This is a genomic window from Streptomyces sp. NPDC053673, from assembly GCF_055585225.1.
This window is the reverse complement of sequence record NZ_JBVJKN010000027.1, coordinates 57,672-106,802: the sequence shown is the minus strand read 5'-3', so window position 1 is coordinate 106,802 and position 49,131 is coordinate 57,672. Positions and strand designations below refer to the sequence as shown.

Below are 49,131 nucleotides of genomic sequence, written 5' to 3'. Positions count from 1 at the left end.
TCCCCCAGAGCTGCGCCTGGGAGGTGCCCCCACCGCCTTGCGATTGCACGCACCGGACGCCGCGCGCCCCGCCCTGCGGGCGGACGGCGCTATGTCTCAGACACGACCTAGGTGTATTGATCACGAGCCTTGTTCAGCACTCGTGATCAACACCCCCTGGGATTCGTCCGGCGGATCGTGTGGATCAGGCCGTGCCCGTCCTGTCGGTCCTCACACCGCACCTGCCCCGGTCAGCGCCCGTACCTCAGTCTCCGCGTGCTTCGCCTCGTCCGGCTCCTCGGACGATGTGACCGTGCCGATCCAGCCCGCGAGGAAGCCCAGCGGGATGGAGACCACACCCGGGTTCTGCAGCGGAAAGACATGGAAGTCCATGCCCGGGAACAGGGCTTCCGGGCCGCCCGACACGACCGGGGAGAGCAGCACCAGCAGCAGTGCGGGAAGCAGCCCGCCGTACACCGACCACACCGCACCTCGCGTGGTGAAGTTCCGCCAGAACAACGAGTAGAGCAGCACCGGCAGATTGGCCGAAGCGGCGACGGCGAAGGCCAGCCCGACCAGGAAGGCGACGTTCAGATCGCGGGCGAGCAGGCCGAGGGCGATCGCGGCCGCTCCGACCCCGACCGCCGCGACCCGCGCCACCGCGACTTCGCTGTACTGCTTCGCATGGCGGCGCTTCAGCGAGGCGTACAGGTCATGGGCGACCGAGGCCGAGGAGGCGAGCGTGATCCCGGCGACGACGGCCAGGATCGTCGCGAAGGCCACGGCCGCGACGACGGCGAACAGCACGGTGCCCCCGGTGGAGCCCGCTCCCCCGCCGAGGTCGAGGGCGAGCAGCGGAACCGCCGTGTTCCCCGCCGCGTTCGACGCCCGTACCTCGTCGGTGCCGAGAATGGCCGCGGCGCCGAAGCCGAGGACGATCGTCATCAGATAGAAGCCGCCGATCAGCCCGATGGACCAGACGACGGAGCGACGGGCGGCCCGTGCGGTCGGCACGGTGTAGAAGCGCGACAGGATGTGGGGCAGGCCCGCGGTGCCCAGGACGAGTGCCAGCCCGAGGCTGATGAAGTCCAGGCGCGCGGTCCAGTCGCCGCCGTACCGCAGGCCCGGCGAGAGGAAGTCCCTGCCGTGGCCGCTCTGTTCGGCCGCGGAGTTGAGCAGCTGATTGAAGTCGCCGTGGAAACGGATCAGTACGAGCACGGTGAGCGCGACCGCTCCCGCCATCAACAGCACGGCCTTGACGATCTGGATCCAGGTGGTGGCTCGCATCCCTCCCAACGACACATAGACGACCATCAGGGCGCCGACACCGATGACGGTCCATGAGCGCGCGGCATCGCTCGTCCCGCCCAGAAGCAGAGCGACCAGGCTCCCTGCCCCCACCATCTGCGCCACCAGATAGAGAACGGACACGGTGACCGAGGAAGTTCCCACCGCGATACGGGCCGGGCGTTCGCTCATCCGGGCGGCGACCACGTCCGCGAGCGTGAACCGGCCGCAATTGCGTACGAGTTCGGCGACGAGCAGCAGTACGACCAGCCAGGCGACGAGGAAGCCCACGGAGTAGAGCATCCCGTCGTAGCCGTAGAGCGCGATGAGGCCGGAGATGCCGAGGAAGGAAGCCGCGGACATGTAGTCGCCGGCGATGGCGAACCCGTTTTCCATGGGCGAGAACAGGCGCCCGCCCGCGTAGAACTCCTCCGCCGAGCCACGGCGATTGTGGCTCACCCATGTGGTGATCGCCAGGGTCACGGCGATGAACGCGCTGAACAGCAGCAGCGCCAGAGTCTGGTGGTCGTCGGTCAACGCTCGTTCCCCCGCGTCATCTCCTGGTCGTGGGTCCGGTCGAAGACGGTCCACCGCAGATCGAGCGCCGCGCGGTCCCGGCGCAGCCGGGCATGCCGGGCGTAGGCCCAGGTCAGCAGGAATGTGCTGAGGAACTGACCGAGGCCCGCCACCATCGCCACGTTCACCGCGCCGGCGACGGGCCTCGCCATCAGCCCGGGTGCGGTGGTGGCGGCGATGACGTACGCCACGTACCAGACGAAGAAGGCGAGGGTCGCGGGCACGACGAATCGCCGGTAGCGGCTGCGCACTTCCTGGAAGGCGGCGCTGCGCCGCACCTCCAGATAGATGTCCGTCGCGCTGTGGTGGTGCTCCGTGCCCGCGGCCCCGGGCGGCACTGCGGGCACGGGTGCTCCCGACCCGTCCAGCTCGCCCCAGCCGGAAGCCAGCGCGTCGTACCACGGGTCGTCGAGCTGCACTGCCCCGGCGTCCCGGCCTTCCTGCTTCTCCACGCTCTGTTCTCCTTGTCAGCGAACCGTTTCGGCCGCATGCACAAGGATGGACATAGCGGGAAGATCCAGGACTCTGCTCTCCTGTCTCTTCACCCCATCAGGTGATGGATGCCCCACCCGCCCAGGGGCGGGGCCCAGTTCTCTCCGCTCGGGCCGGCGAGGAAACCTCTGCCCGGGCCGGCCTCAGGCGTCGATGCGCGAGCGGTCGAGCGTCGCCGCGGAGCTCGTGATGAACTCCTTGCGCGGCGCCACCTCGTTGCCCATCAGCAGATCGAAGACCTGCTCCGCGGAGTCCAGATCGCCGATGTTGATCCGGCGAAGCGTGCGGTGGCGCGGGTCCATCGTGGTCTCCGCGAGCTGGTCGGCGTCCATCTCGCCGAGGCCCTTGTAGCGCTGGATGGAGTCCTTGAAGCGGATCCCCTTGCGCTGGAACTCGAGCAGTGTGGAGCGCAGTTCGTTGTCCGAGTACGTGTAGACGTACTTGTCCTGGCCCCTCTTGGGCTGGGTCAGCTCGATCCGGTGCAGCGGCGGAACGGCCGCGAAGACCCGGCCGGCCTCGACCATCGGCCGCATGTAGCGCTGGAAGAGCGTGAGCAGCAGACAGCGGATGTGCGCGCCGTCGACGTCGGCGTCGACGAGCAGGACGATCTTGCCGTACCGAGCCGCGTCGATGTCGAAGGTCCGGCCGGAACCTGCCCCTATGACCTGGATGATCGCGCCGCACTCGGCGTTCTTGAGCATGTCCGAGACGGACGACTTCTGGACGTTGAGGATCTTGCCGCGGATCGGGAGCAGCGCCTGGAATTCGGAGTTCCGGGCGAGCTTGGCCGTGCCGAGCGCGGAGTCTCCCTCGACGATGAAGAGCTCGCTCCGGTCGACGTCGTCACTGCGGCAGTCCGCGAGCTTGGCCGGCAGCGAGGACGACTCCAGGGCCGTCTTACGGCGTTGCGCCTCCTTGTGCTGGCGCGCGGCGATACGTGTGCGCGCCGCGGCGACGGCCTTCTCCAGAACAGCCCGGGCCTGTGCCTTGGCATCGCGCTTGGTCGAGGTCAGGAATGCCTTGAGCTCCTTGGCCACGACGTTGGCGACGATCCGGTTGGCCGCGGAGGTGCCGAGGACCTCCTTGGTCTGGCCTTCGAACTGCGGCTCGGCGAGCCGTACGGTCACGACGGCGGTCAGGCCCTCGAGTGCGTCGTCCTTGACGATGTCGTCCTCGGCGACGCGCAGCAGCTTCGCGGAGCGCAGGACCTCATTGACGGTCTTGGTGAGGGAGCGCTCGAAACCGGTGACGTGCGTGCCGCCCTTGGGCGTGGCGATGATGTTGACGAACGACCTGACCGTGGTGTCGTAGCCGGTGCCCCAGCGCAGGGCGATGTCGACGGCGAGGTCGCGGGTGACCTCGGTCGGCGTCATGTGGCCGCGGTCGTCGAGGACCGGGACGGTCTCCTTGAAGGTGCCGTTGCCGGTGAGGCGCATGACGTCGCAGACGGCCTTGTCCTGCGCAAGGTACTCGCAGAACTCGCTGATGCCGCCGTCGAAGCGGAAGATCTCCTGCGACTTGCCCTCGCCCGCCAGGTCGCGCTCGTCGCGGACGACGATCGTGAGGCCCGGCACGAGGAAGGCGGTCTGGCGGGCCCGCTGGTGGAGCGTCTCCAGGGAGAGCTTCGCGTCCTTGAGGAAGATCTGCCGGTCCGCCCAGTAGCGGACGCGTGTGCCGGTGCGGGTCCGGGGCACCCGCTTGCCCTTGATCAGCCCGTTGGCCGGGTCGAAGGGGGCGTCGGGGCCGGACTCGGTGAAGATGCCGGGGACGCCGCGCCGGAAGCTGATCGAGTGGGTCGCGCTGCCCCGGTCGACCTCGACGTCGAGGCGGGCCGAGAGGGCGTTGACGACGGAGGCGCCCACGCCGTGCAGACCGCCCGAGGCCGCGTACGAGCCGCCGCCGAACTTTCCGCCGGCGTGCAGCTTGGTCATGACGACCTCGACGCCGGACAGACCGGTCTTGGGCTCGACGTCCACGGGGATACCGCGGCCGTTGTCCCGGACCTCCACCGAGCTGTCCTCATGGAGGATCACCTCGATGTGGTCGCAGTAGCCGCCGAGGGCCTCGTCGACCGAGTTGTCGATGATCTCCCACAGGCAGTGCATGAGACCGCGACTGTCGGTGGATCCGATGTACATACCCGGCCGCTTACGGACCGCCTCGAGCCCTTCGAGGACGAGCAGGTGCCGCGCGGTGTAGTTGGAGCCGTCACGGTCTGCGGTCAGTACCGCACTGGACGGCACGGACGTTTCGGCGGTCACGCGGTTCGCTCCTCGCTGAATTTGAATCTGGCCCTGTGGGGGTAAAGGCCCGGCGTCGGTCGCCGGTCAGAGGGTACCGAGGCCTGGTAGAGCCGATGTAACGCCACCCTCGTGATTTCTCATGCTAGTCCAGAGTCGCATACACGTTCGATCCCTCGATGGAGTGACGCGCACATCACGTTCCCTTCGAGGCATGAACCATTTAGGCTCCGGGCACGTCCTCTTGAACAACCGGCAAGCCAGCCGGGGAGGACGGCACGACAAAGGCAAGCAAGCGAAACCGTAGAGCGAAGCAATACGGCACATTCGCCGCCAACCGGCAGCAGACAGCCACCTTGACGAAGAAGTTTCAGGGAAAAGGCACGAGCGGGAACGTTTTCGGCCTGGTTGGATGTTGACCCTGGTACGACAGCTCGTCGAGCTAGAGAAGAGGCGACGTGACTACTGTTCTGACCCCCGCGAGCCCGCTGACGGCCGCTGACCGCTGCGACCGCTGCGGCGCCCAGGCGTACCTGCGCGTCGTCCTGACAAGCGGCGGTGAGCTGCTCTTCTGTGCCCACCACGGGCGCAAGTTCGAGCCGGAACTCAAGAAGATCGCCGCAGAGATACAGGATGAGACGGACCGACTGACGGTCGTACCGGCCAACGCCGGCGACGACGAACGCTGACCTCGCATCCCACGACGAGCTAGCGGTCGGTCCCGGACCGGCCAATGGGCGGCCGCCCCTCACGCCAGGGGCGGCCGCCCATTCTCATATCCGTTCACATCAACAGGGTGAACCGCAGATTCCGAATCCCGGGGCTCTGTCACCACACGCGTTCGGAATGTGACCAATTCCCCTTTACGCAGAGCCTTCCTGTACTCACAGCTTGTCCGCCAGCGACGCAAGCACCGCGGACACCCGGGTGTAGACCCCGGGGCTGTCCCCGCGGCCACAGCCGCTCCCCCATGACACGAGCCCGATCAGCCGGCCACGCGCCACCAGCGGCCCTCCGCTGTCCCCCTGGCAGGCATCGTGCCCTCCTCCCGGATCACCGGCACAGAGCATCGTGCGCGCCATGTAACGGCCTCCTGCGCTGCCGGGATAAGCGCGCGCACACACCTCGTCCGGCAGCACGCGCACAGGCGCGGAGCGCAACGCGAAGGCATAGCTGCCGCCCCCTGTCGTATCGCCCCAGCCATAGACCGTCGCAGGGGTGTCCGGCGCATACGCGGCATCGCCCGGGGCCGCCGTCCGGATCACGTACTTCGCCGGGAGCGCGCTCGACAGAGTGAGCACAGCCAGGTCCGAGGAGCTCGTGCGCGGGTCGTAGCCAGGCGCGATCAGCATCTGCCGCACCGGGATCTCATGGCCGCCGGCGCCCCGCAGGTCCTCGCGTCCCGCGAGGACACGCAGATCGCGGACCTCGCTCACGGCCGCGCCCAGCACCTCACGGCTGAGGCAGTGGGCGGCTGTCAGCACCTTCGTCGGTGCCACCACCACGCCGCCGCAGAACTGTCCGCCCCGGATACCTCCGAACCGGTCACGGCTGGACAGGGCGACGACCCATGGGCTGTCCGCGGACCGCACCGGCGTACCCCCGATGATGACGCTGTCGGCGGCGGCCGGGGCTGGGGAAGCCAGCGGCGCCAGGACTGTTGCCGCGGCCAGGGCCATGGCTCCCGTCAGTGCTCGTGTAATGGGGCGACGCATGCGGCCTCCTGACTCTCCGGTGAACTCCGTCCACTCAGAGTCAGCCAGCGGGCCACCGCCCGCACCTGCGCGGGACTGCCCTGAAAGGGCGGCTGCACGGAAATGGCCGAGGGCCCAGCTCCCTCTCGGGAGCCGGGCCCTCGTACGTGCGGTACGTCCTAGTCCAGGTAGTCGCGCAGCACCTGGGACCGCGACGGGTGGCGCAGCTTCGACATGGTCTTGGACTCGATCTGACGGATGCGCTCACGCGTCACGCCGTAGACCTTGCCGATCTCGTCGAGCGTCTTCGGCTGTCCGTCGGTGAGGCCGAAGCGCATGGAGACGACGCCCGCCTCGCGCTCCGAGAGCGTGTCGAGTACCGAGTGCAGCTGCTCCTGAAGGAGCGTGAAGCTGACCGCGTCGGCCGGCACGACCGCCTCGGAGTCCTCGATCAGGTCACCGAACTCGCTGTCGCCGTCCTCACCCAGCGGGGTGTGGAGGGAGATCGGCTCGCGGCCGTACTTCTGGACCTCGATGACCTTCTCCGGGGTCATGTCGAGCTCCTTGGCCAGCTCCTCCGGGGTGGGCTCACGGCCCAGGTCCTGGAGCATCTGGCGCTGCACACGCGCGAGCTTGTTGATGACCTCGACCATGTGCACCGGGATACGGATGGTGCGGGCCTGGTCGGCCATGGCGCGGGTGATCGCCTGACGGATCCACCAGGTGGCGTACGTGGAGAACTTGTAGCCCTTGGTGTAGTCGAACTTCTCGACGGCGCGGATCAGACCGAGGTTGCCCTCCTGGATGAGGTCCAGGAAGAGCATGCCGCGGCCGGTGTAGCGCTTGGCAAGCGAGACGACCAGGCGGAGGTTGGCCTCCAGCAGGTGGTTCTTGGCGCGGCGCCCGTCCTCGGCGATGATCTCCAGCTCGCGCTTGAGCTTCGGGGCGAGCTTGTCGGAGTTCGCCAGCTTGTCCTCGGCGAACAGCCCCGCCTCGATGCGCTTCGCCAGCTCGACCTCCTGCTCGGCGTTGAGCAGGGGGACCTTGCCGATCTGCTTGAGGTAGTCCTTGACCGGGTCGGCGGTCGCACCGGCGACGGCGACCTGCTGCGCGGGAGCGTCGTCCTCGTCCTCGTCGGACAGGACGAAGCCCTTGCTCTCGCCCTCGGTCTCCTCGTCCTCGCCCTTACCGGGCTGGACCTCCTCGAGCAGCTCCTCGCCCTCGATGCCCTCGTCGGCGTCCTTCTTGGCGGCGGTCTTCTTCGCGGCCGCCGTCGTCTTCTTGGCGGCGGTCTTCTTGGCCGCCGTCGCCTTCTTGGCCACGGTCTTCTTCGCGGCCACCTTCTTCGCGGGTGCCGCGGTCTCGTCGGCCGTGGCCGCCGCGATCTCGTCGGTCATGGCCGCCGGTGCCGCGGTGGCGGCCGCGACGGTCTTCGCCGCGGTCGTCTTGGCCGCGACGGTCTTGGTGGCGGTGCGCTTTGCCGGGCTCTTAGCTGCGACGCTCTTGCGGGTGCGCTTGGGCGACTCCGCGGCACTGACCATCAGCGTCACACCCTCTTCCTCGAGGATCTGGTTGAGGCTGCGCAGAACATTCTTCCACTGGGTTGGCGGAATCTGGTCAGCCTCGAAGGCCCGACGCACGTCATCGCCGGCGATCTGCCCATCAGCCTTTCCCCGCTCGATGAGCGCCATCACAGACTCGGACTCGGCGATCTCCGGCGGGAGCGTACGGGATGTGCTGGCCGACACGAACAACCTCTCGGAACGATGGAAAACGGCTTCCGGCCCCGCCCATGATCGGGCCGGAGCCGACGACCGCCGGTTGGGGATGTACCGACGGCGCGGGCTGAGCCTCAGAGCTGCACAGCGCCATGAACGGCGTCTGTATTCCCTCCTCGGCTGTCACCTCTTAGGTCATCGCACTGTTTCAAGGAGTGTTACGCCCAATCCGCGTGGCCCGAGTCACACCTCATTTGCGACTAAACGACTAAATGGGGATTTCACTCCGTATTCGCCCCCACATCCGTGTCGCCGGACCCTAGGGTCCGGCGACACACGATGGGTACGCCTCGGAACGCCCCGGCCGCGCCCCCCGCGGGTCAGTGCTCGCGCGGGGCGGGCACGACTCGCTCCACCTCTGGGTGGACGGTGAGAAGTTGACGCATGGCCGACTCGGCACTGTGCGCATCCCCGGTGGCGAGGGCGTCGACGATCCTGGCGTGGTGCGCGAGGGACACCTCGGAGGGGCGGTCACATCCGGCGGCCGGACCCCCGGAGACCTGGAGCGCGGCGGCGACGATGCCGGAGAGGTGCTCCAGCATGCGGTTGCCGGCGACCTGGATCAGGAGGGAATGGAACTCGACGTCGGCACGCGCGAAGGTGATTCCGTCACCCTGCGTAAACGAATGACTCATGATCTCGACCATGTCACCGAGCCGCTGCTGGATGTCCTCGCGGCCGTGACCTGCGGCGAGGCGCGCCGCGAGCGGCTCGATCGTCCAGCGTAGCTCGCTCAGCTCACGGCGCTGGTCGTCGCGCTGCGGACCGAAGGCGCGCCACTCGATGATGTCGGGGTCCAGCAGGTTCCAGTCACTGACCGGACGGACCCGGGTGCCGACGTTCGGACGGGCGCTGACCAGGCCCTTGGCCTCGAGGACGCGCAGCGACTCCCGGACGACGGTGCGGGAGACCTCGAATCGCTGGCCGATCTCCTCGGGTACGAGCGGACGGTCGGCCCCGAGGTCGCCGGAGACGATCATCTGGCCCAGCTGCTGGACGAGTTGACCGTGGAGCCCGCGGCCCCGGCTGCCCGCCGCGCGGCGGCTGACCCGGCCCAGCTCGGCTTCCGTGGTGTCCCAGGCCGGGGGTCCGACGCGGTCGACGCCGGGCGCCTCCGGGTAGGGGTATCGGTCGAGGTCGCCCGGGCCGGCGAGGCCGGACTCGGCGGGGCGGGCGGCGGTCATCATGGTGTGCGCAAGGGTACTCACGCATCCTTTGTCGGCGTGGCTCCGGCACCCCTTGAGGTCTTTGGTGAAAAGCACACGAAAGGGTGATCGCCGCCCACCCTGCAATTGACGCCTTATCGGAAAGAAACGGTCATTCTTCTGGGAGTTACGAGCAGCTCACCGCTCCCCCGGACCCAAGACGTTCACCAACGGGCCCTGCCGCGAAGGCCGGTGAACAGGTACGCACAGAGCAGGGCGGACAGCGACAACGCCAGTGCCGCGCCCACGGGTTGGGCCAGCATCCGCAGCCCGGCCGACAGCCAGGGATCGACCTCGTAGGGCCACTCCAGCCAGGCCAGCTCACGCAAGCGGCCCGGGAGTCCGGCGATCGAACGCGCGGACGGACCCGCGAACGCCTTCTGTACCAGTGGCACGACCATCACCGGTACGGCGAGCACCGCCGCCACTCCGGCGGCCGTGACCCGGAAGATCCCTGCGGCGAGCAGCCCGGACCAGGCGCAGCCCACCAGGAGACCGGACCAACTCGCCGACAGCGCGGTCCAGTTGTCCGGCAGGGACGCCACGTCCTCCCCGTACAGGAGACGGAGGACCTGGCCGTCCAGTACGGCGACGAGAAACCCGATCACCAGGGCGGCGCCGGCCGTCACCGTGAGCTTGGCGCACAGCAGCCCGAGGCGGCGAGGAACGGTTCCGCGTCCGGTCGCGAGCGCGGGGTAGCGGAATTCCTCCCCGAAGGAGAGGGAGCCGAGCAGGCCGGCACCGAGGGCGGCGGGTGGCAGTGGCAGCAGCCCGGGCCAGGCGGCGAGCAGGCCCGGCAGCGGGGTGCGGCCGAAGTGCCCGAGCAGCCCTGAGAGGCCGGCCGAGACGACGAGGACGGCTGCCACGATCAGATGGGTCGTCGGGACGCCGAGGAGCCGGCGCAGTTCGTATCGCAGCGGCTGCAGCGGCGTACGGCGCGGGCGGGCCTCGAGACGCGGAAGCGGCGACGGGTCCCCCGCGGGGGGAGACTGCGCGGGGCTCGCGGCGGGAGCGGATTCGTCCAGGGCGGAGGAGGCGGCAGGGGTCGTGGTGGCAGGGGCGGGGGCGGCGCGGGGTGGGGCGGCGCAGGGCTGGGCTGCCGGACCGGCGTCGCCGATCTCGTCGGCGAGTTGGTGGACGAGGACGCCGTGCCGGAAGGCGGTCTCGCCGATCTCGGCACAGCTGCTGCCGTAGACGGAGAGCCGGTTGCCGCCCTCGGCGACGACCTCGACGGAGCGCCGAGCGGCCCGCGCCTCACGACCGACCACCGCGGCAAGCCATGCGGCGTGCGGGGTACGGACCGCGACGCGCGGCCGGAGCCGGGTACGGGCGAAGTCCGCCACGTCCTGGTCTGCGACGAGGCGGCCCTTGTCGATGGTGACGACGCGATCCGCGGTCCGAGCCGCCTCCTTGGGGTCCGCGGTCGCATAGAGGACGGTGCCTCCGTGCGCTGCATGGGCGCGGAGCAGTCCGAAGAGCCAGCTCTCCTCCCGTGGCGACAGCCCTTCGGCGGGGTCGTCGAGCACGAGAGTGTGAGGGTCCCCCAACAGGGCTGAGGCCAGGCCCAGTCTGCGGTCCATGCCGAGGGAGAGCGTGCCGAGACGCGCGTCGCGCAGGGCGCCGATGCCGACGACTTCGAGCATGTCGTCGGCGCGTGACACGGGCACTCCGGCTGCGGCGCAGAGCATCCGGAGCTGGCCGCGGGCGGTACGGGCCGGGTGACCCGGTACGTCGCCGAGCAGCACCCCTACTTCGCGCGCGGGGCGGGTGATGCCGTGCAGCGGGCGCCCACGGAAGTACGTGACGCCACGGCCCGCCTCGAGTTCGAGCATCAGGCGCAGGGCCGTGGTCTTGCCGGAGCCCGGGGCGCCGAGGAGCGCGGTGACATTGCCGGGCCGCGCCTCGAAAGTCAGATCGTCCACGGCGGGCGGAAGGTCACGGCGAGGGGTGCTGGTGAGTCCGATGGCCTGGAGCATCGCTTCTCCCACGGGAGGTGAAACCGCTCGGCGGCAGGGCGGATGGGCGACAGAATGCGGGTACCCAGCAAGATAACGCGACATTTCCGACTTTTGACGCAGCGTCGAGTACGGTGTCAGCCCTGCCGCCGGGCATCACCACGCAGTGGCGCCACGTACTGCGCCATGAGCATCGCCGAGGCCATCGCCAAGGGCATTGCGGGCGAGATCGCCGGGGAGATGATCGCCACGGGTACCGCGCCGGACGGAACCGGAAACGCGTCAGGGGGACGGGGGACGGGCTCCGGACGGCCCCAGAGCCTGTCCGGCGGACGATCCCAGCCTGATCCCTAGGGCCTTTGGTTCGGATCAGGCCGGCAGCGACATCTGCGGCTACCGCCGCGGGGCGAGCGGGGTCTGGCGCGTGCAGATACAAGGCGGAGGAGGGAGCCACTGCGGTGGGGACACCTCCCGTGCCCGAAGGGCTACGGGGGACATTGGCAACTGACGACAACGCGACTGGGGGTCCCCCCAGGCGAAGCTCTGGGGTGCGTGCCAGGGCACGCGAGCCCGGCAAGATCCGAACGACAGGCTCTAGACCTCGGGGCGCAGCATCGGCGGGTTGAGCAGGGTCGCGCCTCCGGCCCGGAACAGCTGTGCGGGACGGCCGCCCTGCCGGGTTGTGGTCCCGCCCGCCGGCACGAGGAAGCCTGGAGTGCCGGTCACCTTGCGATGGAAGTTCCGGGGGTCCAGGGCGACGCCCCACACCGCCTCGTACACCCGCCGCAGCTCGCCGACCGTGAACTCGGGCGGGCAGAACGCCGTGGCCAGTGAGGAGTACTCGATCTTGGAGCGGGCCCGCTCCACCCCGTCGGCCAGGATCTGCGCGTGGTCGAAGGCGAGCTGCCCGGACTGCTCGTCCTCCCGTCCCCCGTTCTCCTGGTTCAGCAAAGTCTCGACCGGCGCCCATCGCGCGCTGTTGGCGTCGCCGCCGGCGCGAGGCGACGGCAGATCCGGGGAGAGCGCCAGATGCGCAACGCTCACCACCCGCATACGGGGGTCGCGCTTGGGGTCGCCGTAGGTGGCAAGCTGCTCCAGGTGGGCACCGTTGTCGGGAGCCGGCGAACCGGGGTCGTGCACACACAGGCCCGTCTCTTCGACGAGCTCCCGCGCCGCCGCCGCCGCAAGATCCTCATCGGCCCTGACGAAACCCCCGGGCAGCGCCCACCGGCCCTGGAACGGTGGCTCTCCGCGACGTACCACCAGGGCACACAGCGCATGGCGACGCACGGTGAGCACGACCAGGTCGACGGTGACAGCGAAGGGCGGGAAGGCCGACGGGTCGTAGGGCGACATGCCGCGATCATAGTCGTCTTCCTGACGATAAACACTCCCTTCGTGATCCAGCACAACGACTTCTTCACACGCCGGTCCCATCCCGCTACACCCCCAACTGGAGTCCGTCAGCGGCTTCCTCGACCATGCACAGCCCGAGCCTGCTGATCCGCACCGCGAAGGGCTCTCCGGCGACCCGCAGTCCGGTGAACTGCACGGCGCCGAGGGGAGCGCCGCGCAGCGGATGCAGAGCGACCGTGCCTGCCGGAGCGTCCGGGCGGATGCCCACGAGGGTGGTGAGCAGGTGGATCCCGGCGGCGGCGGACACGGCCGCCGGGCGGCACGCGGCGGGGTGCGGTACCGGCACCGCGCCGGCGGTCCGCTGGTCCCCCGCGTACATGTCCGGGAGCCGGTGGCCGAAGGCCTCCGCGGCGTCGAGGACTCCACGGAGCAGGGAACTCGCCTCCTTCTCGTAGCCGCATGCGGCCAGTCCCGCGACTGCCACGGCTGTCTCATGTACCCGGACCGCTCCGGACCGGTGGCCGAACGGATTGTGTCCCGGCTCCTTCGCACCCAGGCTCCGCAGACCCCAGCCCGAGTCCAGATCGGGAGCGCCGAGCAGTCGTGCCAGCTGTTCGGTCTGCACCCTGTCGAGCAGCCCGGGCGCCGGGCGGCCGCCGCCGAGGAGACCCGTGTCCAGGAGGTGTGCGGCTGCCCCTCCCAGGTGGGGCACCGGCCGGCCGGACCGGACGCGAGCCGCCGCCGGCCGGCCGCCTCTGAGATCGTCGAGCCAGAACCCCGCCCGGAAGCTGCGTCGCATGGCGGCGGCCCGCTCCCGCCACCAGCCCGCTCCTGGCCGCCCGCACGCCTCCAGCAGGTCGGCACCGAGCACTGCGGCCCTGTGCGCATGCGCCTGCGTCTCGGCGCGCTGCATCCCGGCGGGCCCCGGCTCATACAGCAGCCCGTCGTCGCCGACAGCCCCGCGAAGCCAGGCCAGGCAACGCTCGGCCGTGGGGAGCAGCGCCTCCAGCTCCGGCTCGGGAAGTCCCCAGCGCCACGCTTCGGCGAGGACGGCAGGGAAGGCGAGCGTCGCCTCGACTCCCGTACAAATGGGCGGGAGGTGCGGCCCCGCGTCCCGGAGCGGTCCGGGCATGCGGCCGGCTTCCCGGCCCCTGCCGCCGAGCTGGCTCCTGGAGAGCGTACGCAGGGTGGCCGCGGCCAGTCGTGTGCCCACTGGGAGAGCCATTCGGACCGCCCAAAGGGCCTCCGCGGGGGCGAGCCCGCAGCGCCACGGCACACCCGCCGCCGGACAGGCGTCCCAAGGATGATCGCGGTCGCGGATGAGCAGGGCGCCGAGGTCGCCGAGTGTGGTCCGGAGGAAGCTCCCCACGCGCGGATCGTCGCCCTCCGCCTGCGCGTCGGCCAAGGGAGCGGCTCGATTGTGCTGGGACGGACGTACCGCCTGGTCCGCGCGGACGCGGAGTTCGATGATGCGCGTCTCGCCGGGTGCCAGCTCGAACTCCCAGCGCAGCAGTCCCGCCGAGGCCAGCACGTCCTTGGGCGGCGGAACGGCGGTGACGATGGTGTGTGCGCCACCTGCCGCGGACCAGCGCAGGCCCGAGTCATGGACGCTTGCGGGCAGCTCGGGCCCTGCCCGGCCCGTCGCCACCGCGCCCAGTTCCGCGAGGTCGGTGCCGAGTGCCAGCTCGACGGGGAGACGGACGGTCCGGCCCGACCAACTGCGCAGAACGATTCGTTCGCTGCCGTCGGCGTCCCGTGACCGCTCCACACCGATCTCGGGATCGGGCCCTGCGCCGGCATGGGTCCGAGCCACGGCGAAGAAGGTTGCCCGGTCGGCCGAGACGAGCCTTCCCTGCACGACGACCGGTTCCCGTCCGGCGATCCGCAACTGGCTGCGCGAGAGCAGCCTCCGGCCGGAACGGTAGACGCCTTCCAGCCCCTCTCCGTTGAGCTGGCCGTGTTCCGCGCACACGGCCAGGCTCGGCAACGCGACACACATGAGCGCGTGATGCAGAGGCGGCGGCTCCCCCGCCGACAGCCTCGAACCCGATGCGAGGGCTCCGGCGTACGCGGCACGGGCAGGGCCGTCCGGCGCCTCGCCGACGAGTGCCGTGCGCAGGGGTGGGGGGATGGTGTCCCGGGCCATACCGGGTTGCCGGACCGGTGTGGAGACCTGAGGAGAGTCGCTGGGGGGCATGTGGGGTCTGCTGTGCCTTCTGTGCGCTCCGGACAGCCGCTTCGGATGCGGCGGCACGGGGTACACGACACCGCCACACAGGTGAACGGCCGCACACGCTGCGGGGTCACGCCAGTCATCACCCGCTCCCCGTACCGCGTCGGCTGGCCCGCCTCGCCGAGCGCGTCCGGCTCCCGTTGGACGCCGGGCCGGCGTCGGACGAGGTACGACGCTTCGACGCCGCGTCCACCGCAGGCGCCGACGGGCCGGGCCTGGGGCTCTTCCGCTTGCCGGCCGTGCGCGGCATCCGGGGCCGCTGCGGTTCCGGCCGCCGCGCCGCGTTGCGGCCCACCGGGACCACCGGGCCGACGGGACCGACGGGACCGACCGCCGAGCCCGGTTCCTGGGATGCGGGAACTTCGGATCCGGTGACCGCCCGGGCGCCGGTCGCCGGAACGGGGTCCTTCGAAGCAGGTGCCTCCGCGGCGCGGGGCTCCGACGCGGGGGCCTGCGAAGCAGGAGCGGCCGAGGCAGGGGCGGCCGAAGAGGCCTGCGAAGCAGGAGTGGCCGAGGCAGGGGTGCCCGAAGCAGGAGCGGCCGAGGCACGCGGCACCGATGCGGCGCGCTCCTGGCGCAGACAGCGGCGCAGTGCCTCGGGGTCCAGCCCCTCATTGCAGGCCTGGTGGAGCAGCCGGGCGAAGACGTACTCGGGGTCGGCGCACAGGGCCAGGCTGAGCGCGACCCGCGCACCTGGTTCGTCGCCGATCGACCAGGAGACCCAGCCGGCCAGGGAGAGCGGGGCGGCCGCATGCTCCCCGTACCGGCCGACACACCGACGCGACAGCGCCCGCCACAACCGCAGCGCGCGATCGGCCTCCTGCCCCTCCATCCAGCCCGCCGCGTGATCCCGGGTGTCCCGGTCCTGGAGGCCGAGGATCACCGCGGCCGCCTCGTCGTCCGAGATGAGCCTGTCGTCCCGCACGTCAGCCGTGGACCAACCGACGCCCACGGTCGCCCTCTCCCCCAGACGCTTCATCAGCCTGCGTGCGAGCCGAAGGGTCTCCTTTCCGACCTGTTCTCTGCTCTGGCTGTCCAGGATCCTGGGCACGAGCGCGGCGCCCGCGGAATCGAGCGCTCGTTCTTGACCGGCCGCGGACGGAGTGGGCATGGGCTGCAGGCGCGCCTCCATCTCTCTCAGCGATCCGCGGACCTGGATACCTGCGTAGGCCGCGGCCGCGGCCATAACGGATGTGCCCTGCATCGCCATTGCCGTCCCCTCCGCCGGACAGCAACGGGAATCCGGGCAGCAGTACGACCAGAAGCGGCCGCCCGAAATGCAGAGCGCCTCGTGGACCGGAACGTCGAGCGAGCCGCAGGACGTCCTGAGCCATTGCGCGAGCGGCCTCAGCCGCTCCATCACCGCGGAGCCCGTCTCTCCTTCTCCCGGGTCCTGGCAGAGGAAGACGACAATGCCGTCGGGCCGGGCGCCGCGCCGCTCGCTGCCTTCCACGAGGCATTCGGCAAGGTGCTGAGCGACCGGCAGCCACTCCTGCGGCGATTCCGGGATGCCCAGTCTGAGGCGCCCGCCGAAGCGGCCGCGGCTGCCGTGGAGCGCGACCATCACGATCGAATCAGTCGGGTGGAAGCCCAGCATGTAGGGCAGGGCATCGGCCAGTTCGGCAGCTCCGCGCAGCGTGATCTGCTGCTGCTCGTCGGCCGGTCCGGTGGGTTCGTGGTGCTTGTTCATGGCACGACGGTCCCGCGGACCGCCCCGGATCCGCGACCCCTGTGGATAACGTTATCCACAGGCTGGCGGCCTCGTTCGCGCTTTGTCCGACCCATCGGGTTGCATGGGGGCATGACCAACGCAGACCGCGCAGATCTCCGGGCCTCGGCCGACTCCGTACTCGCACGCCTCGTCGGGGATGCCACCGGCACCGCCAGGCTCCGCGAGGACCAGTGGCGGGCGATCGAGGCGCTCGTCGCCGACAAGCGCAGAGCGCTGGTCGTGCAGCGGACGGGCTGGGGCAAGTCCGCGGTGTACTTCGTCGCGACGTCCCTGCTGCGTGAGCGCGGCAGCGGTCCGACGGTGATCGTGTCGCCGCTGCTCGCACTCATGCGCAACCAGGTGGAGGCCGCGGCCCGGGCCGGTATCCGCGCCCGGACGATCAACTCGTCGAACACGGAGGAGTGGGACACCGTCCAGGCAGAGGTGACCGCCGGCGAGGTCGACGTTCTGCTGGTCAGTCCGGAGCGCCTCAACAATCCGGATTTCCGTGACCAGGTGCTGCCCAAGCTCGCTGCGGCAACCGGGCTCCTGGTCGTGGACGAGGCACACTGCATCTCGGACTGGGGCCATGACTTCCGGCCCGACTACCGGCGGCTGCGCACGATGCTCGCGGATCTTCCGCCGGGTGTTCCGGTGCTCGCCACCACCGCCACGGCCAACGCACGGGTGACCGCGGATGTGGCCGAGCAGCTGGGGACAGGCGCGGGCACGGACGCGCTGGTGCTCAGAGGGCCGCTCGACCGGGAGAGTCTCAGCCTGAGTGTTGTTCAGCTCCCCGATGCCGCCCACCGCTTGGCCTGGCTGGCCGACCATCTGGGCGACCTGCCCGGCTCCGGAATCATCTACACCCTCACGGTCGCCGCGGCCGAGGAGGTCACGGCGTACCTGCGGCACTGTGGTCACACCGTGTCGTCGTACACGGGCCGCACCGAGAACGCGGACCGCCAGCAGGCCGAGGACGATCTGCTGAACAACCGGGTGAAGGCCCTCGTGGCCACCTCCGCGCTGGGCATGGGCTTCGACAAGCCCGATCTGGGATTCGTGGTCCACCTCGGCTCGCCCTCCTCACCCATCGCCTACTACCAGCAGGTGGGCCGGGCCGGGCGAGGTGTGGAGCACGCCGAGGTGCTGCTCCTGCCCGGTAAGGAGGACGAGGCGATCTGGCAGTACTTCGCCTCGGTCGCCTTCCCTCCGGAAGAGCTGGTGCGCCGCACGCTGGACGTGCTGGCGCAGGCGGGCAGGCCGCTCTCGCTTCCCGCCATGGAGCCCCTGGTCGAGCTCCGGCGTACGCGGCTGGAGACGATGCTCAAGGTCCTCGACGTGGACGGGGCGGTACGCCGGGTGAAGGGCGGCTGGACCACGACCGGACAGTCCTGGGTGTACGACTCCGACCGGTATGCGTGGGTGGCGCGGCAGCGGGAGGCCGAGCAGCAGGCGATGCGTGACTACGCGTCGGCGGTGGGTTGCCGAATGGAGTTCCTGCGGCGGCAGTTGGACGACGAGGAGGCCGCCCCGTGCGGTCGCTGCGACAACTGCGCGGGGGCACGCTTCGATGCCGGGGTGTCCAACGCCGCCCTGGATGCGGCGCGCGGGGAGCTCAGCCGACCCGGTGTGGAGGTGGAGCCTCGCAAGATGTGGCCCACCGGGCTGGCAGCGGTCGGTATCGACCTGAAGGGACGTATCCCCGTCGGGGAACAGTCGTTCACGGGCAGGGCGCTCGGGCGGCTGTCCGACATCGGCTGGGGCAACCGGTTGCGCCCGATGCTCGCCCCTCAGGCTCCTGACGGACCGGTGCCGGACGATGTGGTGAAGGCCGTCGTGAGCGTGCTGGCCGACTGGGCCAAGGGGGCCGGTGGCTGGGCATCCGGAGCTGCTGACGCAACGTCCCGTCCGGTCGGGGTGATCACTGTCGCCTCGCGTGGCAAGCCGCAGCTTGTCGGTTCGCTCGGCGCCCGGATCGCCGAGGTCGGCCGGATGCCGTTCCTCGGCACGGTCGAATACGCGCCGGGGGCGGAAGACACACATATCTCGCGGACGAACAGCGCTCAACGGGTGCGCGGCCTGCACGAGGCCCTCGTCGTGCCGCCCGATCTGGCCCGCGCTGTCGAGTCGGCCGGTGGTCCCGTGCTGCTCATCGATGACTTTTCGGACAGTGGCTGGACCTTGGCCGTCGTTTCTCGGCTGCTGCGCCGAGCGGGGGCAGAAGGGGTATTTCCGCTGGTCCTCGCGGTTCAGGCGTGAATGGGGCGTGACATCGGGCCGGGATGGGCAGGGATATGAGCACCATAAGTGCTCATTCCAGTCAGCGGTCTCAATTGCTCGTTGCCGCGTGCCCGTAGGCCCGCAAGAATTGGAACTGCCCCCGCACGGTCCGATCGCGGTCCGGAAGGGCTGTGCCGCGGTGCGCCCTCACCCGACCCCTGCCCGCACTGTGGGCGCGTATGCGAAGGGAGGACCGTGACCTTCGGATTCGCCTCGTCCGCAGCCACTTCGATCAACCCATCGGTCAATTCCGCCAGCCGCCTGGCCAGGTTGCTCGAACCCGCCGAGTGGACGGCAGCCGGAATACCTCTGCTCCGCAACCCGCGCGAGGTCGTGAGCGGCCTCCACATCCGCCATCGGCCAACGCCGTCGACGGCTGTCGTCGCCGTGCTCGACCATGAGGAACGACTCACCGCCAGCGCTTCGTTCGCCCGGCGTTCCGTCCCCGTGGACGGCTGGGAGTTCCGTAACGCCCTGCTGGCGCATCTGCGCCGGGTCATTCCGCACGACCTGCGCCGCCGTGCTCCGGTGCGTACCGCCGTGCTGCTCTACTGCCGCGACGGCGACGAACGCTGGACGGAGGAGGACGGTGCGTGGATGTGGGGGCTACGGGACGCGTGCACGCTGCACGGGCTGCGCTGCGGTGCGTACATCACGCTGACGCGCGGAGGTTGGCAGGTGCTGGGTGAGGGACGCGGCGGCCGCCGGCCCAACTCCGACTTCCTGACTGATGGTTTCGCAGACATCGTGGCCGATCCTGGACCGGTCCCCCTGCGTACCGCGAGCGGCGCCGCCGAAGCGCTGCGCCGCACAGCGGCGCGCTGAACCGAGCCGGGGACCGTCTCCGCGGGCGCTCGGGCAGTTGCAGCCCGGCAGGGACCCGCGGTGCGACGCGGCGCCGGTGTTGCGCCGACCGCACCGCGCACACGGTACGGACGGCGCGGCAGGGCAGTCGTGACACCGGACAGCCCGATGCCCGGACGGCAGCGTGCCCCGGGGCGGGCGCGCAGAGCCTTTCGGCTCAGACACCCGCGCCGAGTGCCGCGTTGATGCGGTTCGGGTCACCGCACACGATGAACAGCGCCCCCGCGCGGCCCATGGCGACGGGCAGCGCCCGGGCTGCACCGTCGTCGCTGCCGCCGTTGACGGCGACGACGACCACGGGACGGGCCGACGCACGGTCCGCCGAAGCGGCGTCCGCGTAGAACACGTCGTCGCCGGCGTCGTGCTGGGCCCAGTACGCGGTCTCGCCGAAGGACAGCTCATGCGCGGCCCAGGGGTGCTGTTCCCCTGTGGTCAGCACGAGGATGTCGCCGGGGGCACGACCGGAGTCGAGCAGCAGGTCGACGGCCTCGCCGGCGGCGTCGAGCGCGCCTTCGGCGGAGGCGGGAATGAGCTGGATCTGCGGCACGGAACGATTCTCCGGCCGCGGTGACTGGGGCTGCCCGGCGGAGGTGTGCGTGCGCTGGGCGGGCGGCGCGGGCCTGGCCGGGCCGGGGCCCGGGCGTCCGGGACGGGGCGCGGCCGCGGTACGCGGACCGGGTACGGGACGGGGGGTCGGCGCGGTGCGGCCTGCGGCCTGAGTGGCGCGGGGACCCTGGGCACTCTCGTGAATCTGAGGCTCCTCGGGGATGAGAGGCATGATGGATGTCTATCAAACGCCGGTGCGGCGGGCATCGGCGGGTGGGCACATAAGTGCGACCGGACAGGTCATCCGGTCCGCACAGCGGTCGTCGGGCCGGCCGGTTCAGAAGTCGAAGCCGAGTTGGCCCCCGCCTTCCAGAGCGGCCGCCTCCACGGAGATCCGGACCTTCTTGAGATGCCGCCATTGCGGCAACGCATCGAGGTAGGCCCAGGAAAGCCGGTGGTACGGAGTGGGACCAAGCTCCTCCAGTGCCGCCTTGTGGACGGGCGAGGGATAGCCGGCGTTGTCGGCGAACCCGAACGGTTCGTACGCCGCCGACTCCAGCCCCAGCTCGGCCATCAGCGCGTCCCTGCGCACTTTGGCGATCACCGAAGCAGCCGCGACCGCGACGCAGGACCGGTCCCCCTTGATGACCGTACGGACCCGCCACGGCAGGCCCAGATAGTCATGCTTGCCGTCGAGGATGACCGCGTCCGGCCGCACCGGCAGTGCGTCCAGCGCGCGCACGGCGGCGAGACGCAGAGCCGCGGTCATTCCCAGCTCGTCGATCTCCTCCGGGGAGGCGTGCCCCAATGCGTGCGAGGTGACCCAGTCCTCCAGTTGCTCCGCCAGCTCCGTACGGCGCTTGGGGCTGATCAGCTTGGAGTCGGTGAGCCCGGCAGGGGGCCTGCGCAGTCCCGTGACGGCGGCGCATACCGTGACCGGTCCGGCCCACGCCCCGCGCCCGACCTCGTCGACTCCAGCGATGATCTTGGCACCTGTGGTGGCCCGGAGCGAGCGCTCAACGGTGTGGGTGGGTGGTTCGTACGCCATGGCGCCAGACAGGTTACGCCGCTCGGGCGGGCCACAAAACCCCGGATCCCCTTCTCCAGCCCGCCGCCCGGCTCGCCGCCCGGCTCAGCCCGCGCGCGGACGGAGCAGGGGCACCATGACCCGATCGATCATCTCGGCGATGTCCATGTCCTCCCATTCGCTGCCGCACACTTTGGAGCGGTACATCATCATCGCGGGGATCACATCGAAGACCAGGTCGTCCAAGGCGTCGGACCGGACGTCGCCCCGCTCGATTCCGCGGCGCACAACCTGCCGGAGGAGACGGACCGAGGGTTCGATGACACCGCTGAAGATCAGGGCGTGGAATCGCTCCGCCGTGGACGAATCGCATTCGTGAAGCACAGAGCGAAGCGCGAACCCCGGCTTCGAATACATCGCCGCGCGCATCCGACGACAGAGGTGATACAGGTCCTCGCGGGCGCTTCCCTGATCGGGTGCGTCCTCGAGGGCCGGCAGCCCCGCCTGCAGGGCATCCGCGACCAGGTCCTCCTTGCAGGGCCAGCGGCGGTAGACCGCGGCCTTGCCGGTCTGGGCGAGGGTGGCGACACCCTCCATGGTCAGTCCGTTCCAGCCGACCGTGCTCAGTTGCTCGAGCGCGGCGTCGAGGATCGCCTGCTCCAGCACAGGTCCGCGGCGGCGCATTGACGCCGACTGCGACCGAGCGGCGGCCGCAGGACGCGAAGTAACCATCAACAACTCTCCAACGCAGCAGTGCGGTAGTGCCAGTGAACGCTTGCGTTCACTGTTGGGGAGTCACTACCGTTGACGACTCGGTGAACGCATCCGTTCACTAACTCAGGTGTGGGGGACCCATAGTGACAACCTCTCAATTAGAAGCACAGCGCAGACCGGGCACAGCCCGCAGGGAGGGGCGTCCTGGAATCGCCCTCACGGTCATCGCCGCCTGCCAACTCATGGTGGTACTCGACGCGACGATTGTGAATATCGCGCTTCCGCATATCCAGGACGCGCTCAACTTCTCCACCACCGACCTCTCGTGGGTGCTCAGCGCCTACACCCTGACCTTCGGCGGACTGCTGCTGCTCGGAGGCCGCGCCGGTGACATTCTGGGCCGCCGACGGGTGTTCATGACCGGCATCCTGGTCTTCACACTCGCCTCACTGCTCGGCGGCCTGGCCCAGGAACCCTGGCAGCTGCTGGCGGCACGAGCACTCCAGGGTGTCGGTGGCGCGATCGCTTCTCCGACGTCGCTCGCGCTGATAACCACGACGTTCCCCGAAGGGCCCGAACGCAACCGGGCGTTCGGCGTGTTCGCGGCCGTCTCGGCAGGCGGCGGCGCGATCGGGCTGCTGGCAGGCGGCATGCTCACCGAGTGGCTCGACTGGCGCTGGGTGCTCTTCGTCAACGTCCCGATCGGCGTTCTGATCGCCTTTCTCGCCCCGCTGTACATCAACGAGTCGGAGCGCCATCCGGGCCGTTTCGACATCGCGGGTGCGCTGACCTCCACAGCCGGCATGGCCTCGCTCGTCTACGGATTCATCCGGGCATCGGAAGAAGGCTGGCGGGACGCGCTCACCCTCGGATCCTTCGGCGCGGCGGTGGTTCTGCTCGCCGCCTTCGCGGTCGTCGAGTCGCGGGCCCGGGAGCCGATCACACCGCTCAGGATGTTCGCTGACCGGAATCGATCGGGTACGTACATGATCATGCTGAGCCTGGCCGCGGCAATGTTCGGCATGTTCTTCTTCATCGTACTGTTCGTGCAGAACGTGCTCGGCTACAGCCCGATCGAGGCCGGTCTCGCATTCCTGCCGGTCACGGTCGCGATCATCACCGGCGCAGGGCTCTCGCAGCGGCTGCTGCCGGTGCTCGGCCCCAAGCCTTTCATGGTCACCGGCTCCGCGATCACCGGAGTGGGCCTCTTCTGGCTGACTCTGATCAGCGCGGAGAGCTCGTACCTCAGCGGGATTCTCGGGCCCATGGTGCTCTTCGGCTTCGGCATGGGCCTCAACTTCGTGACGCTGACACTGACCGCCGTCTCGGGCGTGGCGCAGCACGAGGCCGGAGCGGCCTCGGGGCTGCTCAACGCGACGCAGCAGGTGGGTGGTTCGCTGGGGCTGTCCATTCTGGTCACGGTGTTCGGCACGGCGAGCCGCGACGAGGCGGAGACTCAGGTTCCGTCGTTCATGGCCCAGTCGACGCCGGAACAGCAGGCTGAGTTCGCCAAGACGCATGAGCTGCCCGCGCCCTGGGGCCACGAGGTGCTGACCGAAGGTATCTCGACCTCGTTCATGGCGGCGGTGGGGATGGTGCTTCTGGCGCTGATCACCGCGGTGACGGTGATCCGTGTCCGCAAGAGCGATCTGGAGGCGCTCAGCGGGAACGCAGAAGCAGGCGGACCTGTCGCGTAGCGCGGGGTTCTCGAGAACTGTTCCGGCTGATGTCTCGAGTGAGGGCTCGGCTGAGGGCTCCGCTGAAGGCTCGAGTGATGTGCGGTGCGGTCCGTCCCACGGGGGGACGGACCGCACCGCACGGCTCTGCTCAGTCCATTGGTCCATCAGTCCATGCCGGTGCCCGGGTCGTACTCGTCGAACTCTGAGTCCTCGTCGTACTCGTCACGCACTTCGCCGTACCGGCCGTCCTCCGCGCACGACCGGGCGCCTGCCTCGGCCGGCCGCTTCTCCAGGATCGACCGGGCTCGCGTCCGGCCCCAACTGGACGCGTACCAGGGCTCGTCCGCCTCCTCGAGATCGCGCGCGACGGTCTTCAGCGCGCAGGAGCGCAGCGGCTCCGGCAGCCCGTCCAGAGCGGGGACGGCATCCGCCGACAGATCTCGCAGATAGTCGACGTCGATCTTCCCCGTCCTCTCGTAGCGCTGTACGTTCCGCTCCGCGACCAGAGCATCGGGCGATGCCAGGCCGAAGATGAGTACGGCGGCTGCGGCACTGGCCGCGACGGCGCGCGGCAGCCACCGGCTCCCATAGGCCCCCGCGGCGATGATCAGTACGATCACCAGGCCCAGCCACAGCTCCATCGCGCCCACGAAGACACGCAGCCGCGTCAGCCCGTACGCGTCGACGTACAGGTCCATCCTGCGCAGTGCGGACGCCACCACGACCAGCGTGAGCACGCACAGCGTGCCGAGTACCGCCCGCACGAGGGTGCGGTCCCGGGCTCCGTCGCGCGGCGCCCAGCGCAGGGCGAGGCCGATGACGACAAGCGTGAGCAGTGTGGCCCAGAGCAACTGCCAGAAGCCCTGACGTGCGTACTCGGCGTAGGTCAGTCCCGTCTCACTCAGCACCTTGTCGTATCCGCCGAAGAGGACGGCGAGCTGGACGGCGATGAAAGCGGCGAAGAGCAGATTGAGGACGATCAGGGGAAGGGCCCACTCGGCCCGTCCCCTGGCCTTGCCGGGGCTCAGGGTGAGCCGGTCCCAGCGGAGCGGGGCGGCGGCGGTACGCGCTGCGGCGAGAGAACCGGCGAGCCCGATGAGGAACAGGAGGAAGCGCCAGGGGCTGTCGACGGCGGAAACGTCGGGCGTCAGTGCACCGAGCAGATCGGCGAAGGCCGCGTCCGCTCCGGCGAACAGCGCGCCGAACACGACGAGCAGGACCGCTGCCACGGTGATCGTGCGGAGGGCAGGCCCCCAGCGGCCGCGTGAGCTGTCAGCCCGCTCCCGCAGCCCGCGCCAGCCCCAGACCGGACCGGTGACGATTGCGTCGAGCAGACCGATCGAGCCGAAGACAACCCCTGGCCAGGTGCGGCCTCCGTGCAGTGCGAGGGAGCCGAGCGCCAGAGCGGAGACAACGGCGAGGAAGGTGGGCCAGCCGGCGTCGCGCACTGCGGGGACGACCAGCAGCGCAAGGCCGCCGACCGCCCAGAGCGCCGTCCAGGGACGGAGCCGGCGGCCCGCGGAACGGGCGGCGAAGAAGGCGGCGAGCGTGGCCGGCACGGCCACGATCAGCAGGTTCACGCCGAGACCGTCACCCAGCAGCCAGGCACTGAGCATCGCGGTGGCGAGGGCGCACCAGAGCGTCTCGACGCGCACGCCGACCGGTGGGCCCGGTCGTATGTGGGCCAGCCACGGTTCGGGCGGCTGGGCCGGCGGGCGCCACGGCTGCCCGTGCTGGTGCCACTGCGGCGTCGGCCCGTGCGTGGCAGCGTGCGCCCGCCCGTACCCCGGCGCGTGCCCTGGCCGTGGACCGGCGCTCTGCCCCTGAGCCGGCGCGGACGGGGCCGTGGCTTGTGCTTCGGCGCTCGCCTGCTCGTGCGTCAGGCCTTCGTCCTCGTCCCCGCTCTGATCGGGTATCCGGTGCCGGCCCTCGTCCGGGCTCCGGTCGAGAGGATCCCGCTCGCGGCCGCGCGTCTCGCGGCCGGACCGATCCTCCGGGTCCGGCCCGTCGGCCTGCGGTGGTTGTGGTGCGGACGGTACGTCTGACACGGGACCCCTCCAACCGGGTCCTTGTGCGGCCGCGCGTCGGCACGCACGCCCCGGCGTCTCGTCGGCGCACACCCGTCATGATCAACGCGGCGGCGTGGCCGAAAGGGTAGCCCCACGCAAAGCGGCACGCGCCGTCACGATCGAGCTGTAGCAGGACCGTGACAGTGGGTCCGGTTTCACACGATGCTCAGGCTGCGCTCAGCCGACGTGGGCAGGCAGCCAGCCGGGCAGAGTCTCGGTCCGCTCCAGCCAGGCCGCGGGCGGAGCCCCGGCCTCGGCCGACGCGACCACTCCTCCGGTGATCGCGCAGGTGGTGTCGACGTCGCCACCTACCTGCGCGGTCGTCCAGAACGCCTGCTCAAAGTGGCCGAGCGCCCGGGCGGCGGACCAGAGCGCGAACGGCACGGTGTCGTGTGCGCTCGTGCGGCGGCCGCTGCCGAGCACTGCAGCGACCGTCCCTGCGTCGCCGTAGTCGAGCATGTCGCGTGCGCGACGCAGCCCGGCCCCCACCGCGCTGCGAGGAACGAGCGCGATCACCCCGTCGAGCAGCTCGGCGGGCGCGGGCGGTCCCGCCGGGGCGGCGACGAGCGCCGCGGCCGCCGCGACGGCCATGCTGCCCACCACGGCCTCGCGGTGCTGGTGCGTGGTGTACGAGGAGATCTCGGCCTGGTGCGTCGCCTGCTCGGGGTCGTCGGCGTACCAGGCACCGAGCGGGGCAATGCGCATCGCGGCACCATTACCCCACGATCCCTGTCCGTTGAACAACGCCGAGGCGAGTTCTCGCCAGTCGCCGCCCTCGCGGATCAGCCGGAGCATCCGATTCACCGCGGGCCCGTAGCCGCGGTCGAAGTCGTGGTGATCGGCGAAGGAACGGGCGAGCTCGTCCTGGTCGATCCTGCCGAGCCCGGCGAGGACGGCCAGCACGGAGCAGGCCATCTCGGTGTCGTCGGTCCACTGCCAGGGTCCGGGCGGCAGCTCGCGCCGTTTCAGCAGCGGAAGGTTCGAGGGTACGAAGAACTGGGAGCCCAGGGCGTCTCCCACGGACAGCCCGCGCAGGCTGGCCAGGGCGCGGTCGAAGCGCCGGTCGAGAGAGGAATCAGCGGTCATCGCACCGCCACTCTATCCGGTGATCCCGTACGACTCGGGTGTGCGCCAGGACTCGAAGGGCCTGTCCAGCGTGTACCGCCCGTCCTCACCGAGCTGCAGCGTCCTGGTCTCGGCGTTGTCCGGGTTCGAGAGCGACTCGAATTCGGCCACCGACCAGTGGAACCAGCGCATGCAGAACAGCCGCATGGTCAGTCCGTGGGTGACGAGCAGGACGTTGGGCGGATGGTCGGGCGCCTCGAAGCTCCGATAGAGACTCTCCAGGAACGCACCCACCCGGTCGTACACATCGGCACCGGATTCACCCTGTGCGAACCGGTAGAAGAAGTGCCCATAGGCATCGCGGTACGTCTTCTGCAGGCGGACGTCCTCTCTGTCCTGCCAGTTCCCCCAGTCCTGCTCGCGCAGTCGCGGCTCCTCCCTGACCCGGACGAGCTCGGGGTCGAGCCGGAACGCCTGGAAGGTCTGATGGGTGCGACGGTAGGGGGACACGTAGACACTGATCCGCTCCCGCCCGAACAGCTCACGCAGTCGTTCCCCCGTCGCCGCGGCCTGGCGCCAGCCTCGTTCGGTGAGTCTCAGCGCATGGTCGGGCTCGCGTTCGTACACCGAGTCGTCGGCATTGCCCTCGGACTCTCCATGCCGGACAAGGACGATGCGCCGCGGTCGTGCCATAGGACAAACCCTAGATCGGGCCGCGATCGGCCGGGCAGCCACCCGGACTCCATCCGGCGTATCCGTCCAGGCGTATCCATCCGGCGCAATGGTCCCGGCGTATGCGCCCGGCGGGAAACGGACCCTGCGGGAGGAACAGTTCAGCAGTCGGATCCGGGCCCTCCGTGAGCACGCGGTCACACTGTCCAGGAAGGTTCGAGCTCCACGACGTCCCCCGCCAGCGCGGCGACATCCGCCTCGGTCTGCGCACGCAGGGAGAGCCGTTCCACCCGCTCCACGCGGTACTTGCCGTGTTCCGCGGCCGACTGCCACATCGACAGCACCAGGAACTCGTTCCCGGGGGCTTCGCCGAAGAGCCCGCGGACCATCCCCGGCGAGCCCGCCATGGCCGGGTTCCACACCTTCTCCTGCATCAGGGAGAAGTGCTCGACCCTGTGTGCGTGCACCTTGCAGTGCGCGACGCGCACGACATCGGCATCGGTGAAGCGCGGTTCGAAGCCGGTCTTCACATCGAAGCGATGGTCGAAGAGCTTGGCCTGCGTGTCCTTGTACGTGCCCGACTGGGCGGACGCCAGGCGGTCGTGCGAACGCGCCATGAACGAGTCGTAGAACGCGCGGGTCTCCCAGAAGGCGAAGACATGGGCGACATCGGGCCGCCCTCGGCTCCATCCTCCGCCCTGCCCCCGGAATCCCGGCTCACCCAGCAGCCCCGCCCACTTCCGCTGCCCCCGCTCGAACCCTCGACGGTCCACGACAGTGCAGCGAATCCACTTGACCAGCACCGCGCCATCGTACGGCTCGGAACGTGGCCTTGGTCACGCTCCGGCTGAAGGCGACACCCCCTGTGACCTTGTTCCGCCCACAATGATCGCCGTGACCCCGTTGCATCTGAACCCACTTTTTGCGCGCCTGGAGTCCGCCGAGCGCATCCTCATCGCTGGCGCCGGAGGCGGCTTCGACATCTACGCCGGCCTGCCGGTGGCGCTCTCGCTGCTCCACCAGGGCAAGGACGTGCACCTCGCCAATCTGTCGTTCAGCTCGGTCGAAGGGCTGCCGCTCGACTCCTGGCTCGCCCCCGATGTCGCGACCGTCGACCCTACGACGTCGCTCCACCAGAGCTACTTTCCCGAGCGCACCCTCGCCCAGTGGCTCGATCGGCACGGCTACCCGAGCACCGTCCACGCCTTCGCTCGCGTCGGAGTGCAGCCGCTGCGCGCTGCCTACAGGGCACTGATCGAGCGGTACGAGATCGACGCGGTCGTCCTGGTCGACGGTGGCACCGACATCCTCATGCGCGGTGACGAATCAGGGCTCGGCACACCGGAGGAGGACCTCACCAGCGTGGCCGCTCTGTACGGACTCGACGTACCCGAGCGTCTGGTCCTCTCGCTCGGCTTCGGTGTCGACGCGTTCCATGGAGTGAGCCACGGCCTCGTTCTGGAGAACATCGCGGCGCTGGAGCGCGACGGCGCGTATCTGGGCAGCTTCTCGGTCTCCCGTACGACCCGGGAGGGTGCCCTCTTCGTTGACGCGGTGGCTCACGCCCAGGAGCACACTCCTGACCAGCCGAGCATCGTCAACGGCTCCATAGCCGCCGCGGTCCAAGGCGCTTTTGGAGACGTCCAGTTCACTTCACGTACCCGCGGAAGCGAACTCTTCATCAATCCCTTGATGTCACTCTACTTCGCCTTTGAATTGGAGGGCATTGCTCGACGCTGCCTCTATCTCGAAAGGATCGAGCACACCCAGTTGATGCGCCAGGTCAGCAGTGCCATTGAGCTCTTCCGCGATGAGGTCGTACGTCAGCGCCCTGCCCGGCGCATCCCGCACTGACCACGGCGGCCGAAACTCTCCGCCGTGCGCCCTTCCACACGTGACAACATGGTGGCCCGCAGGGGGCGTTGACGTCCGCAACGGCCGTCCACGAGGAAGGTGAAACAGGGTGAGCAGTCTCAGCAAGGGGCTCCGGAAGGTCCAGGTGACACTCAAGTGGGACCCCAGCCCCATCGGTGCTCCGGCCAATGATCTCGACATCGTCGCCGCGACCTATTACGCAGACGCGACGCACGGCAAACCCGCGTACCTGGTGCACTTCGGCAGCCGGTCACCGGACGGGACCATCACCCTCAACAGGGACAGCGAGACCGGCCAGGGCTTCGGCTCCGACGAGATCATGACCCTGGAACTCGACCGCCTGGCCGACGGCTACACACGCGTCGTGGTGGGTGTGGTCATCCAGCAGCGCACCGGGGAGAAGACGTTCTCCGACATCACGAACACCGGCGTACGGATACTCGAGGGCCCCGTCGAGCTGGCGAGCGACGACCTCTCGGGCGTACCGGACGCCACCGCCGCGACGATCGCGGAATTCACCCGGGGCGACACCGGCGAGTGGCGCCTCCACACACTCGTCCGCGGTTTCGACGCCGGCCCTGCCGAGTTCGCCCAGCTGATGGGCTCCGTGTCCTCTTGAGCGACAGTCTCGGTCGCGGTGCTCCGCCGCGCTCGCGCCGTCCACACCACAAGGTGAAGGGCGAGTACCGACCATCGGTCAGTACCCGCCCTTCACCTCAGGCGATTCGCGCCCGAGGGCGCCGGAATCAGCTGCAGCCGCTGGTCGAACCGCAGCCCTCGCAGATGTAGCACGAGCCGGCCCGCTGCATCTTCGTACCGCACGAGAAGCACAGCGGCGCGTCCGCGCTGATGCCGAGCTGCATCTCGACGAGCTCAGCAGAGGTGTGCGCCTGCTTCGGCGCCGGAACCTCGGCCTTCGGCGGGGCGACCGCCTTCAGCGTCTCCTGCTGGCGCGGGGCCGACTGGGCCAGGCCCTCGACGTCCACCTCGGACTCGTCGATGGACTGCTCGTACGAACCGGTCTCCAGGTGGCGCTGGCGCTCCTCCGCGGAGTGGATGCCGAGCGCGGAGCGGGTCTCGAAGGGCAGGAAGTCCAGCGCCAGGCGGCGGAAGATGTAGTCGACGATCGACTGCGCCATCCGCACGTCCGGGTCGTCCGTCATGCCGGCCGGCTCGAAGCGCATGTTGGTGAACTTCGAGACGTACGTCTCCAGCGGCACGCCGTACTGCAGACCGACCGAGACGGCGATCGAGAAGGCGTCCATCATGCCCGCGAGCGTCGAGCCCTGCTTGGACATCTTCAGGAAGACCTCGCCGAGACCGTCGTCCGGGTAGGAGTTGGCGGTCATGTAGCCCTCGGCGCCGCCGACGGTGAAGGACGTGGTGATGCCGGGACGGCCCTTCGGGAGGCGCTTGCGGACCGGGCGGTACTCGACGACCTTCTCGACCGCGGTACGGATGGTCTCCTCGGCCTTCTCGGTGATCTCGGCCTTCTCCTCCTCCTTCTTCTTCTTGGCGGAGAGCGGCTGGCCGACCTTGCAGTTGTCGCGGTAGATCGCGAGCGCCTTGACGCCCATCTTCCACGCCTCGAAGTAGATCTCCTCGACCTCTTCGACGGTCGCCGTCTCCGGCATGTTGACCGTCTTGGAGAGGGCACCGGAGATCCACGGCTGGATCGCGGCCATCATCCGGACGTGGCCCATCGCGGAGATGGAACGCTCGCCCATGGCGCAGTCGAAGACCTCGTAGTGCTCGGCCTTCAGGCCCGGGGCGTCGATCACATTGCCGTGGTCGGCGATGTGATCGACGATCGCCTCGATCTGCTCCGGCTGGTAGCCGAGGCGGCGCAGTGCCTGCGGCACGGTGCCGTTGACGATCTGCATCGAGCCGCCGCCGACCAGCTTCTTGAACTTGACCAGCGCGAGGTCGGGCTCCAGGCCGGTGGTGTCGCAGGACATCGCGAGACCGATGGTGCCGGTCGGGGCGATGACGGAGGCCTGCGAGTTGCGGAAACCGTTCTTCTCGCCGAGGCGGATCACGTCCTGCCAGGCCTCGGTGGCGGCGGCCCAGATCGGCGTGTCCAGGTCGTCCATGCGGACGGCCGTGGCGTTGGCGTCGGCGTGCTGCTTCATGACGCGCTTGTGCGGCTCGGCGTTGCGGGCGTAGCCGTCGTACGGGCCCACGACTGCGGCGAGCTCGGCGGAGCGCCGGTACGACGTACCCGTCATCAGCGAGGTGATCGCACCGGCCAGGGCGCGGCCGCCGTCGGAGTCGTACGCGTGGCCGGTCGCCATCAGCAGGGCGCCGAGGTTGGCGTAGCCGATGCCGAGCTGGCGGAAGGCGCGGGTGTTCTCACCGATCTTCTGGGTCGGGAAGTCGGCGAAGCAGATGGAGATGTCCATCGCCGTGATGACGAGCTCGACGACCTTGGCGAAGCGCTCGACGTCGAAGGACTGGTTGCCCTTGCCGTCGTCCTTGAGGAACTTCATCAGGTTCAGCGAGGCCAGGTTGCAGGACGTGTTGTCCAGGTGCATGTACTCGCTGCACGGGTTCGAGCCGTTGATCCGGCCCGACTCGGGGCAGGTGTGCCAGTGGTTGATGGTGTCGTCGTACTGGATGCCCGGGTCGGCGCAGGCCCAGGCGGCCTCGGCCATCTTGCGGAAGAGGGACTTGGCGTCGACCTCTTCGATGACGTCGCCGGTCATGCGGGCGCGCAGGCCGAACTTGCCACCGGACTCGACGGCCTTCATGAACTCGTCGTTCACACGGACCGAGTTGTTGGCGTTCTGGTACTGGACGGACGTGATGTCGTCGCCGCCCAGGTCCATGTCGAAGCCCGCGTCGCGCAGCGCGCGGATCTTCTCCTCCTCCTTGACCTTGGTCTCGATGAAGCCCTCGATGTCCGGGTGGTCGACGTCGAGGATGACCATCTTGGCGGCGCGGCGGGTGGCACCGCCGGACTTGATCGTTCCTGCGGAGGCGTCGGCGCCGCGCATGAAGGAGACCGGGCCGGAGGCGTTGCCGCCGGAGGACAGCAGCTCCTTGGAGGAGCGGATGCGGGAGAGGTTCAGGCCGGCGCCGGAGCCGCCCTTGAAGATCATGCCCTCTTCCTTGTACCAGTCGAGGATCGACTCCATGGAGTCGTCGACGGACAGGATGAAGCAGGCGGAGACCTGCTGCGGCTGGGGCGTGCCGACGTTGAACCACACCGGCGAGTTGAAGCTGAAGATCTGGTGCAGGAGGGCGTACGCCAGCTCGTGCTCGAAGATCTCCGCGTCGGCGGGCGAGGCGAAGTAGCTGTAGTCCTCGCCGGCCTTGCGGTACGTCTTCACGATCCGGTCGATGAGCTGCTTGAGACCGGTCTCGCGCTGCGGAGTGCCCACGGCACCGCGGAAGTACTTGCTGGTGACGATGTTGACCGCGTTCACCGACCAGAAGTCGGGGAACTCGACGCCACGCTGCTCGAAGTTGACCGAGCCGTCGCGCCAGTTGGTCATGACGACGTCACGGCGCTCCCAGACCACCTCGTCGTACGGATGCACGCCGGGGGTGGTGTGGACACGCTCGATGCGCAGGCCCTTAGCCGCCTTGGATCCCTTGGCTCGGGAGCCTCGTGCCGGGCCGCTCGTCGTCTCTGTCATGCCGCCTCCCATATACGGGCAAAAACGCCCTGAAGTGCCCATATCTTCCCGTGGGCACAGTCTCTGTCTGATGCCACGGGCGCCGCGCAGCGCCCGTGGCAGGTCCTTTGCCGCTCCATGGCCGATCAGCAGGCCTCGCCGGGCCCGGCCGATCAGTCGGCGGCGGTGGCGGGCACGGGGACCCCGGAAGCCCCTCCGGGCCCGCGCTCCTCTACGGGTGACCGCTGGTCGCGGAGCTCCGCGATGGCGGCCTCGAAGTCTTCGAGCGAGTCGAACGCTCGGTACACGGACGCAAAGCGCAGGTACGCGACGAGATCGAGCTCCTGCAACGGGCCGAGTATGGCCAGCCCCACGTCGTGAGTGGTCAGCTCGGCGCTGCCGGTGGCGCGCACCGCCTCCTCGACCCGCTGGCCGAGCTGAGCGAGAGCGTCCTCGGTGACCGGCCGCCCCTGGCATGCCTTCCGCACGCCGGAGATGACCTTGGTACGGCTGAAGGGCTCGGTCACCCCGCTGCGCTTGATCACCATCAGCGAGGCGGTCTCCACCGTCGTGAATCGACGGGAGCAGTCGGGGCACTGGCGGCGACGCCGGATCGACGTACCGTCGTCAGTGGTCCGACTGTCGACAACACGGCTGTCGGGGTGCCTGCAGAAGGGGCAGTGCATGGCTCCCAACCCTCCTTCACAGCACGACTGAATAGCCCCGACAGGGGCGATCCGGCCCCCCTCGCGGCAGCCCCAAGCATAGGCGATCGCCACGGCCTTGAAGGACCAGGGACCACAACTTCTAGGCGGCCGAGACAATCCAACCACTAGATCTGGGGTTCGGCCGCCAGGATGCGCCCCAGCGCGTGTCGCGCGATGCGGACACACCCGGCCGGCGACGAGGGTACGGGAGAGGCGCGGCTACCCCGATTCCGGGGCCCTGGATGACACACTGGGGGTACACCCCCGCGGCTTCACGCTCCGGCGGTGAGCGTTACCGTGATGGCCCGGATCGCCGACGCGACCACAGCCTGCCTATACACCCAGTCACATACACACGTCAGGTGATCTGCGATTTTTCACTCGAACGTGTGTTTGGCGCAACCTTTCGAAAGCAACTACCGTTGTCCAGCTAGGGAGACCATCTCGAGAGGGGCCGACGTGACCACCACCGCAGACAGTGCCACCATCACTGCCCAGGACCGCTCCCAGAACCGATTCGAGCCGGTGCATGCCATGAATGACGCAGCCACGCCCCCGGAGGGGGCTGAGCCCTCACGACCTGCGCGCTCACTGCCCGGTCGGCCTCCAGGGATCCGCGCCGACAGCTCCGGCCTCACGGACCGGCAGCGGAGGGTCATCGAGGTGATTCGCGACTCCGTGCAGCGGAGGGGATACCCGCCGTCGATGCGTGAGATCGGCCAGGCGGTGGGTCTCTCCAGCACCTCGTCCGTCGCCCACCAACTGATGGCCTTGGAGCGCAAGGGGTTCCTGCGCCGGGACCCGCACCGGCCGCGTGCGTACGAGGTGCGTGGATCCGACCAGCCGAGCACTCAGCCGACGGACACGACCGGCAAGCCCGCCGCGTCGTATGTGCCGCTGGTCGGCCGGATCGCCGCCGGTGGCCCGATCCTCGCGGAAGAGTCGGTCGAGGACGTCTTCCCCCTCCCCCGGCAGCTGGTCGGCGACGGAGAGCTGTTCGTCCTGAAGGTCGTCGGTGACTCCATGATCGAGGCCGCGATCTGCGACGGGGACTGGGTGACAGTCCGCCGCCAGCCGGTCGCGGAGAACGGTGACATCGTCGCCGCGATGCTCGACGGCGAGGCCACGGTCAAGCGCTTCAAGCGGGAGGACGGCCATGTATGGCTGCTCCCCCACAACGCCGCGTACCAGCCGATCCCTGGTGACGAGGCGACGATCCTCGGCAAGGTGGTGGCGGTACTTCGGCGGGTGTGAGCACACCTCGTCGGCTCTGACCGGGCCCCGGGACCCACTGCGCCGGTCCCGGGGCCCTGTTGTGCCACGGCGTGCCTGAGCCCTGTTACTTTCCGTCGGCCTTCGCGGCGGCATCGATCGCCGCCAGCGAGCGGCGCACCTGATTACGGTCCGTCGTGTACCAGAAGTCGGGGAGTGACGCCTTCAGATAGCTGCCATAGCGGGCCGTGGCCAACCGCTGATCCAGTACGGCGACCACACCTCGGTCCCCCGTCGCCCGTACCAAACGGCCCGCGCCCTGTGCCATCAGCAGCGCCGCGTGCGTGGCAGCGACGGCCATGAAGCCGTTGCCCCCTGCGTCCTCGACGGCCTTCTGGCGGGCGCTCATCAGTGGGTCGTCGGGGCGCGGGAAGGGGATCTTGTCCATCACGACCAGCTGGCAGCTGGCGCCCGGCACATCGACGCCCTGCCAGAGCGACAGCGTGCCGAACAAGCAGGTCTGAGGGTCAGCCGCAAAGTTCTTAATCAGCTCGCCGAGTGTCTCCTCGCCCTGGAGCAGGATGGGGAACTCCGGGATGCGGGAGCGCAGCTCCTCGGCCGCAAGCTGAGCGGCCCGCATCGAGGAGAACAGGCCGAGCGTGCGACCGCCGGCTGCCTGGATCAGCTCGGTGAGCTCGCCGAGCATGTCGTCCCGGTCGCCATCGCGCGCGGGGCGGGCCAGGTGCTTGGCGACGTAGAGAATGCCCTGCTTCGGGTAGTCGAAGGGCGAGCCGACATCGACACCCTTCCACACGGGCACGTCCTCCCCTTCCGTGCCCTCCGGAGCCAGCCCGAGCGAGGCGCCGACGCCGTTGAAGTCACCGCCGAGCCTGAGCGTCGCGGACGTCAGAACCACCGACCGGTCGGCGAAGAGCTTCTCGCGGAGCAGCCCCGAGACGGAGAGCGGTGCGACCCGCAGGGAAGCCCCGAAGCGGTCATGGCGCTCGTACCAGACGACGTCGTACTCGGAGCCGTTGGTGATCCGTTCGGCGACGTCGTGGATGGTCTCGACCGAGGCAAGGGCCTGCTTGCGCACGGCGTCCTCGTCCTGGACGGACTTGTCGCGGGTGGAACCGAGCGCGGAGATGACCGTACGGGCGGCATCGCGCAACGCCATCAGTGCGTACCCGAGGTCTTCGGGGATCTCTTCGAGGCGTCCCGGGAGCGCGAGCTCCATGAGCCGCTCGAATCCCTCGGCTGCCGTCTGGAGCTGATCGGCGGCCTTCTCGTTCACCAGCTTGGCCGCGCGGCGCACGGCACGGTTGACCTGGCCGGGGGTGAGCTCTCCCGTGGCGACGCCGGTGACCCTGGAGACGAGCTCATGGGCCTCGTCGACGATCAGCACTTCGTGCTGGGGCAGGACAGGAGCGCCCTCGATCGCGTCGATGGCGAGAAGGGCGTGGTTCGTGACCACGACGTCGGACAGCTTGGCACGCTCTCTGGCCATCTCGGCGAAGCACTCCGCGCCATAGGCACACTTGCTGGCGCCCAGGCACTCCCGGGAGGACACGGAGACCTGGGACCACGCGCGGTCGGAGACGCCCGGGGTGAGGTCGTCGCGGTCGCCGGTCTCCGTCTCGTCCGCCCAGTCGCGCATGCGGAGCAGGTCCTGGCCCAGCTTGCTGGTGGGCGCGGCTGCTTCGAAGGGGTCGAAGAGGCCGTCCTCCTCTTCCTGCGGGACGCCCTCATGGAGGCGGTGCAGACAGAGATAGTTCGACCGCCCCTTGAGCATGGCGAACTCCGGGCGGCGGCGCAGCAGCGGATGCAGCGCCTCCACCGTCCGTGGAAGGTCGCGCTCCACGAGCTGGCGCTGCAGCGCGAGCGTCGCTGTGGCCACCACCACACGCTCTCCATGGGCCAGGGCAGGCACCAGATACCCAAGGGACTTTCCGGTGCCGGTGCCGGCCTGGATGAGCAGGTGGGAGCCGTCGTCGATGGCCGCGGCCACGGACTCGGCCATGGTGACCTGGCCAGGCCGCTCCACCCCGCCGACTGCGCTGACCGCGGCGTGGAGGAGCTCGGGGAGAGATGGCTTCGTCATAGACCGTCCACCCTACGGGGCCCCACTGACAGCACGATCACATACCGGTTCGGACAGGACCATCAGCTGGTGCTCAGCGGATTCTGGACCGTGCCGTGGACGGCGGCGTGCGGGCGCTCGGGGCGGTCGCGGTAGCCGTCGAGGTGGAGCCGGTTGCGGTTCAGACAGAGACGCTCGATACGCGGAGTGAGCAGGTCGAACATCTCGTAACGGTCCTTGAGCTCCGGGAATCGGGCCTGGTGGCGCAGGATCTCGGACCGTACGAGCGACCAGAACACGTCCTCCGGCACGTCGAGTTGCTCCTCGCACAGCGGGGCGAGGTAGCGGAATACGCCGACGAAGAGACCGGAGTGGATGAACTGGGTGAGGAAGGCGGGTTCCTCGGTGAGGAGGATCTCGCGTACCTCCTGGGGCATGGTGTCGTGCTCGGGCAGCGGCTGGGCGCTGACGTTCACGTCGTCGACGAAGTCCTTGATCGCGAGCCGTACGGGCACGTCGTGGTCGTCGAAGACGACGATGGCGTTCTCCCCGTGAGGGGAGAACACCGTGCCGTAGCGGTAGAGGAAGTGCAGCAGGGGCGGCAGCAGCGCGGCGAAGAGGTGCTGCAGCCAGGCGGTGGGAGCGAGCCCGGAGCGCCGGACCAGCTCCGCTGTGAACGCGCGCCCGTCCGGGTCGGTGTGCAGGAGCGAGGCCAGGGTGCGGGCCCGCTCGCCTGTCGGCAGCCGCAGCGGTTCGCGCCAGATCGCCCCGAGGAGCTCCTTGTACTGGTACGGGACCTCGGGAAGGCGGTCGTAGTGCGCGTGCTCGACCGTGACGGATGCGACCTCGCCGAGCAGGATCACCCCGCACTCGTCGCGGAGGAAGGGGTCGGCGTCACGCAGCCCGTGGACCCACGCGGTGACGGCGGGTGCCGCGAGGGTGCGCTCGGTGGGCAGTCCGCGCCAGACCAGTGTGTTGAGGACGGAGAGCGGGAGCTTGACGGTGTGCCGGTCGGGGCGGCTGGTGTTGAGGAAGGTACGGACGGACTGCTGGGGCAGCCGGAGATCACTGTCGGTGGTCAGCGGGACGATCTCGCCTCGGGCGATGGACGGTGCGTAGAGGGACAGCAGTACGTGGTCCCACTGCCATGGGTGCACGGGGAGAAAGAGGTAGCCGCCGGGGTCGTGGCCGCGGGCGCGGAGCTCGGCGGCGAAGGTGTCACGGGCGTCGGCGTCGAGTTCCTTCGCGTAGAGGCGGTCGGGGGTCGCGAGCCCGGGAACTCCGCGGTAGGCGGCGAGGCCGGTGCTGACCGCGATCCAGGGAAGGCGGGCGGGTGTGCGCGCCTCCGGGGTCCAGCGCGCGGCGTCGCCGGCGGAGAAGCCGAGGCGGCCCTTGTTGAGGACGAGCCAGGGGTGGCCGGTCTGGTGCCCTTCCAGTGCGGCGTAGTCGAGGTCGGCGAGCCGGGCCACGGGAAGCGCGGTGTGGTCGAGCCTGCAGTCCGCGACCAGTGTTGTGTTCAGTTCACGCACGAGGTGGCCGAGCGTGGCGCCGTCGAGTGCGAGGAGGCGACGGGCGCCGACGAGGAAGCGCAGCGGGTCGGTGAAGGGCTCTCCGCCGCTTTCGATCGAGTCAGGAGCGACGCGCCAGCTTCCGTAGGCGCCGCGCCGGGCCCGGAAAGCTACGGTCTCGCCTTCGTCGAGGCGGAGGGTGTAGCGGTCGCCGCCGCCCCGTGGGAGGGGCTCGATGATCTCCTCGTAGGCGAATTCACCGATCATTTTGGCGAGGAGGCGGCGAGCTGCCCGGTGCCAGGTTTCCGAGTTCAGCTCGGCCGGTGCGGGCAGGGCGGGGGGCTGGTCGGAGTCTGGGGTGACAGGGGACTTCGGCACGGGGACTCCTCGATTGGAACCGATGCGGGTCGAGCGGTGTATGTAAGTCAGCGGGTCGTTCACAGCACATGGCTCAGTGCTCTCTCTCGGACCATGAGTGCGGCTCGCTTGTCGGGAAGGTCGACTTCCGCGGAGAAGCGGAAGCCGGCGCTCAGGAAGGCGGACACGGAGGGGGTGTTGCGCAGGTCGGGTTCCGCGACGACGCGTGCACAGCGGGGACGGTGGTCGAGTACGAGGTCGGCCACGGCCCGGAGCACGGTGGTGCCGACGCCGCGGCCGCGGTCGGCGACGCCTCCGATGAGGAGGTGGATGCCGGTGTCGTGGGGGCGAGCCGGGTAGTGGCGTGCGAGCGGGTCGAGGTCGGCTCGGTAGATCTCGAAGTAGCTCATCGGTACGCCGTCGAGGACACCGAGGCAGGGGACGCTGCGGCCGTCGCCGGTGAGCTGGGCGTGCAGATGGGCTTCGGTGACCGACTCCGGTCCTGACAACTCCCAGAAGGCCGCGACCGCGGGGTCGTTCATCCAGCGGCTGATCAGCTGGAGGTCGCGCTCGATACGGACAGGGACGAGCTGGAGGGAGCCGATGGGGGTGGTGACCGCGCCCCAGTCGGGAAGGGCATCGAGGAGGTCCTCGCCGAGGAACGCCCAACTGGCGGCAGCACGGTCGACGGGTGCGGGCGTGGAGGCCCTCTCCACGGACGCGTGGTCTCCGGCTGGTTCGTCCGGTCCGAACAGTGCGATGAGTTCGTCGGGCAGCCGAAGGTCCAGGGTGTCCTCGGCACCTCCGCCGGGGCCTGTGTCGGTGCTCGCGTCGGTGGGAGGCATGGGTGGCGCTCTCCTCTCAGCAGTTCGGACAGTCGGAGTCGGGCCCGAGCGGGCCGGGAGCAGGGCGGAAGGGTCGGTGTCTCTCAGGGATGGAGGGGGTTGGTGATCGTGACGTAGACGGATTGGGTGTCGACCGGGCCGACCAGTTCATCGAGGCCGTGGAGCCGGGTCAGCAGATTGGCCTTGCAGCGCAGGGTGGGGGTCTCCAGAAGTTGCGCGGGCAGGTGTGAGCCCAGTCCGGCTGCCGTGGTGAGGAACTGGCGGAACGCGGCGATGAGGACGCGCTCGTCGGCGAGGCGCTGGGAACCGAAGGCGCCGATGAGGCCGAGGACGTTGTTGATGCCGAGGTAGTAGGCGAAGCGTTCGTCCGTGACGGCGTCGGAGACGAAGGTGTCACTGACGCTGCCGATACCGGGGAGCCGGCGTTCGAGGGCGGCACGGTGGGACTCGCGGAAGTAGTAGCCCTGGTTGTCGCGGTAGCGGCCGCCGATCGGCCAGCCATCGGGGTCGAGGATCACCAGAGTGTTCTGCTGGTGGGCTTCGAGGGCGACTCCTGCTGTGCCGTCGAGCCAGAGCACCGGGCGCACGACCTGGTCGAGGTAGCGCAGGAACCACTCTGCGGAGACCGCGCCGACGGGCCGGCCGGTGAGGGTGGCGAGTCGGCCCACGCTCTCGGCGAGGCGCGAGTGCATACGCGGACGGCCGGGCCAGGGCCTGGGCGCGGTGAGGCCCGCGATGCAGACGGCGTCGTCCCCGGCACTGAACGGGTTGTGCCGGAGCATGACGTCGAGTCCTGGCACGGGACGGCCGTCGGGGGTGTCGACGGCGAGCCATGCGGGGTCGCGGACGATGTCGAATCCGGGATGGGCGGTCTGCCATTGCCGGGCCAGGCCACTGCGGAGCAGTCGGTGGACCTCCACACCGCGGTGGAGTTCCTTGCGGAGATTTTCACGACGGGAGTTGGTGATGCGTACGCCGAGAGAGAGCTTGAGCATGGCGGGCGCGCCGGGCTGGTGCACGGTGCGGACCGATGAGGTGGGGTGCCATGGGTCGCCACTGGGGCCGAGATCGTGGAGGAGCCCGGCGTCGATCAGGCCGGCGACGGCGGGGCGGTGTCCGAGTTCACGGGCCTGCCAGGGGTGGAGTGGCAACGGCACCGTGTTGGCGGGGAGTTGGAGGTTGCCGATGAATCGGGCCATGAGCTGATCGGCCGGGAGGATGCGGCCTTCCTCGGTCCAGGCCGATTCCGTGGCCAGGACGGTCCGGTCGACGGCCATCCAGTGGAGGGGAAAGGAGCCGTACAACTCGGGTGAGTAGAGACGGACCTCGGCTTCCGACAGCCCTTCGCGGCTCTTGGGGGTGGGGTGGAGCGGATGTCCCAGAAGCAGTGACTGTTCGGCGGTGAGGAACAGGTCGGCTTCGGGGTCCGGTGCGGGGCGCCTGCGGCGGTCGGTAATGAAGTCGGCTGTGCGCCGGACCGAGTCGGCGACCCTGCCGACGAGATCGGCTCCGTCGGACCGGCGCGGGTCGTGATCGTCCTGACGGGGCTCGGTGTCACGAGGCTCGTCGTGGGCGGGCGGGTGACCCGTGCTGCCGGGCTCGCGGCTGAGGAGGGCTGCGATGGTCACGGCGTCGGCTGCCGGGGCCTCGGCCGGTGCGCCTTCCAGGGCGGGCGGGCCGAAGCGGTGCCAGCCGGCCGCGGACCAGTAGCGGACGGGGACGAGCAGGGCGGTGCCACTGGCGGCAAGCGGGATACGGAGCGTGTTCCCGTCGGGCCGGGCGAGATCGTTCTCCCGGACCCAGCAGCGGAGCAGGTTCTCAGCGGCGGCAGCATCCGCGGCAACGTGCGGGTCGGGGTGGTCGATCGGGTCGGGGTGGACGATCGGGTCGGGCTTCGCTGCTCCGGGCACGGCGCCGGGCGCAGCCGCTGTCGGGACGATTGTCGTGGCCAGGGACGGAGCGTGTGTGGGGGTGGTCAGTTCGCCGGGGGACCCCGACAGCTGTCGCGGCACCGTCGCCTGCTCGACCGTGAGGGGGGTGGCCGACCCGTTCTGGCCTCCGTAGTGGGCGGCGGTGGGACGGCCGTCGGGCTCGGGGGCGTCGGGTGCGGAAGTGGGGTTCACGGGGGACTTCCTTGGGTGTCGTCCGGCATCAGTGAGACGGTCCGGTGCCGTTGCGGCGGTGGGGTGAGCGTTCGGCCGCTGCGAGGGCGTCGGCGAAGCGGTCGAGGACCGCGGCGGCCTGTTCGTCGGTGAGGGTGAGAGGAGGGAGGAGGCGGACAACGCCCGCGTGGCGTCCGCCGAGTTCGACGATGAGTCCGCGGCGCAGGCATTCCTGCTGCACTGCGGCGGCGAGGGCGGAGTCGGGAGGCGGGGCGTCCGCGTGCGGGTCGCCGGTGTCGGGATCGACGAGCTCCACACCGATCATGAGCCCGCGGCCGCGTACGTCTCCGATGCAGCGGAGGGTCGCGGCGAGGCCCTGGAGACGGCTGAGCATGCGGGCGCCGAGGGTGGCGGCACGTTCGGCGAGATGGTTCTCGCGGACGTAGGCGAGGGTGGCCGCGCCGGCGGCCATGGCGAGCTGGTTGCCGCGGAACGTACCGGCGTGGGCGCCCGGTTCCCAGGCATCAAGATCCGAGCGGTAGACGATGACTGCGAGAGGGAGGGAGCCGCCGATGGCCTTCGACAGGACCATCACATCGGGGACGATCCCACTGTGCTCGACCGCCCAGAAAGCGCCGGTGCGGCCGACTCCGGTCTGCACCTCGTCCGCGATCAGCGGGATGGAGCGGGACGCGGTGATCTCACGCATCCGGCGCAGCCAGCTGTCGGGCGCCGGGATGACTCCGCCCTCGCCCTGCACCGGTTCGACGATCAGGCCGGCCGGCGTGGGGACGCCTCCCTTGGGGTCGTCCAGGAGGCTCTCGGTCCAGCGGGCGGCGAGTTCGGCACCGCGCTCCCCGCCGATACCGAAGGGGCAGCGGTAGTTCTGCGGGTACGGCAGTCGGGTCACGCGGACATCGGTGGCCCCGCCTGAGGCATCAAGGGCTCCCGCGGTCATTCCGTGGTAGGCGCCGGTGAAGGCGAGAAGTCCGGTGCGGCCGGTCGCTGAGCGGACGAGTTTGAGGGCCGCTTCGACCGCATCCGTGCCGGCCGGTCCGCAGAACTGGATGCGGGCGTTCTCGGCGAGCGGGCGGGGCAGCGTGGCGAACAGCTCAGTGGTGAAGGCGTCCTTGACCGGGGTGGCGAGGTCGAGGACGTGCAGCGGCGCACCCGAATCGAGGACCTTCCTGATCGCTTCCAGGACCACCGGATGGTTGTGGCCGAGGGCCAGGGTCCCGGCGCCTGACAGACAGTCGAGATACCGGCGGCCGTCCGCTCCCTCGATCGTCAGTCCCCGGGCCCGTACCGGAACGATGGGCAGCGAGCGCGCATAGGTCCGGGCTGCCGATTCGCGGAGGGACTGACGCCGCAGGATCCCTTCGTGCGCGGCGGGCTGCACCACCGGGGCAGGTTCGGTCACGGCCACGGCTCTTGGTCCTCCTGCTGTCACAGTTGCGTCGCACGTCGGTACGGCGTTGGCCCGCCGCGCCGCGAGGCTGAACGCTGACCTCGTGTCCCCCGTACGTACCAACGACGCCGGAAGCGGGGGATCACGGTCATTCCGAAGATCGTTGGGGCGGGGAACCGCAGCCCTGCCGCACACCGTCCCCATCGGCACCGGCATAGTGGGGGCCGCACTTCGGCGCCGGGCTGCATCGCCGGGTCTGTGCAAGCAGTTCGATCCAGTACGTAGGTCATTTCATGAAGTCCCAGGGGGATCACCACATGCGTCTCAATCGCCCGCACTTCGCCGCGCGCCGTGGGGGGAGCGCCCGTCGCAGAACCTCTCCGGTGTTCGCGGCGGCCGCGGTTGCCGCGGCTCTCTCGCTCACGGCCACCGCATGCGGCCCCAGCGAGAACAACGCCGGCAACAAGCCCAGCGCGCCCGCCGCCGACCAGGGCACCGACGGCAAGATCACGATCCCGGACGATCTCAAAGACCGGCTCAAGGAGCACGGGATCGACCTGGACAAGTGGAAGAACGGCGAGTGGAAGAACTGGGACAAGGACAAGTGGCTGCGTGAGGCCAAGGACTTCGTCAACCCGATCATCGAGGACCTCTGGGACCCGGACCGGATGCGGGAGGCCGAGCAGCCCGACAAGCCGGTCGAGGAAGAGGACATCTCCGGCGACGAGGGTGTGACCGATCCGACGCCGGAGCCGGTCAAGGCCCAGGCTGTGAGGGCGCCTTACCACGGCAACGCGGCCGAGGCCGGGAAGGTGTTCTTCGACGGCCCCAAGGGCTCGATGGTCTGCTCCGCCACCGTGGTGAAGGATCCGGCCAACCCGGGCAAGTCCAACATGGTGTGGACCGCGGGCCACTGCGTGCACGCGGGCAAGGAGGGCGGCTGGTACCGGAACATCGCCTTCGTCCCGTCGTACAACAACAGCGCCAAGACCAGCACCAAGAACGACTCGAAGGAAGAGATCGCTCCCTACGGTGTGTGGTGGGGCGACTGGGCGCAGACGTCCGAGCAGTGGATCTCCCAGGGTGCCGCGACCGGTGGCCAGGGTGCCCCGTACGACTTCGCGGTGATTCATGTGACCCCGGAGAAGGGCGGCACCGGCAAGTCCCTGGAGGAGACGGTCGGTTCGGCGCTTCCGGTGAACTTCAACGCCCCGGCAGCGCCGAAGATCGGCAGCATGACGGCGACGGGCTTCCCGGCGGCGCCTCCGTTCGACGGCGAGCGGATGTTCCAGTGCAAGGACAAGCCGGGCCGGCTGTCCCTCACGGCGGACCAGCCCACGATGTTCCGCATCGGCTGCACCATGACCGGTGGTTCGTCCGGTGGCGGCTGGGTCGCTGCTGGCCAGGACGGCAAGCCTGCGCTGGTGTCGAACACGTCGATCGGCCCGGTCACGGCCGGCTGGCTGGCCGGTCCGCGGCTGGGCGCGGAGGCCAAGGACATCTACGACGCGGTCAGCAAGAAGTTCGCGGGCCGGTAGCCACGGCCACAAGCCGAGGGCGGTTTCCGGTAGCCGGTTTGTGTGAGCCTGCTTCTGTGAGTCGGCTTCTGCCGACCGGTGGCCGTAGTCCAGAGCCGCAAGCCCGAGCGGTGAGGCAGAGCCGGGAACGCTCGGCGCTACGTACGCGAAGGGGCCTTCGGAGCGAGTCCGGAGGCCCCTTTCGCGTTCGCCGTCGCCATCCCGCGTCGCCACGCGTGGAGACTCCGTGCAGGTGGCGGGCCCATGTCAACTGCCTCGGGTCACCCAGGCCTAGAGTTAGGGGCGCACCACGGGCGGTCCACCGGAAGACCGCCCTTTCGCGTGCCAAGCACGTGACACGTTCATGGCAATACACACAGGGGGATTCGTTTCCATGCGATCCATACGTCCGCTGCTGGCCGCCACCGGCCTTGCCGCGGCTCTCTCGCTCACGGCCACCGCATGCGGCCCCAGCGAGAACAACGCGGGCGACAAGCCCGCCGCATCCGCTTCCGCCGGGGACAACGGCGGTGCCGCCCTTCCCGCGGACCTGGCCGACAAGCTCAAGGAGCACGGTGTCGACCTGGACAAGTGGAAGAACGGCGAGTGGAAGAACTGGGACAAGGACAAGTGGCTGCGTGAGGCCAAGGACTTCGTCAACCCGGTGATCGAGGGCATGTGGAAGCCCGAGCGGATGAAGGAGGCCAAGTCTCCGCAGAAGACGATGGCCGCCGGTGACATCGCGGGCGACCAGGGCGTCACGGACCCGGAGCCGAAGCCGGTCCAGGCCGTGCCGGAGAAGAGGCCGTACCACGAGAACGCCGCACCGGTCGGCAAGGTGTTCTTCGACGCGCCCGAGGGGACGATGGTCTGCTCGGCCACCGTCATCAAGGATCCGAAGAACCCGGGCAAGTCCAACATGGTGTGGACCGCGGGCCACTGCGTGCACGCCGGCCAGGAGGGCGGCTGGTACCGCAACATCGCCTTCGTCCCGGCCTACAACGACCTGGGCAAGTCGCCGGCACAGCTGGAGAACGCGAAGCCTCAGGAGATCGCCCCGTACGGCGTCTACTGGGCCGACTGGGTCTCGACCTCCGGTGAGTGGATCTCCCAGGGCGGCCCGACCGGCGGCGAGGGTGCCCCGTACGACTACGCCGTGATGCACGTGAAGCCGGAGAAGGGTACGAAGTCCCTCGAGGAGACCGTGGGAGTCGCCCTCGACGTCAACTTCGATGCCCCCGAGGCGAAGAGCATCGCCGCGATGGGCGCCTGGGGCTATCCGGCGGCGGAGCCGTTCAACGGCCTCATCATGCACAAGTGCGTCGACCGCCCCGGCCGGCTGTCCATCAGCCCCGGTACGCCGACGATGTGGCGCATCGGCTGCACCATGACCGGTGGTTCGTCCGGTGGTGGCTGGTTCGCCGAGCAGCCGAACGGCAAGCTGGCGCTGGTCTCCAACACCTCCATCGGCCCGGTGACGGCCGGCTGGCTGGCCGGTCCGCGGCTGGGCGAGGGCGCTCGGGAGATCTACACGACGATGAGTGACAAGTTCGCGGAAAAGTGATTTCGCGGGGCAGGAATTCTGCCCGCGCTCCGAACGACCGAAGGCCCGTCCTCCGAATGGAGGTACGGGCCTTCGGCCTCTGAACGGGACCGCTGTCCGTCGCGCCGATCAGCGCATCGCCGTCAGCGCGTCGCCGGAACGTACGGCCCGAGTGCCGCGGCCAGTTCCTCGTGGACGCGCGCCTTCAGCAGCGTGCCCTCGGAGGTGTGCTCCTCGGAGAGCACCTCCCCGTCGGCGTGCACCCGCGAGACGAGCGCTCCCTGCGTGTACGGCACGAGGGCCTCGATCTCGACCTCGGGTCGCGGCAGTTCGGCATCGATCAGCGCGAGCAGCTCGTCCATGCCGGCGCCCGTACGGGCCGACACCGCGATCGCGTGACGCTCGATGCGCATCAAGCGCTGCAGCACCAGCGGATCGGCCGCGTCCGCCTTGTTGATCACGACGATCTCGGGTACGTCCACGGCGCCGACATCGCGGATCACCTCACGCACGGCGGCGAGCTGCTCCTCCGGGGCCGGGTGTGAACCGTCCACCACATGCAGGATGAGATCGGACTCGCCGACCTCCTCCATGGTGGAGCGGAACGCCTCGACCAGGTGGTGAGGCAGATGCCGGACGAATCCGACGGTGTCCGCCAGCGTGTAGAACCTGCCGCTCGGGGTCTCGGCCCGGCGCACGGTCGGGTCCAGGGTGGCGAACAGCGCGTTCTCCACCAGGACACCGGCGCCGGTGAGGCGGTTGAGCAGCGAGGACTTGCCCGCGTTGGTGTATCCGGCGATGGCGACCGACGGGACCTTGTTCCGCCGGCGCTCCTGCCGCTTGATCTCGCGGCCCGTCTTCATGGCCGCGATCTCCCGGCGCATCTTCGCCATCTTCTCGCGGATCCGTCGCCGGTCCGTCTCGATCTTGGTCTCACCGGGGCCACGGGTGGCCATGCCGCCGCTACCGCCACCCATCTGCCGGGACAGCGACTGACCCCAGCCCCGCAGCCGGGGCAGCATGTACTGCATCTGTGCCAGCGCCACCTGCGCCTTGCCCTCTCGGGACTTGGCGTGCTGCGCGAAGATGTCGAGGATCAGGGCGGTACGGTCGACCACCTTGACCTTGACGACGTCCTCCAGCTGGATCAGCTGGCCAGGGCTGAGCTCACCGTCGCAGACGACGGTGTCGGCCCCGGACTCGAGCACGATGTCGCGCAGCTCCTGGGCCTTGCCCGAGCCGATGTACGTGGCCGGGTCCGGCTTGTCGCGGCGCTGGATGACGCCGTCGAGCACGAGGGCACCCGCCGTCTCGGCGAGCGCGGCCAGCTCCGCGAGCGAATTCTCCGCGTCCTGCACGGTCCCCGAGGTCCAGACGCCGACGAGCACCACGCGCTCCAGTCGGAGCTGCCGGTACTCGACCTCGGTGACGTCCTCGAGCTCGGTGGAGAGTCCTGCGACACGCCGCAGCGCTGCCCGCTCGGAGCGGTCGAACTGATCGCCGTCCCGATCTCCGTCGATCTCGTAGCTCCAGGCGACGTCCTCTTCCATCAGGGCATCGGCCCGAAGGCTCTCGGTGCGGTTGCTGTCCGCGAAGCTCTGCGCGTCCTGGGAAGTGGATGAAGAGGAGGTCATTGGATCCTTACGTCGATGGAAGCACGGTACGGAACGTACGGTACGCCGGTTACAACGCGTAACGGTGCCGGAAGATTCCCGGAGGTCCGAAGGGGTCCGGCCCGGCGGCGTCGCCGACGTGTTGATGGTCGCACGGCGCCGCCACGGCCGTCACCCTGGTTTACGCGGGCTTCGCGGCGGGGGCCTTGCTGCGCCACTGCGGGTGACCGGGCATCTTCGGGGTCTTCTCCGCGTACAGCCAGGCCTTGAAGAACGCGGAAAGATCACGACCGGAGACACGTGACGCGAGTTCGGCGAAGTCGGCCGTGCTCGCCGTCCCGTCCTTGTGCTCGGCCACCCACGCCCGCTCCAGCACCGCGAAGGCATCCTTCCCGATCTCCTGTCGCAGCGCGTACAGGACCAGGGCGCTGCCGTCGTACACGACCGGCCGGAACAGCCCGAGCTGCTGACCGGGTGTCCCGAGCTTCGGGGCGGCCGGTGGTCCCCCCGCCGCGCGCCAGCCGTCCGACTGCGTGTACGCCTCACGCATGCGCTTCTCCATGGACTGCTTGGCGTGTTCCTCCGCGTACAGCGCCTCGTACCAGCTGGCGTGTCCCTCGTTGAGCCAGAGGTCCGACCAGCCGCGCGGCGAGACGCTGTTCCCGAACCACTGGTGGGCCAGCTCATGCACCATGATCGAGTCGACGTACCACTTGGGGAACTCGGGGCGGGTGAAGAACGACCGCTCGAAGAGCGAGAGCGTCTGGGTCTCCAGCTCGAACCCGGTGCCGGCATCTGCGATCAGCAGCCCGTACGTCTCGAACGGATAGCGCCCGACCTTGCTCTCCATCCATGTGATCTGTGCCGGTGTCTTCTTGAGCCAGGGTTCGAGGAACGTGCGGTCGGCCGTCGGCACGACGTCCCGCACGGGCAGTCCGTGCGGCCCCTGGCGGTGGATGACCGCGGACCTGCCGATGCTGACCTGGGCCAGTTCGGTCGCCATGGGGTGCCGGCCGCGGTACAGCCAGGTCGTGGTCCGACCACTCGGGGTCTTCGCCACCTGCAGCCCGTTGGCCACGGCTGTCAGCGCCGAGGGGGCGGTGATCCGGAAGGTGAAGAGGGCCTTGTCTGCCGGGTGGTCGTTGCAGGGAAAGACCCGGTGGGCGGCGTCGGCCTGGTTGGCCATCGCCAGACCGTCGGCGGTACGCACCCAGCCGCCGTCGCCCTTGCCCTTCGGGTCGCTGGTGTGGCTGACGGTGACGCTCAGCGGCTCGCCCGGGGCGACGGCGCGCTCGGGCGTGATGACAAGGTCCTCGCCG

36 protein-coding genes (1 of these 36 cut by a window edge) are annotated in these 49,131 nt (G+C 69.6%); 10 read left to right on the top strand and 26 right to left on the bottom strand.

The features are described from left to right. Positions 1-210: 210 nt before the first annotated feature. The 3 genes from ACZ6ZQ_RS29690 to ACZ6ZQ_RS29680 all read right to left on the bottom strand — a co-directional run bounded on the left by ACZ6ZQ_RS29690 (position 211) and on the right by ACZ6ZQ_RS29680 (position 4,595). Positions 211-1,803 carry a solute symporter family protein gene (locus ACZ6ZQ_RS29690; RefSeq protein ID WP_469771588.1) on the bottom strand — a complete coding sequence of 531 codons (1,593 nt, stop codon included), beginning with the start codon at positions 1,801-1,803 and terminating at the stop codon, positions 211-213. Continuing rightward, positions 1,800-2,294: a DUF485 domain-containing protein gene (locus tag ACZ6ZQ_RS29685; RefSeq protein ID WP_469771587.1), complete on the bottom strand. Its 495-nt coding sequence runs from the start codon at positions 2,292-2,294 to the stop codon at positions 1,800-1,802. The genes ACZ6ZQ_RS29690 and ACZ6ZQ_RS29685 overlap by 4 nt, the downstream gene beginning before the upstream one ends. Before the next feature lie 183 nt (positions 2,295-2,477). Next, positions 2,478-4,595: a DNA gyrase/topoisomerase IV subunit B gene (locus ACZ6ZQ_RS29680; RefSeq protein ID WP_469771586.1), complete on the bottom strand. Its 2,118-nt coding sequence runs from the start codon at positions 4,593-4,595 to the stop codon at positions 2,478-2,480. A gap of 437 nt (positions 4,596-5,032) precedes the next feature. On the opposite strand from ACZ6ZQ_RS29680, the gene ACZ6ZQ_RS29675 reads away from it, so the two are divergent. Then, a complete protein-coding gene (locus ACZ6ZQ_RS29675) occupies positions 5,033-5,263 on the top strand; it encodes a DUF7455 domain-containing protein (RefSeq protein ID WP_469771585.1) in 231 nt (76 codons plus the stop codon). Between the two features lie 195 nt (positions 5,264-5,458). Here ACZ6ZQ_RS29675 and ACZ6ZQ_RS29670 read toward each other — a convergent pair whose 3' ends face one another. The 4 genes from ACZ6ZQ_RS29670 to ACZ6ZQ_RS29655 all read right to left on the bottom strand — a co-directional run bounded on the left by ACZ6ZQ_RS29670 (position 5,459) and on the right by ACZ6ZQ_RS29655 (position 11,227). After that, complete coding sequence (locus tag ACZ6ZQ_RS29670; RefSeq protein WP_469771584.1) at positions 5,459-6,289, bottom strand: S1 family serine peptidase; 831 nt, start codon at positions 6,287-6,289, stop codon at positions 5,459-5,461. A gap of 158 nt (positions 6,290-6,447) precedes the next feature. After that, positions 6,448-8,016 carry an RNA polymerase sigma factor gene (locus ACZ6ZQ_RS29665; protein WP_469771583.1) on the bottom strand — a complete coding sequence of 523 codons (1,569 nt, stop codon included), beginning with the start codon at positions 8,014-8,016 and terminating at the stop codon, positions 6,448-6,450. A 350-nt stretch (positions 8,017-8,366) separates the two neighbouring features. After that, positions 8,367-9,254, bottom strand: coding sequence for a FadR/GntR family transcriptional regulator (locus ACZ6ZQ_RS29660; protein WP_469771582.1), 888 nt, complete (start codon positions 9,252-9,254; stop codon positions 8,367-8,369). Between the two features lie 161 nt (positions 9,255-9,415). Then, the gene (locus tag ACZ6ZQ_RS29655; RefSeq protein ID WP_469771581.1) at positions 9,416-11,227 is read right to left on the bottom strand and encodes an ATP-binding cassette domain-containing protein; all 1,812 of its coding nucleotides are present in this window, start codon (positions 11,225-11,227) and stop codon (positions 9,416-9,418) included. 165 nt (positions 11,228-11,392) lie between these two features. On the opposite strand from ACZ6ZQ_RS29655, the gene ACZ6ZQ_RS29650 reads away from it, so the two are divergent. Next, positions 11,393-11,560 (top strand): hypothetical protein, encoded by a 168-nt coding sequence (locus ACZ6ZQ_RS29650; protein ID WP_469771580.1) that lies wholly within the window; start codon positions 11,393-11,395, stop codon positions 11,558-11,560. Positions 11,561-11,800: 240 nt separating this feature from the next. Here the strand turns inward: ACZ6ZQ_RS29650 and ACZ6ZQ_RS29645 are convergent, their stop codons facing one another. The 3 genes from ACZ6ZQ_RS29645 to ACZ6ZQ_RS29635 form a co-directional block, all read right to left on the bottom strand. Continuing rightward, on the bottom strand, positions 11,801-12,562 hold the full coding sequence (locus ACZ6ZQ_RS29645) for an NUDIX hydrolase (RefSeq protein WP_469771579.1): 762 nt from the start codon (positions 12,560-12,562) through the stop codon (positions 11,801-11,803). A gap of 85 nt (positions 12,563-12,647) precedes the next feature. Beyond that, positions 12,648-14,759 (bottom strand): amylo-alpha-1,6-glucosidase, encoded by a 2,112-nt coding sequence (locus ACZ6ZQ_RS29640; protein WP_469771578.1) that lies wholly within the window; start codon positions 14,757-14,759, stop codon positions 12,648-12,650. Between the two features lie 118 nt (positions 14,760-14,877). Next, complete coding sequence (locus ACZ6ZQ_RS29635; protein WP_469771577.1) at positions 14,878-16,485, bottom strand: DUF4192 domain-containing protein; 1,608 nt, start codon at positions 16,483-16,485, stop codon at positions 14,878-14,880. Between the two features lie 111 nt (positions 16,486-16,596). On the opposite strand from ACZ6ZQ_RS29635, the gene ACZ6ZQ_RS29630 reads away from it, so the two are divergent. Both ACZ6ZQ_RS29630 and ACZ6ZQ_RS29625 read left to right on the top strand, forming a co-directional pair. After that, positions 16,597-18,768, top strand: coding sequence for a RecQ family ATP-dependent DNA helicase (locus ACZ6ZQ_RS29630; protein ID WP_469771576.1), 2,172 nt, complete (start codon positions 16,597-16,599; stop codon positions 18,766-18,768). A 216-nt stretch (positions 18,769-18,984) separates the two neighbouring features. Next, positions 18,985-19,614 carry a hypothetical protein gene (locus ACZ6ZQ_RS29625; protein WP_469771575.1) on the top strand — a complete coding sequence of 210 codons (630 nt, stop codon included), beginning with the start codon at positions 18,985-18,987 and terminating at the stop codon, positions 19,612-19,614. Positions 19,615-19,810: 196 nt separating this feature from the next. Here ACZ6ZQ_RS29625 and ACZ6ZQ_RS29620 read toward each other — a convergent pair whose 3' ends face one another. The 3 genes from ACZ6ZQ_RS29620 to ACZ6ZQ_RS29610 all read right to left on the bottom strand — a co-directional run bounded on the left by ACZ6ZQ_RS29620 (position 19,811) and on the right by ACZ6ZQ_RS29610 (position 21,958). Next, a complete protein-coding gene (locus tag ACZ6ZQ_RS29620; protein WP_469771574.1) occupies positions 19,811-20,431 on the bottom strand; it encodes a hypothetical protein in 621 nt (206 codons plus the stop codon). A 105-nt stretch (positions 20,432-20,536) separates the two neighbouring features. Beyond that, positions 20,537-21,247 carry a ribonuclease HII gene (locus ACZ6ZQ_RS29615; RefSeq protein ID WP_469771573.1) on the bottom strand — a complete coding sequence of 237 codons (711 nt, stop codon included), beginning with the start codon at positions 21,245-21,247 and terminating at the stop codon, positions 20,537-20,539. A gap of 84 nt (positions 21,248-21,331) precedes the next feature. Then, positions 21,332-21,958, bottom strand: a complete 627-nt coding sequence (locus ACZ6ZQ_RS29610) for a TetR/AcrR family transcriptional regulator (protein ID WP_469771572.1) — start codon at positions 21,956-21,958, stop codon at positions 21,332-21,334. Between the two features lie 125 nt (positions 21,959-22,083). Between ACZ6ZQ_RS29610 and ACZ6ZQ_RS29605 the strand changes: the two genes are divergently transcribed. Continuing rightward, the gene (locus ACZ6ZQ_RS29605; RefSeq protein ID WP_469771571.1) at positions 22,084-23,637 is read left to right on the top strand and encodes an MFS transporter; all 1,554 of its coding nucleotides are present in this window, start codon (positions 22,084-22,086) and stop codon (positions 23,635-23,637) included. A gap of 146 nt (positions 23,638-23,783) precedes the next feature. Here ACZ6ZQ_RS29605 and ACZ6ZQ_RS29600 read toward each other — a convergent pair whose 3' ends face one another. From ACZ6ZQ_RS29600 to ACZ6ZQ_RS29585, 4 genes are all read right to left on the bottom strand, one after another. Continuing rightward, positions 23,784-25,667 carry a DUF4153 domain-containing protein gene (locus ACZ6ZQ_RS29600; protein WP_469771570.1) on the bottom strand — a complete coding sequence of 628 codons (1,884 nt, stop codon included), beginning with the start codon at positions 25,665-25,667 and terminating at the stop codon, positions 23,784-23,786. Positions 25,668-25,865: 198 nt separating this feature from the next. Then, a complete protein-coding gene (locus tag ACZ6ZQ_RS29595; protein ID WP_469771569.1) occupies positions 25,866-26,774 on the bottom strand; it encodes an ADP-ribosylglycohydrolase family protein in 909 nt (302 codons plus the stop codon). A gap of 12 nt (positions 26,775-26,786) precedes the next feature. Then, the gene (locus ACZ6ZQ_RS29590; RefSeq protein ID WP_469771568.1) at positions 26,787-27,446 is read right to left on the bottom strand and encodes a histidine phosphatase family protein; all 660 of its coding nucleotides are present in this window, start codon (positions 27,444-27,446) and stop codon (positions 26,787-26,789) included. A 176-nt stretch (positions 27,447-27,622) separates the two neighbouring features. Continuing rightward, the gene (locus tag ACZ6ZQ_RS29585; protein ID WP_453659745.1) at positions 27,623-28,228 is read right to left on the bottom strand and encodes a YdbC family protein; all 606 of its coding nucleotides are present in this window, start codon (positions 28,226-28,228) and stop codon (positions 27,623-27,625) included. Between the two features lie 82 nt (positions 28,229-28,310). Here ACZ6ZQ_RS29585 and ACZ6ZQ_RS29580 point away from each other — a divergent pair, with 82 nt between their 5' ends. Together ACZ6ZQ_RS29580 and ACZ6ZQ_RS29575 are read left to right on the top strand one after the other, a co-directional pair. Then, positions 28,311-29,279 carry a DUF1152 domain-containing protein gene (locus ACZ6ZQ_RS29580; protein ID WP_469771567.1) on the top strand — a complete coding sequence of 323 codons (969 nt, stop codon included), beginning with the start codon at positions 28,311-28,313 and terminating at the stop codon, positions 29,277-29,279. A gap of 109 nt (positions 29,280-29,388) precedes the next feature. Continuing rightward, on the top strand, positions 29,389-29,919 hold the full coding sequence (locus tag ACZ6ZQ_RS29575) for a TerD family protein (protein WP_469771566.1): 531 nt from the start codon (positions 29,389-29,391) through the stop codon (positions 29,917-29,919). A gap of 127 nt (positions 29,920-30,046) precedes the next feature. Here ACZ6ZQ_RS29575 and ACZ6ZQ_RS29570 read toward each other — a convergent pair whose 3' ends face one another. Both ACZ6ZQ_RS29570 and nrdR read right to left on the bottom strand, forming a co-directional pair. After that, the gene (locus ACZ6ZQ_RS29570) at positions 30,047-32,941 is read right to left on the bottom strand and encodes a vitamin B12-dependent ribonucleotide reductase (RefSeq protein ID WP_469771565.1); all 2,895 of its coding nucleotides are present in this window, start codon (positions 32,939-32,941) and stop codon (positions 30,047-30,049) included. 152 nt (positions 32,942-33,093) lie between these two features. Then, entirely contained in the window at positions 33,094-33,606 is a 513-nt protein-coding gene (gene nrdR / locus ACZ6ZQ_RS29565; protein ID WP_469771564.1) for a transcriptional regulator NrdR, read from the bottom strand. Positions 33,607-34,086: 480 nt separating this feature from the next. On the opposite strand from nrdR, the gene lexA reads away from it, so the two are divergent. After that, complete coding sequence (lexA, locus tag ACZ6ZQ_RS29560; protein ID WP_453659740.1) at positions 34,087-34,881, top strand: transcriptional repressor LexA; 795 nt, start codon at positions 34,087-34,089, stop codon at positions 34,879-34,881. A gap of 85 nt (positions 34,882-34,966) precedes the next feature. On the opposite strand, the gene ACZ6ZQ_RS29555 is transcribed toward lexA, so the two are convergent. The 5 genes from ACZ6ZQ_RS29555 to ACZ6ZQ_RS29535 all read right to left on the bottom strand — a co-directional run bounded on the left by ACZ6ZQ_RS29555 (position 34,967) and on the right by ACZ6ZQ_RS29535 (position 43,157). Next, entirely contained in the window at positions 34,967-36,940 is a 1,974-nt protein-coding gene (locus tag ACZ6ZQ_RS29555) for an ATP-dependent DNA helicase (RefSeq protein ID WP_469771563.1), read from the bottom strand. A 62-nt stretch (positions 36,941-37,002) separates the two neighbouring features. Continuing rightward, positions 37,003-38,805, bottom strand: coding sequence for an IucA/IucC family protein (locus ACZ6ZQ_RS29550; protein ID WP_469771562.1), 1,803 nt, complete (start codon positions 38,803-38,805; stop codon positions 37,003-37,005). A gap of 59 nt (positions 38,806-38,864) precedes the next feature. Next, positions 38,865-39,629, bottom strand: a complete 765-nt coding sequence (locus ACZ6ZQ_RS29545; protein ID WP_469771561.1) for a GNAT family N-acetyltransferase — start codon at positions 39,627-39,629, stop codon at positions 38,865-38,867. Positions 39,630-39,712: 83 nt separating this feature from the next. After that, entirely contained in the window at positions 39,713-41,752 is a 2,040-nt protein-coding gene (locus tag ACZ6ZQ_RS29540; RefSeq protein ID WP_469771560.1) for an IucA/IucC family protein, read from the bottom strand. A gap of 28 nt (positions 41,753-41,780) precedes the next feature. Beyond that, entirely contained in the window at positions 41,781-43,157 is a 1,377-nt protein-coding gene (locus ACZ6ZQ_RS29535; protein WP_469771559.1) for a diaminobutyrate--2-oxoglutarate transaminase family protein, read from the bottom strand. A gap of 299 nt (positions 43,158-43,456) precedes the next feature. Between ACZ6ZQ_RS29535 and ACZ6ZQ_RS29530 the strand changes: the two genes are divergently transcribed. Next, complete coding sequence (locus ACZ6ZQ_RS29530; protein WP_469771558.1) at positions 43,457-44,677, top strand: trypsin-like serine peptidase; 1,221 nt, start codon at positions 43,457-43,459, stop codon at positions 44,675-44,677. Between the two features lie 373 nt (positions 44,678-45,050). Beyond that, complete coding sequence (locus tag ACZ6ZQ_RS29525) at positions 45,051-46,220, top strand: trypsin-like serine peptidase (protein ID WP_469771557.1); 1,170 nt, start codon at positions 45,051-45,053, stop codon at positions 46,218-46,220. 122 nt (positions 46,221-46,342) lie between these two features. On the opposite strand, the gene hflX is transcribed toward ACZ6ZQ_RS29525, so the two are convergent. Further along, on the bottom strand, positions 46,343-47,833 hold the full coding sequence (gene hflX, locus ACZ6ZQ_RS29520; protein WP_469771556.1) for a GTPase HflX: 1,491 nt from the start codon (positions 47,831-47,833) through the stop codon (positions 46,343-46,345). 160 nt (positions 47,834-47,993) lie between these two features. Next, positions 47,994-49,131: the 3' portion of a M1 family metallopeptidase gene (locus ACZ6ZQ_RS29515; RefSeq protein WP_469771555.1), read on the bottom strand. 317 nt of this gene lie beyond the right edge of the window; the window shows 1,138 of its 1,455 coding nt (coding positions 318-1,455); its start codon lies off the right edge, out of view; its stop codon occupies positions 47,994-47,996.

What these genes read in the sequence shown, in the direction of transcription:
- ACZ6ZQ_RS29595 (WP_469771569.1), bottom strand. Translation starts at nt 26,774, where the DNA reads ATGACCGCTGATTCCTCTCTCGACCGGCGCTTCGACCGCGCCCTGGCC.
- ACZ6ZQ_RS29630 (WP_469771576.1), top strand. Translation starts at nt 16,597, where the DNA reads ATGACCAACGCAGACCGCGCAGATCTCCGGGCCTCGGCCGACTCCGTA.
- ACZ6ZQ_RS29655 (WP_469771581.1), bottom strand. Translation starts at nt 11,227, where the DNA reads ATGCTCCAGGCCATCGGACTCACCAGCACCCCTCGCCGTGACCTTCCG.
- ACZ6ZQ_RS29610 (WP_469771572.1), bottom strand. Translation starts at nt 21,958, where the DNA reads ATGGTTACTTCGCGTCCTGCGGCCGCCGCTCGGTCGCAGTCGGCGTCA.
- ACZ6ZQ_RS29635 (WP_469771577.1), bottom strand. Translation starts at nt 16,485, where the DNA reads ATGAACAAGCACCACGAACCCACCGGACCGGCCGACGAGCAGCAGCAG.
- ACZ6ZQ_RS29525 (WP_469771557.1), top strand. Translation starts at nt 45,051, where the DNA reads ATGCGATCCATACGTCCGCTGCTGGCCGCCACCGGCCTTGCCGCGGCT.
- hflX (WP_469771556.1), bottom strand. Translation starts at nt 47,833, where the DNA reads ATGACCTCCTCTTCATCCACTTCCCAGGACGCGCAGAGCTTCGCGGAC.
- ACZ6ZQ_RS29620 (WP_469771574.1), bottom strand. Translation starts at nt 20,431, where the DNA reads ATGCCTCTCATCCCCGAGGAGCCTCAGATTCACGAGAGTGCCCAGGGT.
- ACZ6ZQ_RS29640 (WP_469771578.1), bottom strand. Translation starts at nt 14,759, where the DNA reads ATGCCCCCCAGCGACTCTCCTCAGGTCTCCACACCGGTCCGGCAACCC.
- ACZ6ZQ_RS29570 (WP_469771565.1), bottom strand. Translation starts at nt 32,941, where the DNA reads ATGACAGAGACGACGAGCGGCCCGGCACGAGGCTCCCGAGCCAAGGGA.
- ACZ6ZQ_RS29580 (WP_469771567.1), top strand. Translation starts at nt 28,311, where the DNA reads ATGATCGCCGTGACCCCGTTGCATCTGAACCCACTTTTTGCGCGCCTG.
- ACZ6ZQ_RS29670 (WP_469771584.1), bottom strand. Translation starts at nt 6,289, where the DNA reads ATGCGTCGCCCCATTACACGAGCACTGACGGGAGCCATGGCCCTGGCC.
- ACZ6ZQ_RS29590 (WP_469771568.1), bottom strand. Translation starts at nt 27,446, where the DNA reads ATGGCACGACCGCGGCGCATCGTCCTTGTCCGGCATGGAGAGTCCGAG.
- ACZ6ZQ_RS29545 (WP_469771561.1), bottom strand. Translation starts at nt 39,629, where the DNA reads ATGCCTCCCACCGACGCGAGCACCGACACAGGCCCCGGCGGAGGTGCC.
- ACZ6ZQ_RS29555 (WP_469771563.1), bottom strand. Translation starts at nt 36,940, where the DNA reads ATGACGAAGCCATCTCTCCCCGAGCTCCTCCACGCCGCGGTCAGCGCA.
- ACZ6ZQ_RS29530 (WP_469771558.1), top strand. Translation starts at nt 43,457, where the DNA reads ATGCGTCTCAATCGCCCGCACTTCGCCGCGCGCCGTGGGGGGAGCGCC.
- ACZ6ZQ_RS29645 (WP_469771579.1), bottom strand. Translation starts at nt 12,562, where the DNA reads ATGTCGCCCTACGACCCGTCGGCCTTCCCGCCCTTCGCTGTCACCGTC.
- nrdR (WP_469771564.1), bottom strand. Translation starts at nt 33,606, where the DNA reads ATGCACTGCCCCTTCTGCAGGCACCCCGACAGCCGTGTTGTCGACAGT.
- ACZ6ZQ_RS29615 (WP_469771573.1), bottom strand. Translation starts at nt 21,247, where the DNA reads ATGGCGTACGAACCACCCACCCACACCGTTGAGCGCTCGCTCCGGGCC.
- ACZ6ZQ_RS29650 (WP_469771580.1), top strand. Translation starts at nt 11,393, where the DNA reads ATGAGCATCGCCGAGGCCATCGCCAAGGGCATTGCGGGCGAGATCGCC.